Source organism: Kluyvera sichuanensis (assembly GCF_014218705.1).
Taxonomy (GTDB): domain Bacteria; phylum Pseudomonadota; class Gammaproteobacteria; order Enterobacterales; family Enterobacteriaceae; genus Kluyvera; species Kluyvera sichuanensis.
On the sequence record NZ_JABBJF010000022.1, the window covers coordinates 1 to 53,649 of the forward strand.

The following is a 53,649-nucleotide window of genomic DNA, read 5'->3' on the forward strand; positions in this document are numbered from 1 at the left end:
GCTGAACAGGAGGGACAGCTGATAGAAACAGAAGCCACTGGAGCACCTCAAAAACACCATCATACACTAAATCAGTAAGTTGGCAGCATCACCTAGGGTTTATTTCCACGAATGAGTTCAGGAAAACCTCAATCAATCAGTTCATTGAGGTTGAGGCATCTGAACTTATGGTTTTTAACCTATGGCATCCGATGTGTCCCGATATCACTGAGGTTCATTTCTTCCGTGATATGGATTCAAATTGGTGGCCATACAAGATTTATGAACTCATGTCTGATATAACCACCCAAACCCAATTCATTCCTCGGGTAAATCAATAAAGGTGACATCATGATTCATTATTGGGTTAAAGTGAGACCCGGTGAAACAGATATCCTCGCACCTCTTCGTCATGGGGTTCTCGCCATAAAATATTTGGATGGAGCGCCATTGCTTTTCCAATGGCCTCCTGAAGAAGGATGGACGTTCGAAACCCTGGATAAAGTACAGCCTTGTGGTGTTGAGTTTGGGGCCGATGCATATATTAATGATGTATGGATTGGTACTACAGAATTTTAATCTTTAAAGACTGAATGTCTGGAGTCTCATTTAATGGATATCCCATGCATTTTGTTTATATCAAATAGTCGGCATTATGTAATTACTGAAGACTCTGTTATCGCTTCATGGCCATCACGTTCTGATAAAGAAAGTGAGATCATTCAGCTTAATGACGGTCGGATTATTACTGCAAACAATGTACGACGATTTAACTTCATCGACATTTCAAAGATCGAAAGCCTGACGGCGATTGATGATGGAATTGTCTTTTAACTATATAGATTAATAACTGGAGTCTGTATGAGTGGCTGCGCGTTGATAGAGTATAACAACCGCACCGCCAGAATACGCGGTGAAGTTGCACAAGGCGATAAGCATTATATTCAGTATGCTCTCGCTCACTGGGCTGTCATTGCAATCAGGATTCGCAATACAGACCATCATTTTACCCGATTGCCGGTTGATGAGTGGATTGAAGGAATTGCAAAACAAGTAAATCCTTCTGAGGCTCGTGAGCAGATATTTAATGCTCTATTGCGGTGTAAGCCGGGTATCTTCAAATTCATTTAATTTATCGAGGTATATATGTTTCATTCTGAAACCGAGGATATCTATGGTTTTGTGTCTGGCGATATGTCATTGCGACCTCATTCAATCGATAGAGATTTGCAGGACTTAAGGTTACTACTCGCCGATATGGATACCATTAATATTCTGAACGAACGAGGGATAGGAACTCAGAAAACCATCTTTCATGTAACACAAAATGAGTCGAAGGCATTAATGCTGGTTACTCGTTTAACTTACTGCCAAGGTGGTGGACGATTTACTCACCCTGAATGTGCTCTTCTTGTTGAACAGATAACTGATCTAGGACGTAAGTTGGGTAATAAACATTTCGATGCGGCGATGAATGAAGCAAAACGCTTTATAGCGAATGAGGCTGACTTCATGAAAGAACAAACTGTCTGGTAGAAAATTTCTAAGGAGTCACTCATGTATACTTCAACTACTGCTAAATCAGATCATATTGATAGCTTTAATAACGCACAAAACCGTATGTTGATGAATTACGAACGTGATGAGTTTGAACAAGCTCCCGCTGCCGTACTTTATGATGCTGTCGGTGCTGTCGTAAACGATGAATCTGATATTGATATAATTTTTCGCCTTATGGATATGGAAGGAGAAATGTTGTTTCTCCGCGCAATGAAAAACCTCGGTTGCCAAGAGAATGTTTTTTATTACGCATCTGAATCTGGTGCGGTGCTGACTGCTAACGATGCAACGTTGCTTGAATTTGCTTATAACCTGGGCAAACATATCAGCAATGAGTTCTTTACGCGTTTCTTGCGTAATTCTCAGTTAGCCCGTGAACTCATCGGTAACATCATTCGTATAGGCAACGATGCCCTTAAATTTCCAGATGACGGCCTGAATACAGTATTTGAATGCTGTGTGATGGAGAATTCATCCTGGAAGAACCAAGGCCATTTTAAAGATAACTTTGGTCTTTAAAGCATCTAATTCTTTTAATTAGCTAACACAGAAAAACCCAGTCTTCGGACTGGGTTTTTTTGTATTTGCTGATTTCAAATCATGTAAACAAAACGGATGCACATGAAAATTACTTTTGATTTTTACAGTCAAAACGTTGCCATTTTTGAACTTGTTATTTTAACCCATATGGCAAACTAATCGTAATGCCGTCCGTATTTCTGATAAGGGAGTTTTATGAAGACACTTAAATGTTCTCATAACAGGGCAATGCTTATGCCAGCACACAAAATCCCTGCGGTATTAGTTAACGACGACCCTAAGAACATAGTTACTGATGAGCTGTTGCGTAAATATGGAACACGCATGACTCTCGATGAGGCTTGCTCCGAAATTGGTGTTAAGTCGGATAGTGTAGCCAAACGTATAGGACAGGTCAGATATAGGCATTATGCATTAACTCGCCAACTTGAAAGTGCAAGGGTCTTTAGTGGAAAAAATAGCTTTTTCTGGACGGAGTCTATCGCAAGAATAATTTCCGAGGGTAATTCCGATGAAATATCAATTTTTAACTAAAATCATTATTCCCCTGCTAGTGGGATTTGCTTTTTCTACCTCAGTTCTTGCGGATGAGGGTAACACCCCAACGTCTCAATCCCCTCAGACCACCAGTGACGACCTCGCTGGTGGTCAGGCATTTCTGAATGGAAAAGAGGAAGGTTGGTTCTGGCGTAAATCGCCACCTGAGCCAGTGAAGAAAAAGCCAGTGAAGTTACCTCCTCCGCCGACTTTACCGCCTCAAGAAACGCCTAAACAGGTTGCTCAAACACCTATGGAGTCGACTCCAGAACCTGCCGCAACTGAAAAGCCCGGCCCGGCTCCGTTCACCGTAGCCTGGTTTAATGAAAACATTCAGAAACTACGCAACCAGGCCATCGACAATCCTACCCAAGAAAACGTTAGGGCATATTTTCTGGCCCAACGCATTATGCTGGATAAAGCCAGCCGCTTTACTGATATGGCTAGGTTGGTTACTTCTACCGACCCCCTCATAGATGAGAATAGCCGCCGCTCAACCTCAACATTTGGGGCAATGGATCAATCGAATGAAGCTGAAAACAATTCGAGAACGGTCATAAAAGACGTAGCGACAAAAGCAGGATTGTTTTTCTTCTTCCGTGGGGAAAACTGCTCCATATGCGTAAAGCAAGCTTCTGTTATGAATACGTTTAGTTTCATGACAGACATGAAGGTCATCCCAATTTCACTTGATGGTAAACCTCTTCCAGGGAATATTTACCCGGACTGGAGGCCTGATTCTGGCCAGGCATCAAAGCTCCAAATATCAAACGCACCTGCGATAGCTCTGGCAATCCCGCCATCTACAACACGCATTGTCTCATTTGGGCCTATCAGTGCAGACCAGTTAATTTCAAGAACAGTCCTTATTGCCCACGATGCAGGGATCATTTCTGACCAGCAATATAAGAGCACCTTGCCATATAACGATACCGGCTATATCGACTCAAACATTCTGAATGACATGCCTAAAGACCTAACTCAACAACCTGATGAGTTTATCAAATATATACAAGCTAAAGCTGGCTACGGTTCGACACCTAACCCAAATGCTAATAACCCGGGGGAAAAATGAAGATTTCGCGCAACTATAATATAAAGAATGTATTCCGTAGAAACATTCTTGCAATTTCTATCTGCCTCTCCGGGTTGACAGCTTTTCAATGCGAGGCCACCAGCATTAGTACTCAGCTAGACAGTATGTTCGGCTCTATGTCGAATGTTACAGCTCCCGGTGATTATCAGAGCGTTACACGTGATGGATATACCGGTGGCGGATTTGTTCTACGTAATAAGCTCCGTACATTGACACCTATTAGTATTAGTCTCCCTTCTGCGTCGGGAGGATGTGGAGGGATAGACCTTTTCGGCGGGTCATTCTCGTTCATCAACGCTGATCAGTTCGTCCAGATGCTACGTAATATTGCTTCTAATGCTGCCGGTCTAGCTTTCCAGTTGGCCCTGAACGCTATGGATGCCGTTCTGGATAATGCTATTTCGAAAATGCAGGCAATCATCCAGCAGATGAACGATCTGACCGCAAATTCGTGTCAGTTAGCGAAGGGGTTGTTAGTCGACACTGCCTCTGCATTTGGTGACAGTGCAAAGGCTGCTGTATCTTCTCAGCTGTCCTCTGATGGCCTCTCAGACCAATTTAAAGCCATGTGGGGCAATATGGGTGGTGGTAAAGCACCCGACGTACAAAAACAAGAGGCAGGGAAAAGAAAGGCATGTGACGATTACGGTAACATTGTGTGGTGTTTGCTCCAGAATGGTAGCTTTAGTAATCAATTCATCGGCTCCGAAGATGAGCAAAAAGAACTTATTATGTCTATGACCGGCACCATCATCGTCGGTAGCCAGTTGGGTACAGATAAAGATGGGTCAGCTAAAAAGAGTGTGGTTAGGATTGCTCCACTCGCAACTTCAAATGTCCTGGATTCTTTTATAAATGGTGATGATAGTTTCGATTTCTGGTCTTGTTCAGGTCAGACTAGTACTTGTGAGAATCCCAAAAAACAGACCAAAATAATTAAAGGTCTCGCTGCCAATATCACACTCTTCTTTATCGATAACGGATATTTGAGCTCGGCCAGAACTGGTTCAAACCCTGGGGATGCTAAATTACGGCAAGCAAACTACTACAACGTAGCTGGTGCTACCAGTAAAGCGACTCAAATTGCACGTCATGATTTAGCCGCATCTTATTCCTATATACGTGAACTATCTCCTGTCATAGCCTATTCAGCTGCTTATAACTACCTCAGCGAAATGCTTACGGCTGCTGCGACCGGCGCACGGCTCCAGCAGGAAAATGATAAATCGGCGTCAGTTTATTATAAGGATGCTGGAGAGCTAATCGAAAAGGCAAGGCAAAATCTGTATGTCTCCTATAACGCCATGATATCCCGTTATGGTGGCGAGGCCCGTATACCTGAATCATTCAGCAACTATATGACAACGCTTCCGCAGGTTCATTATGAATCTGAAGGTTCTCTTGATGGCTCGCTCTAACAAGGTAACTTAATATGAGTGAATGGAACGTATATACTGTTGGCAACATTGAATTTATTTATAATATATTCAATTCCGTTGCCATGTTATTGAATGATGGCACTTACGGATCCTTGTTTAGGATTTCAGCACTCATTGGTGTAATTTGTGTCGTGCTTGCTGCTGCTATATCAGCCGGGAAATCATTATCCCTTTCTCATATGTGTGTGGCCGTCGTGATGTATTACCTGTTTTTCAGTGTATCGATGCGCACCAACATTGAAGATGTTACAACGGGTAAGTTTCGTGCTGTTGATAATGTACCAGCGGGATTAGCCGTTGCCGCATCTGTACTGTCTACTGTTGGGTATGCAACTACCGAGAAGATGGAGCAGGCATTTTCTGTCCCAAGCATGACTGAGTATGGGTCTCTGGATCCCCTTTTCACTCTGGCCACTTTATACGACACATTGAAAACGCCAATGCGCTGGACGGGTCAAACTGGTGCTTACGGTGATCTGGACGCAAGCGTTTCAAACTATGTGAAGAACTGCGTAGGCAACGATATTATTCGTGGGTCTAAAACCTTTGCTTCAATGTATCGCTCTAATCAAGGTGTATCAGGGCTAGCCTCGAACGATTCCTTCCAGCGGGTTGTTATTTACGACAATGTACGTAGCGGCTGGTCTACCAGTACTGAAGAATCTTCAAATGGGGGCTCACTTTATACCTGTTCTGACGCGTACACGAAACTTAAAGGACTCGCTACCCAGAACGCTTCTAGCCTGGACTCAGCTTTTGCCAGCTCTTATACCGCATCCGGGCGCACTTGCGGTGGTGCGCCATGCTCAGGTTCAGGAAAAGCCCAGGAAGTACTGAATTTCTTCAACATAAGTGGCACTGATATTCGTGATTTCCAATTGATGTTGGTCATGTACCCTCATTTCAGGGAACTGCCAATGTACGGACTCGAAAGCTCATTTCGTGGTGCTGCTGCTGTAACTCGCGCCCAAACCATGACTCAACAGGCATTCCAATGGTCTTCTTCTGGTTCATCATTCTTGAGCTGGATGGGTTCATTTATGCCGATTTTCCAGGGAATAATATACGCACTCGCACCATTTATGGCCTTCCTTTTCGGTCTGGGTATTATGGGTTTGCGACTGGTGATGAAGTACTTCCTCGTTATCATCTGGACATGGACTTGGCTTCCCCTCGCAGCGGTCGTCAACATGTATGTGTTAAACAGTATCCGTGATACGTCAAGCCAAATTCTTGTCAGTTCGGGTTCTGGCGGACTTAGCTTTGCTCAGCTTTATCAGCTCCTGTTTGAGACTCAAAAAAGTATAGGTCTTGCTGGTAATTTATACGCGATGATCCCGGCCCTGGGTGGATTCATTGTCTGGGGCAGTTCTGTTGCCTTTAACTCTCTTGCAAGCTCAGCAGCAGCACCTTCAGCTGCCGATACTAAAACTCTCGCACCTGATGTCACCAACGCTCCTGCGATAAACAGTCGTGGTTCCGATGTTGAATTTAACCCAACACAAGGAACTATCATGGGTGGGTCTTCTGGCACTCTCCCTGCCATTGACATGAAAAAGGTCGCTACTCACAACCTGTCCAGCGCTAAGCAAGAACTAGATTCAGCATCCAGTTCCTTGACTGCCCAATCTGGAGCAATGATTAGCCAGGTGGCCAGTAACATGAATTCTGGTGGACATTCGCAAGTTTATAGTGACGCTTCCAATGCAGCATTTGCCAGCCTGAGCAGCTCAGATCGTGCCCTTGTCAGTTCTGTGGCTAAAGAACAAGGTATTTCTGATATGCAGGCGCTTGTCTCTATCGCCAAAGGTGATGTGAGTGTCGGTGGCGGTGCGGGAAGTTCAAGTGCTGGTGTTGGTGTTAAAGGTGGAATGTCACGTTCAGAGGCAGAAAGCAGTGGCCTGAGTAATGACAACAGTGCTAAGTACGGTTCTACAGACAGCGCCTCGTCGCACAAAATAGACAGTGCGACCCAGTCACGCATCGTCAATACCGCAGCAAGTGCGATGTACCAGTCCTTATCGCAAGAAGGTGAGAGTTCTCAATCGACTCGTTCTTTTGCTGAGGCAAATCAAAGAATGCAGTCCGCACAAAAGAACTTCCAGGAAGCAAACTCCTTCGTTTCAAGTACCTCAATGGGCCAGACAATGAATGCTGCGCAACTTGCTACAGCCATTGGTCGTAATCATGATGCACAAGCAACATTGACTCAAACCCTCGCGGCGCACCCGGAACTGTCCAGCAAAATCGCCGGTGATGCAGCGAGCCTGACCTCTTTAGGTATGACTCACGAAGACGCGCATACCTTTGCTCAATTCAAAGCAGCCAGTGAACTTGGTGTTGCCGGTGCAGTAGCTGCCAAAGCCGGGTTCATTAACGCTGATTCCAGCCCAGTACTGACGACAACTGCATCTGAGCAATACCGTGGCGTGAGTGGTGGAGCTGAAAGCGCTGGTGGCCGCGCAGTTGCTGGTGCAGCGGACGTTGGCAACTCCGTTAATGCAGTAACAGGCCGATCTTACGGAGCGCTTGGTGAAGCACATGCGTCATCGTCTGATGGTTATGGGCAAGGCCAGGTTAATACTGTCGGGGGACAGAATAGCGGTGCAGTTGAGCAAATTCACAAGGGAAATGAGGGTGAAGTCATGACGAAAGCGGGTAACACCGCCGCAAATGATTTCGAAAACAACCACTATAATCTTGGCGGTATTACTGGCGATTTTAATAAACTCGTTTCTCATGTCAGTAATGCGTTCAAAGAAAGCCCGGTATATGAACAGGTACATGATCAGGCCAGAACCATCGCTGGGGAAATTCCGCTTGGTGGAGATGCAAACCGCGAAGCGGCGCGAGATTCTATTGTGAACTACTACGCCATGACTAAAGCTGGAGCGTCTGAGCAACAACTTTCCCAGGCCCGCAGTGACATGATGGCACGTATTCAACTCGCGACGGGTGGTGAAAATGACAATGGAACGGTTATGGGCGGAAATACTGCTCTTGCCCGTGGTATTGCAGCCCGTATTGATAATGCCGGTTTAGACCGTTCAGCCAATGATGGCTCCATTATTCAACAGGCTACTACTGCACTGAATACCGATCGCCAAACCCACGAATACAACACCGGTGGCATGGCCAACAACCTTGGAGGGATGCATCAGGCATCAAATGGAGGTTCTGCTGTGGGTGATGGCGTCCCTTACGCGATGGGAACCCACAACCAGGGATACGGCGAGGCTGAGACAATGACCGTTAATGCCCAAGGTGCTGAAGGTCATAATGGTTTAAACCAGAACTCAAACTATGGTGGGTCTGAGACAACAAACATTAATACCCAAGGCGCTGGTGGTCATAGTGATTCAAATAACGGAGGTACAATGTTCAGTGATCCGCCACCTGCACGTGCAACCCAGTCGCATCAGGAGTATGTACCTGTGCATCCACGTAATAAAGAGAACAATGGAGGTCATAGTGGTGGAAATGACGACATGATAATTTCATCGAGTAAGTGATTCGCAATAAAGCCCTGCAATCTTGCAGGGCTCTTATGTGGTCACGAACATGTATACGACAGGAAGGCTCAGTAAAGAATAGAGCAGAATATAAAACTCCCACATACGCTCACATTTGCTCTTGAACGTTCTGCCATTTTTTCCACGTCCCCTCTTACCATTTCCACCACCATAATCTGAATCGCTTGGCCCCGATAATGGGATAAGGCCAGTAATACCAAACATGTCCATAAGTACCTCCAGTCGGTAATATTCAAGACGCTGAAAACACCCTCGTTTTGCCGTCCTTCTTTATTGTCTGAAACCAGTCTGTTTAATACGCTGCCTGCTTAATCCTTCATTTTAGTAGCTTCGCATAGAAATGCTGGCTGACGAAATTTAGTTACCGAGATCTCTGATTTCATAATCAGTAACCACGACAAAGGTGATCATAGAATGAAAAACCTTTTCCGCAAAAAATGGTTTTACAGACCACTCTGCACAATAACGATGTTATGTCACCTTGGTGTTGTATCCTACGTGCCGTATGCCTTTTCAGCAACGCCCCAGGAAAACGTTACATCTGCCACTAATTTCTATAAAACACTGCCGCAAGTTTCAGCTACGTCAAATGGTACGGTTCAGTATGGAAAAGGCCAGGCCGTTGATTTGAACTCTGCTTATCCAAATCAAGGTTCATCAACTTCACTGGATAGCCTGAAAGGAACCTACGGAGATGACAGCAACACGCTAAAACTGGGCAATACAACCAACGCCAATCTGAAAACCGAAAATTCACTGCGCGGCGAAGCTTACCGAACGCTGGTGGGCTCAACGAAAACTACAGCAAACATTAAACCTGATGATTCCATCTTTGATGGCCATAAAGACTTCCTGGAGAATCAGGATAAGTACATGCAAGATCTTGGTGATTGTTCTATGACCAAGACCATGACGAATAAGGACACCGTCAACCATATCCCTGATTATCGCGAATGTACCCGTACCACAAGTGTCAGCGGCACATTCACCCTCTACCATCCTTACGTTGCCGGTATGCTCTCGCATTATAGTGGCGCGGCGAACATCGGTTCTTGCGGCACTAACTGCATCGAACTCTGGCTCGGGACTGTCGGTGATAACTACTGGGACGGCAACTGCACAATATTTGAACAGGCAATGGCCGTCACTGTCTACAATCCCCAGGCAGTTACCAGCGCCAAGATCATCAGGGCTAAATGGGATGATTACATGCAGATTTATGTCGGTGGTACAGATAGGGGTAGTTTGGTTTGGGCAGGGCCAAAAGGTTTAAACGTCTTCCCGCCAGAGACATCAGGAGCCTGTGAATTAAAAACAAGCTGGGATCAGTCGATTAATGTAGATGTAACAGCACAAATCCGAAATACCCCCCAAAATGGCGTTCTTAATTTCAAAAACCGTGTGTCAGTGACTGGCAGCGGCGAAGGTTATGCTCTCATTTATATTTACTTTGACCCAAACAAAATTATCTCGGATAACGCCTGGACTGTTGATAAACCTGAACAATTCGATACGTTGCTGAAGGCCATCAACGCCGGGTATTGCCAGAATTACACGGTAACCTGCCGCGAGACAGTCATTCCTGATGCAAATGGGTGCGCAACCATAAATGGCGCACGTATCTGCGAAAACCAGCTTGCTAAGCCGCCGATCGGAGGTCTCTCACCTTTCTGTAAGTCTGCAACGGTAGTTTCCAACTGCGGAACCGACGGTGGCGTTAACAATACTTGCAAGCAGTACGATGCAAACACTGCATGTAAATTCATTAAGTCCACTTGCATAACAGGTGCGGAGGGTGACAAAAATGGGTGCTGGCAGGCAACCGAGGTATGGGATTGCGGAACGGATGTCGTTGTACCCAATACCTCCTCCACCGATACCTATACTTGTCCTGGCGCTGTGCAATGCCTTAATGGGTCTTGCCTACAGCCTTCTGCTGAACCAAGCGGCGATTTCAACAAAGCAGTTGCAACTCTTCAGGCCGCAACTTACGCATTGAATGAAATGAAGTGTGGCGATGATACTGACGAAACCAACCGTTCCTGCACTCTTTTTAAAGGTGAGTCTGCACAATGTAAATCGGCGATGGGGGGATGGGTGGATTGTTGTGATCAGCCCGTAGATGTCAGCTGGATTCAGTATTTGCAGTTGTCCTACTACACTCTAAAAATTGCTGATGCTGTCTCTGTAAAAGCCGGTATGTTCGAACAGGGAAAAGGTATTTTTGACATGGGTTCCGAACTTATGACTAATGCCATCGATACAATAACTCGACCAGCTATTTCCGCTTTCAACAGTCTGGTTGGGTCGGCAGGTACTGAAGCGGCTCAGCAAGCTACAGAAGCAGGTTTGTCCGGTTTGATGAATCAGGCTATAGGAGCGCTGACGAAACAAGTTGCTCAATGGACTCTTGATACCTTCGGCCCTGCTGCGACGAATCTGATATTTGAAAGTGCGGCCTCTGGCGGTGGCGCAGCCGTAACATCGTCTGGCCTGGCTACATCTGTTCAATTGTCGTCAACTATTGTTTCGGCAATATCCGTGGTTGGATATGCTTACATGGCGTACCAGATTGCTAATATACTGGTCAACATCATCTGGGCTTGTACTCCTGATGAATTTAAGCTTGCCGTTAAGAAAGAAACAAAATTGGCCGTGCATATATCCAGCTGGTGTGAAACAAAGTTTCTGGGTGTCTGTATCGAGAAACGGTCAAGTTATTGCACGTTTGATTCTCAGATTGGTCGCATCATTCAGGAACAAGGGAGACCAATGTTAGGTATCGGCTGGGGGGATAAAAAGAACCCGGATTGTCGACCACTGACGTTAGAAGAATTTGGACGGATTGATTTTAACAAACTCGATTTGTCAGAGTGGATTGGTTCACTTTACGAGGCGAAACTTTTACCTAAAGCGTCGGAAATAAATCTGGATAAGATAACCGGTAAAGGAAACGTATTGAATATAGATGGATCTCGCCAGAACTCCCTGGAGCGATTCCAGAGCGGTGTTGACAGTATCGATGTTGATGCGGCGAAATCTAGCACAGAGGCTGTTTTGAAAACTCAATAGCTTTGCAGGATAAGAAGCCCCGACTTTATGTCGGGGCTTTTTTTTTACTTTCTGAACAGGTATTGCTTACCGTCACTGAATACCATTGGTTCATGTTCAGGAGAGCCTGGTAAGAACAGAGCCCGCTGAGCACCCAGTTCTTTACTCATTTCTTTAACCAGACCTACGTTAGAGGCTCGTGTTGCATAGAGGTTGAAGCAGTCATTACCGATAATGAATGTCACCTGACCGCTGGTGCTGATAGGTGGTTTCGGCAACGTTGGAGCTATATCAGCATACGATACCCAATCACCGTTCGTCGCTTTCCGACGAACTGCATTTTCAACAGCACCGCCTTTCCCCTCACACATCCCACCAACTTTGTATCCATCCATCCGGGTTAGTGTTTTCCAGAAAATCGCATTGACCTCACGCTCATTATCTTCCTGAGATTTACCGTTCCATGACGCGACACGCACCACGCCATCAACAATAGCAGTAGGCTGTTGGGCCGTTAAAACAGACAGCACAGGGATGAAAGATGTGTGTGTCGCGAAGCCCGCAGCCACATCGGCCACTCCATTACCTCCCAGGTTGGTTACACCTTTTTCACCAGCCTTAACCGGGGTTTTGAGAGGGACAAGCTGCCCATTGGACGCGAAACCGTTATAGATAAGGTATTGATCGCCAGCATCGGTGATCTGACGTAAATCCATCGCTCGGGCAAATTTCAAAGCATCAGATGGATTGCTGTCAACCGGCATAGCTGGTGGTTGAGAAGCCGCGCAACCAACTAACATCAGCGATACCAAAGCAAGACCAGAGATTTTCTTCATTTTATTTTCCTTGGGACACCAGTAGGTTTGTTATTCAATACTAACCCGACTCATTCACGTGACGAAGTATCCAGGCAATAAAAAAGCCCGTTAAAACGGGCTTTTTTATGAAATTTAACTTAGTCACTTACGAGCTTTCATTTTCAGCTTCTGTATCAGAGCAGAACGGACAAATATGTTTTTTCCGTGGACGGTCACAACTCTGCGGTGAAATAAATGAAAGATCGCAACGGTAACACCTTACCATACGTATTTCTTCAGCTCGAAAATCACGAGCAAGAGTCCAGGCCTCGTTGGCATCAATCATCATTTTCGAGGCTTCTTCCGGGCGGAATTTAAGGTTTAGTTCCCGGTAGATTTCGAACGCACTCACCACATCAACGATGTTGTCACTGTTGTTTGGGTCTTTCGAACGACGCAGATAGATGCTCATAAAATTGGTTGCCTCAACCTTTTTATGTGTCGTATTGAGCAGCGTCTCTGAATGTTTAAGTCGTCCGATTGATACATCACTCAGATGGAACTCTTTTCGCAAAAAATCAATAACACGGTCACTTGCATTAAGCGAATGCACAATGATCTTTCTACGAAATCCTAATTTTACCATTTTCTGTGTTAAAGCAAATTTATCTTCATCCCGGACAAGAGCAGCCTTCATAATCAATTACTCCAATGAGAATAGCGCGACTGTAAGTAACCTGTTAATTCTAAGGTTGGGTTGGGGGCTCCAATAACTGTACTGAAGTCACAATCTACTAAATCGGCAAATGGACGAATAGGTTTAAAATATATTTTGCCGGTTATGATTGCATCGATTGTTTGTGCATCATCCATACGTTCGACAAGCTGTACGGTTTTTTCATTATCAAACCAGTAGAACGTTTGGGCAACAGTCCCCGTATTAATGAAAACACGAACACTGAATACCAGCAGGGCAAGCCGTAGGATGTATGAGTCATGACGAACGAATTTTTCTACCTCAGTAGATATCTTGCGCTCGGGATCATGACAGATATTAAAGATGGGCAAGTCATACTTCTCCATCGATAAAGCGAGCTTGGCCTGATTAGATTTCTCTATCAAAAATTCCCGGTCTCCTTCTGCTAACTCAAAAGGGCTTTTATACAACGATTGCGCACGGGTAATAATTGAGATGGCAGTCTGTAGAAAATACAAATTTTGATTAATCATTTTCGATAAGCCTCTTCCATACGCGTAATACGCGCTGACCATATTCACGAGCCTTGCCTTCCAACTTAGGGTTTTGAGTGTTGTATCCACCTATCGCCAGTTCTATATCGCCAGGGTTAGCTTTGATGGCTGCACACAAAGTCTTTGCCCCGATTCGGATGTTTGTATCGACATCCAGGAGTTCTTCAGGATGGTTAACATACTGTCCGTTCCAACGAAAATTAATTTGAACGATTCCAATATCTGTTACCGGAGTGGCTGAGAGATAGCGGGCTAGCGCTCTCTTTGCATCTTCATAACTTGTCGGGTAATACGACCCATAAACATAGTTGTTCAATGCCCAGGGGCTGGGAACAACATACCCCTTGGTTCCTGCATTATTTTTACTCTCGGTGAGTGCCACCGCGTAGAGAAGGTACGGATCGAGGCCACACTCTTTCTGGGAATGCTTTTCCCAAGAAGTGCCACGAAGATCTACAAGCCTGGCGTTCGTACTCGTGCAGTAAGCAGCACATAGTAAAGCGAGCACCAAACTCTTCGTTGCTATCTGCATTTCCCCTCCCCACAAACCCTACAACGGCATCAACTTATGCGAACACGCCTTGGTGTAACCTTTTCATTAACGCCGCTATCTTGATTGTCGCCTGTCTCCCCAACGCCCGATTTATCTCCAGGATTGGGATCCGGTATTTTTCCAGCAATCTCAGGCTTACTGGTAAGGTTCGCCGTCGATAACTGGTCATCTTTAACTTCGAACTCTTGAATATCACTGCCCACACAAAATGGCGGGCCTGTATTGACTATATCGTTGCTAACCACGTGACGAAATTTTGGTTCAGTGTCCTCATTTACTTTGGGTAAGTGGCCGTCTCTCTGACTAGTCATCAGACCAGTCTCATTTTCTGTATTCGGCCCACGGACTGATTTCTTCTGTTCTGATTTACGTTTTTTTGAAGTCTCACGGACGATACCGGGTATAAAACTGTCACCTGCTAGCAATGCTCGGTTTGCCAGCGCCAATAGTGAACTGCTGCGCTGGCCAGACTGTTTTGATTCCAGATAATTAATCAGCTCTGGAAACAGTATTGGATTAATCGTCACTCGAACTTGCATGAAACCCCCTTTGCTCAATCATCGCCGTAAAGCATCAAGTCAACGCCATAGTTCCAGAAACCAATGGCATTACTGGCAACAGGCAACGGGCTCGATACGATCCTGGCTCGGGGGAATTCTTCTCGTATGGTCTGTTCGTAGAACCTTGTCCCACCACCGGCAGCTGCAATGATATGGACTGGCCCGAGAACCCTTGTCGATTTTCGCAACTCTTTGACTACATCACTGGCGATGGAGGGAATAGCTTCTTCAAGCAGAGGACGTAGGGAAATGTGGCGGAACCCATTAAAGAAAGACTGCTCATTGTTACGGAGAGCGATTTCAATAATTTCTGGTAGATCATCAATTCGCTCTTCCGGGTTATCGGCATTAAGGCGGTTCACAATGCTTTCGATAATTGCACTGGTTGCTTTTAATGATGAACCTGAAGAGCCTGATACCCTGCTTCCGCTCTTAAAGGCGATGTAGTCCATCGAGAAGAAGCCAGGGTCAACCACGAGAATGGTCGACTTCTCTAATTCTTCCTGACTGATAAGGCCCGGTCTGTTAACGATGTCATTGATGACACCAACGCCCTGCTGAAGAACGAGGCATTTTTTAACAGTCACTGTTTTTCCTGGCGCAATAGTAAACGTACCGGTGAGCCTCGCAGTCAGTTTCGCGCGTTCACTTTCATTAGCAAGACGGACAGGTAAACCAGTTACTACCAGGTCGATTTCATTGCCTGCTTTAGCAGTGATTTTATCCAGTGAGGCCAGATATAGTGCCAGGTACATTTCTGTCATGTGGTAACGGTCATGCAGCTCACGCGCATCGGGGCGTTCGGTAAAAGCCCGCCATTCTTTACCTCCTGGGTACACCAACACTTCATGTTCGCAGCTACGCTTTACCAGCCGCACATCATCTACTGGCTCATTCGTAGCGTAGGCCGGATAAATACTGACTGTGGGTTTGTCATCCGCTGAATCCCCTACAGCAATTTTTACATTGCTGTATCCAATATCAATTCCGCAGACAACCAATTTGTCATTGCTCATTCGTTAACCCTGCAAGTTAAAAATGAATTACTGCCACTCCGATAACATTTGAGCGCCAAAAAGGGGTTCGCACTAACGTAAAGAAAGGTGGCCTCCCTCTGTCAACGTCGGGAATTAACCGTTAACAAGTTGTAACATGGTATTCAAACGATCATCGATTACCATTTTTTTTATCGGCAAAACGTCCCCATTTTTGACATTAATAATGGCTAGATACGGACGTTTAAAATGTCAGATATGTACATAAATGCTGCATGAAACTGGACGTCATATATGGCTAAATCCGGCCCTAAAAACCTTAACCCCTAACCTAAATCAGACTGAGGAAATTAGGTGGTAATGTATGAGGGCAACACATTTAGATTGGCTTTCCGCCTGGGGATTTCGCGGAGTATATATACTAAAAACACATGCTTCGGTGAGGTGAATTAAGGTATGTTGTGGCGATTACTCAAGGGTACACTTCGTGAAAATTTTACTTAAGCACAAGTTATAATTTCACTTAAATATGCATATCTCCCCTTCACTTCCCCCCCAAAAAAACTCTCTCAAACTAGTATATATACCTACAAAATGTGACATAAATCACTATGAAGTTACTGTGATTTAGGATTGATCCTGAAGACGGAGGGAGGTGATGGAAGTTTCAGCTGCGTTTGCCATTGTATTCTCCAGAAAGGTAACAAAAAGTGGAAAAGCCAGAAACATAAGTTTCTGCCATATCATATAGCGACTCTACATAATCGTTTACTAAGAGGTTTGTGCAGCGGTGGGCGTCATCCCGTTAATCGCCTCTACATTAGGGGAAGTAAGTTTCCATTATATTCCCCAGAAACCTATTAAAAATCAGAAATGCCCAGAAACGTAGTTTTCTGCCATATCATATAGAGATTGGCAAACTGCTTGATTAAAATAAAATGGCTTGATAAAAGTACCCGTACAGATAGATATTAATAGCTCAATCACCAGATTGCCATTGTATTCTCCAGAAACATGCAAAAAATGAGAACACCCAGAAAGATACTTAACTGGAGAATCAATCTTTCCTGTTTTGGAACTGAAAACTAAAAATCGAACCTGAAAAGGAGTTTTCTCTTTCTCCAGAAACATAGAGTTCTGGCGTAATAATAGAGATTCTCTTTTTTGGGGTTAAGTCCTAATCAAAAAACATCGAGGTGGTTTTATGCAACTCGTCGGGTACATCAATGATCTGGAAAAGGCTCGTGATGCGGTTGATTCAGCCGCAGAACTTCTGTTTAACGAGGCCAATAGTCTTCGGGAGGAATACTGGGACAAAGCTATTGCTGATGACGAGAAGGCACGGTACAGCTTTAACGTAACCAGGCAAGGAACAACTATCAGGATCCGCTGGGCCAGATTGACACCTTTGCGCAAAGCTGGTGGAGGCATTGATCGTGTCGTTCCCAAATACCTACCTCTCAACAAAGGCGAATCATATCCACCAGCGAAATTTAAGGATGCAAGCCAGCGAGAACTTGCGCTTATCGAACTGTATGAAGGTCAGCTTATTTGGTTGCGTGATGAGTTACGAAAAAACCGTGCAATTCGGCAGGCACTTTCACTTCGAATAACTCACCTAAGAAAACAGCTTTAGAAATACAAACCGCTCTGGAGTAAACATAACGGATATACATGAATACCAGGCGATGACCTGGTATTTTTGTTAGTGAGCCTTCAGGCGATCTGTTAGTGAGCCTTCAGGCGATAGCGGACTTATCGCGGCGGAAATGAATCAGGATGATCGCAATATGATCGCGAGTGTTTTCGCCCGGGTATGATCGGGTGGGAATGCAGCGGACTATTTCGCGGGCGCGAATATGGAAGGTAAACAAAGCGGAAGCGATAGCGTCGGTTTTCTCTATTTTTACATCGGGAGGTTGAGCATGGTAATAATCAAACCGCACGATGTCGGAGGAAAGATGAATTTCCTCCGGGGGTTTTTGTCGCGGCGAGTACCGCTTAGAAATTGTGATCGGCTATCGAAACGGACAATATGAAGTCGATACCCTCGTTCGGAATAACTTCCCTCCCGATACACGCGTAAACAAAACGAAACCATTAACAAATTATCGCTCAGATTATCAAAGTGGATCATCTCCGTCTCATACCAGCCAAATTCCCTTGTAAACCGATCTGTATTCGCAAAAGGATCCGTTATTGGGATAAAACCACGCCAGAATCGCCTCAGAACGATTCTGAGCTTATCCCCCTGGTATTTTCACGATCGGATTGATTAAAACGCGCCTGAGCGTTTTGAGCGCGTTTTGTAGATCGACATATCTGTAAATTTCCTGAGTATGGTTTGGCTATGCCCTGATTTTGTTCCGAACGGGGAAGCCGTTATGATTAGGTCTGAATGTAAAGCACTTGTAGAGGTGATGCGGTATGAGTCACGAGCGCATTGAGGTTTTTGGTGATGGAGGCAGCTGGATAGCCGAAAGGCTTAAGTCATTCAGGTTAACGATCTTGGGTCAAAGTGAGTCGTTGTCTATCGTCAGGAACCCGACTGACAATTCTGCCTGGGTGACTCACGATGATACCGGCCTTGTTTTATGTCCCCTCCATGTTGATGGTTCGTTGGCCCCGGATATCGCTGAAGCTACTGAGACGGTGGAGAAATACATCTCCCGAGTGAGCCCTGCGGGAATATCAGCACGGATAAAGCAAGCCCGTAACCACCTGGATAGAATTGCCGCACCGGTAGACTCACGTTCTGCGGCAGCACTGTTAAGACGTGGCGGAATCCCGATTCTCTCACTGCGAACCACGGAATATCTGAAGTGGTACGAGTTGTTAGCGAGACTGGCGAAAGGTCAGGCTCTGTCACCATCCATCTGGGTGGATAACTACCTTGCCGGTGATACACCAGAAAGTGCATGGGCTAATGGACGCGGACTCTATGAGTTAATCAACAATGGGAATATGACATCAGCCAATACGATTTTCCCGGTCTGGTATTCTGTAGCTCTCGCACTGGGAAGATTCACAACAGAAGAACTACCTGTGATGAACGCCTGGCCGAGCTATTGTGATGGAACCCGTGTGGAGAGTTTTATCCAGTTGTATCGTGATTAATTCTTATTCATATGTCATATGATTAACGCTAAAGAAGATCTGCGGTAAGTCTGGCCGTTACCCGGAACCCCGGGACAGACCGAAACTTGCTTTCGGGTTGTCTCGGGGTTGGCCGAGCGAAGCGCTGGCAAGCACCACACCTATTTTGAGGAGAAGCCAATGTTAATTTCGTATAAGAGCAAATTGAAATTAGGATCTATCGCACTATGTTCATTTGGTGTAGGTATGGGCGTTATGCTATCAAAAACCGTTCCACTATCTTTAAGCGCTGTAGTAGTACTCGCCTTTTTCTGGTTACTCTCAATCATTTGTTTAGGGGTTGCTGCTTTCTTTTGTTCCGATTGAAATTGTGTAGTTCATACAGTACCCCGAATAATCCCCGCCTTTGTCAGTAGATAACCGTGAGGCAGACCGAAACTTGTTTTCGGGCTGTCGAGGGGTTGGCCGAGCGAAGCGCTGGCAAGTACAGACCATATTGTTCCCCCTGCATTTCTCATCGCTAAATTCTTTCTTGAAATATCGTCAGATTCCCTGTTTGTCACCCACCAGCCTCATGTTGTTATTGACCTAACTGCCATTCAATGGGAAGCAACAATGTTTAATTTAATCGCGAAGGCTAAAGAAGCAGGTTATCAATTCTGGATCAGTGCCTCCAAGGTACTGACAGTTACTACCGGAACCGAGATGGGGCTGACGATTATTAAAACTGTAACTGATATTAACCCTTGCTTGCTGGTGGCGGAGTTAATGAACCTTGGGATCACGTTATCCCCAGATAATAATTATTTCTGCTGGTTGGATAGCGAAGGTGTCCTTTGGGCCGTTGACCGCCACCATCTCTATCGAGGAAATACAGGGGAGCATGGGGTAAACTGGGATGTCGTCTATCATCACGGCATGGTAATTAATACCCCTGAGCAGGCATCCATCCTTTTCAAAATTCCCCACATTGGGCGCTTTACTGCCACTGTAATGTATAGCGCTGGCTATACACCCGACTGGGCTCTTCCAGCCTTTGTTGATTTTTCTGGTGAACCGGATCATGAAACAATACTGTCGTGGTTATCCGAGGTAGGCATTCGTAATGCAGGAATGCATCTCGAAGATATTGAGTTTCTTTCTGTTGAAGAAAATCCCGACGCTTATATCTCTCTTTAATGAGGTCTCTGTATGTCAAACGTTAAACCTTATTCCTGGGTAGTTCGCTTCGATGTTGCTCCTCAGTGGGTAGCTGACGGCTTTATCATGACAGATACCACAGCTCTCGAAATGCTATCTGATGTTATCAACTATGCAAACGATCACGAACTTGCCGCATTGGTTATTTCAGCACCCGATGCAGAAAGAATTTCCGAGGAGCAAGGCTATTTGGCTTCTAACAATGCGGAGCTAATGCGTCAGGTGCTAATCGGCTCACCGCAGGCATATGCTAAAGCATCTGTGGCAAATACCCTGCTAAAGGCTATAACCGCACTTGAGCAAACGCAGGATAATAAGCAGGTCGTTAAAGAACTGCATTCCAGCCTCGCTTTACTGACGGGCAATAAGCCTATTTCGGACATTATCTGGTTTCCAACCCCAGAATAATTCTTTCATAAAGAGCTTAAATCTTTAGCTCATTTATTTATGGATTTTCTATTCGTCAGCCACCCAGCGTGTGTTTAACTGAAGTTAGTAAACAAAACGAAAAACATACGCGGGGTGATTTATGAATACTGCAATTCATCAAGTACGAAATAACGTTCGTCGCACTACATCTGCACGTCCTGTTTGTTATCCAGTTCGCCCGCAGACAGAGAAAGAACTTTTTTCTGTAGGCCGCAGCCTCTGGTATCGCTACACCACTTCATTTGGCCCGTGCCGTGAAGTTCACCATCATCATGTGCAGCAGCTTGCACACCTGGTGGGTAAATCTGTTGGCTATGTTGAACATGCCATTAATCATTACCTCACGCATTGAACGAGGCGGCTTAATATGTCTACTCAAATCTATTGTGCGGTGCTTCGCCATTTCATGATGATGGCTGCATCCTCCCAGCACTCATTGATTGTGCTGAAGCAATTATATAACGCAGAGATTTCATCGAAAGCTCACCTGGCCGGTCTCTCCGTGTCCGAAGCTGAAGCGCTCCTGGCTCTACCATCCACCAGCTGGCGCAAACGCGATGATGTAATTCATGAGCTGAACATTCGCCTTAAGCAACTCACTAGCGTAGCCACACCGCCAGCTCAACAAGTCGCAAACTGAAGGAGTCTATAACATGCTGCCATTTCTCATTTTGCTGTTCTGCTCATCGCCTGAGACGGCGCGAATGATCCTAATCTACGCTACCGATGAATCTGCGGCCCGCCTCCAGGCGCTTGAAGATTTCGCACGTCTGAATGATTCGGGTTTTGCTGCTTCCGCCCAAACCCCATATGAGTGGGAGAATCCTCACGGTGACCAGCTCTTTATTGAGTCGGTATACCCGGTTCCATCCGGCGATTTATCTGCTATCCGCCGTATGCTCGGGGATGACGATGCCCCATATACCGACAAGCACCTTATTGCCGGTTTACTGGAGGACAGCCGACGTATCCAGATGATTGAACCGAATGCCGGTACTCTTTCTCGTATTGCTCAGGCAGAGCAGTACCTTCAGTAGACTTGTGTTCCGACCGCCCACCAGCAGGTGGGCTTCGGGCTAATTTCCTGTACGAGGTATGTATGCAAGGTACACCACGCTGGTGGCAGAACGGTCGTCGGGTGCAGGCCGTTCTCGCAGAGAATCAGACCGCAGATGTAAGGCTCAATATCGGCCCAGAAAATGACTTCTGGTTTACTGATGATGGTAATAATCCTGTTGCTGTGCTTAGGGTTATCGGCCCGGTCTGTCCACTGGATCCGCTAAAATTCACCTCCAGTATCACTGATGTCCTTCCTGAAGATGTCCATAGCTATAAAAAAGCCCTTCAGGAACACCAGATGATAAACCGGCCTGTCTCGTTCTATCTTGCACTTGCCGATGCCTGGTTGCTTGTTAACGAACAGCAGCCGGTTTACCAGTTCCGCATCCGAAACCAGTACAACGGCATGACTACTGAATGGAATTCCGTTGCCCGGGACAAAGTCATTGAAGTGATTAAGATGCAGCCGGAAACCGCTGAATTCCGGGTTCTCGTCCCATCGGCTCCTGAGCCTGCTGCGAATGCCCGGCAGTTGATCTCAGAAATTGAAGGTCTGCGTGAAGCTATTGGGAAACTCTACCCGGCAAATACTGATGTACGTCGTATTGCCAGAAACAGCGGCTGGATGCATGTATACGACGACACCAATGCCAAAATGAACTTTGCAGACAATGCCAGAAATACCCCTTATCTCGATGCCTTTGTGACTCAACTGCATCTCTTCCTCACAGATGATCGAGAGTAGATGTAAAACCTCCCTGAATCTTTCTGCTCTAACCAGCGCTGTCATATAGCATTTTTTTGACGGCGCTGCCGGTTGCGCTTTTATCAAACATGGTAAATACATTGTTTCATGCTGTCTGGCTCCCGGGCGCGGAGTTATCGTTGATGGAACCAAGTTGAGATATTCGAAATGAAAAGACCAACGGCACATAAAAATGACCGTCTGCCGGTGCGAAGATCTAACCCTACAACGCCTCAAGCAAGAGAGCGCGTTATTGCCGGGCTGGTGGCCTCAGCTACATCTGACTTCGTCTACCTCGTTCAGTGGCTGAAATCAGGAAAGCAGAACGGTGACCCTCTACAGCTATCCAGATGGGATAGCCTGAGAAATGCAATAAGCCACCTTGAGACGCTTGATGCTGGTGTACAACCTGACTGGCGCAAAGTCCTCACCCTGGTGTCGCGGGAAATTCATACCAGCCATAATGTCCAGGCGGTTGTTACTCCTCCGTCTAAAATCGCCGGTGGTATACTCAGCAACCTTAACGACATCAGCCAGAAGATAGCGACCGGGCTTGCTTCCCCTGACATGCTCGGCAGGCTCGATTATATGCTTCAGTTGACCGCAGGCCTGGCAGGTGGTGATGATCTGACGCAAAGCATCCGTAAGGTTTCAGACAGTGCAGAAAAAGCCCTACGTGGTTATGACAAGCCGCAGGCAAAGGCCAAAACGCCTAAACCGGCCCCACCAGCTCCTGCATTCCGGGATGATCAGACGTTCAGGCAAGAGTGTGCGCCACTGATTGGGGTTGATGACCTCTTTGTTCTGGCTAATTGCCTTATTGCGATGTCCGCCCGCCTGGGCCGTTCTCCTGTCAGCCTAGCGAAACGCGCAGCGGGTTTAAAAGGTGTGATTAAACCCGATATGCTGGCTGACCTGCTGGAGCTCTTACAGCAGGACGTGGATCTGACCGCCCTGGCCCCGCCACCCAGGGTTAAAGACGATAATAGCCGCAGTGATGGAGGTAAGCTCGTCGGTTTAACCGGGGTCGTCGAAGGTGGCGCGTCAATCGGTGCTGAAGCGCAGCGTATCATCACCGCAGAACTGAAGAAGCACTCGCCGCTCACTTCGGCGCAGCGCGTATCTTTCGATACCGCCCGTGCGGGTCTGGCGCTGGAGAGCGATACATTCCGGGTTATTGAAGAGATCAGACGTATTGCAGCATCACTCAACTGGAGACCGCTGGCTGTCGCGGCCCATGCCGCGCATAAATCGCCTGGTATCCGCCCGGAGATTGCCGGGGATGTGATCACGTTGCTGGCGCAGGATGAGGCCTTAACCACCAGCAAGCCTAGCCGTTAAGTACCTGCCGCGCTGACTACAGCTTACCTCGCGATATTGCACCAGCAGCTCAGAAATAATACCGGTATAAACGTCCGCGTTTTGCCGGTATTTTAATTCGCCCTATTTTTAGAATTAGCGATAATAGCGTTGCTTATTACGTATTTTTACACTCAGAAACCTTCGTCACATGAATAGGGTATGGTTCACTGAATAGACAAAGACGTTAAATCTGGTCAGCTACAGAAAGGAGGATTTATGTAAATGCTCTCGTTACGTTCAAACTCTTAAAAAACTGCCGCGCCTGCCTATATAAGCCAGGCTGTAGACCTGAAGTCTACAAATTTAGCGTTACTGACAATTCACAATCCAGTGAACCGGCCCACACTAAGGAGGTTATATGCGAACGCGTAACTTTAAATCTGAGTCTATGTAATCTGATCAGCTGGCGCTGCCGAGAATGGCGGACTCCGCTACCCCGGTGATAGACCGGGGTAGCAGGAAGAAAGAGTAACGATTTACCGGTTTTAAAACCAAATTTTCGTCAAATGGGATACAAGCGCCCAAGGCCGGTTCCCGTCTGACAGACCGAAGTTGTGATGTGTGCATCGCCCCCCTGGAAGTTGTTTTATTGAATTGCTGTGTGTAGTTTTGCGGGGATAATACCCCGCTTTTTTTTTGCTTATTCTTCTTCGTCACCCCACCTTCCTGTGCCATCATACGTATAGAAAATAACTTTTCACTTCTGACCCTTTTTCAGTTGAAGTCTTATGATTTGATATTCCGCTAATACACACACATTAAGGAATGAAAATGAGCAACGATATTCATAACAAAATTGCTGATGCTTTAGCTTCTGTTGGTTTAAAACTTTCCGATGGATATACCCGGGCCGCACTCTTACTGAAGATGAAAGGTTCAGTTAGTCTCAATTTTGCTGTTGATGGCAAACCTGTCACTGTCACTCTCCATATGACTGAATCGGGTGATGTTACTGCTACCACTGATTATGACGATTCAACCGCTACTGCCGCAGCAGCAGCCGCAGCCACTACAACGCCAACACAAGAGTCGGTGGAAAAACCAGCAGAAGAGTCGGTGGAAGAGCCAGAAAAAAGTAATACACGAAAAGGCCCAAGGCCTAAGTAATAACTGCGCTGGAACTACATGTTGGCATAATTATAAATATCAAAACTGGCGGGGTTAAATCCCCGCTTTTTTATGCCCGATTTCCTTCGTCACCTGAATACCCCGTGAGACTATAAGTAAACAAAACGAACAACACGGGGCAACGCCATGACCACCAGCAAAGAGAAAAATGTATTCTACGTTCACTACTATGAATCCGACTCCAGTGGTGGCGAACTGCCACTGATGCGCATTGAAGCGGAGAACGAAGATGAAGCCAACCTGATCTGTCTTCGCAACCTCGCGGATGTTTATGACGTTGATCATGACGACATCAGTCTTGAAGACGGCTTCGAAGTGAACGGCAATAGCGTTTATCTGCAAGGTATCTACCCGGCGACCTCAGAGCAGGCACTGGTAGTTGATGCGGTATTTAATATGACTTCTGTAGAACCAGTCGCTGAGGCTGTGACCGGCACGGCGGAATCCGCCTGCGGTATCAGCCTGGTCTCTGATAAGGTCTGGCTGGAAAGCTGGTTCGACCTCGAAGACAAATTTGCTGATCAGATGGCCCACGTCGCTGAAGATGACAAGTCTGATACACGCTTCTTGCTCTACCGTGACCAGGTCATCGATGTGCGTGAATGCGAGACATCTTCTGTCCCAGGCTGGGATCTCCAGTTCGGCTTGAGCGGCGGTACGCAGATGCTATTCATTCGCCTTTCTGATGATGGCGATCACGTTGCACTGGGTCTCGAATAACTGCTGCCTGCGCCCGGGCTTGTTTGCCCGGGTTGCTCCCCTCCCCTGAATCAAACCGAGTATCATGACATCATTCTGAGGAGTACCAGACGATGAGCGAAGTAAAGCACTTCAGCATCACGAAAACCGTTGATTTTTACATCAATGAAGCATCCCCGGAAATTATTGCGGGCCGCAGGATCTATCTGGAAACCGTATTGATTCCTCGCCTTCGTACCGGCCTTGCCGTGCTCAATAAGATGGGCCTGACCGAGCGTGAAGATATGGAGCTGCGCGATGTGTACCAGCGTGGCGTGGAATTTTTTGACAAATTGTTCGATGGCCCTGTCCCGCAGGCCAATACCACCACCAGCCACTAATCCGCAAATTTTGTCCTTTTTTTACTCGGCTCTGACTTCGTCACCCGGGTAACCAGTGATTTAATAAGTAAACAAAACGAACATACCAATAATCACTGGGGATGCACCATGTTTAAAAGTCTGTCTGAATTGATGACCAGCGTTGGCAAGACTGATGCGCATAAAGTCTCGATAGTCCAGGTTAAAACCGGTGTCACCTCGTGGGGCCGCAAAAACCAGTCATCCCGGCCTACGGCTGAATACCAGATCTGGATGGATACTCCTGACAACGACAGTCGTATCGTCCTGAAGCTGAATTTCGTGCTGAGTTCCCGCCGTAACCAGCCTGAGAAGAATGCGCCCCTGAATATTGAAATCAGCCAGTACGCTAACTGGGATACGGTGAAACGCGCCTGGGCGGAATGCGCTCCTGAACGCTATATGCGGCTGGAGAATGAAACGACAGATGAGTTTATGTCCACCAGCGGGGTCTGGGAAGAAGCATCCGTCATCACCAATGACATGCAGCCGGATTACCGCTACTTCTATCCAGGCACGTCCTATTACGTGGCAAACGACAGCTACTGAAGCCAGAAAACACACCATATAACCGAGGATCTACCATGACCGACGCTATCCAGACTGCCCCTGAAAGCTTCAGCCTTTCTTCCCTGACCGACCTGTATCGCACAGTGCAGGCAACCGAGTCCCACGCTCTTTCAATGATGCGTGTCCAGAGGGGGATCACCTCCTGGGGGAGCCGTCGTATAACTGACCGCCGAACTGAGGGGTTCACCGTCTTTCTGGATGCGCCGGATAACGCCAGCCGTATTACTGTTAAAACGGAGTTCGTGCTGAATGCAGCAAAGACCGGCCCTGATACGTCTAATGATCTGGTGGTGGAAGCGCGTGAACATTCAGGCTGGGATGAGAGCCGGAATTGTTTCACTGTTACCCGCGAGATCGGCGAACTGCGGGTTAATGCTGGTGGTGAAAATCATGCTGCTACACTTCGTCAGCTGTGGAAGCTGCTTCACGCGCAGGCAAAAGCCTACCAGTCCAGAAATACTGCCGGTAACGCCACCTGGCTTATGTTCTGATAAGCCCCGGGCATGGTAATGTGCGTCACGACATTACGCCGTGGCGCACTACGTTCGTTTAGAAGGAAATGAAGATGAAAATAAGCCAGCTGGAAGTCGGGATGAGTGTCTGGTCGGTTAGCCGGGTAAATATGGGCAACACCACACTTAAAACAGTTGTCGTCCACCCGGTCGTGATTGTCGAAGTCCATGATAACCACGTCATAGCCACCTGGAATGGTAACGCCCCGCGTCGTTTCGGTGAGTCCGTCGTTAAGGGCTGGAAGAAAGAAAAGCCGTTGCTGATCCGTGAAGGTTTCGGGCAAATGCGCCTGGCTACCAGGGAAGAGAAAGCGCTGGCTGGTAAGTAACCCCCTTCGTGACCTGTATGACCCGTGGTGTAATGGCTCCGACAACCTGGCAGTTTTCGCAACGCAACACTCTGCCGCAAATCACCCTCCACGGGGCCAGACAGGGAATACACGATGACCGATGCCATTCTCTCTGAAGAGCTGTACTTCAAATACCTCAACACCTACGAACGCGAAAGCAGGTTTCGCATTGACTCTTTTCGCTTTGATGGCGAGCCTCAGTGGACAACCAAATTCGGTCAAGCTCGCATCCGCCCTTCTCAGGTACGTGTACTGCTCTGCCGCTGCGGGGCAAACAACTGGAAAGACGATGGCAGGTTCGCCAATGAGTACTGCTGCGACAGCTGCGGACAGTTCGTGGAGGTGCTACAGCATAACGACCGTTGATTCGCGTCCCGGGGCCGGAGCTGATGGCTCACTGATAAACCATTTCAGACCGACATATTCATTCTGATAATACCCGACGTATCGCCTTCGTCACCTGCCGGGCCCGTGTTGTACTGGTATCAGTACAACATAAAACGAGATCACGGGGCGCATCATGCAGACACTGACCGACGTATTCAGCGATAAGGCGAATAAAGCCTTTCATTCGATTTTCGCCGATTTCCTGCCCACCAGCGCGGATGGGGTAATCACCTTTACGGTTCGCGGCTATGGCGGAAAAACTGCCTGCATGACCGTCCCCTCTGGAACCCCGGTTTTCGTCTTTGGCACTGAAGAGCTCGCCGACTTCCATCGCTCCGCCGTGGCGGGTGAATTCTACATCGTTGATCACGGTGGTTTCCGCACCCTGAATCAACAGGTAGAACGTGGCCGCGTCCCAGTCATCTACGACATCCTCTGAAGGGATCCGATTATGGCAATCGACACAGTTTACCGCCTGCGGCTCGATTTCGACGTGTATAACGGCGATGTCATCGACACCAAAGAGCAGGAAGACAAAGACCAGATCTCCATTGCGAAAATCACCCAATTTATCTTCGATGCCTCCGTTCGGCTCAAGCTTGATGCCTGCGAAACCAGCGATGGCGGGCCAGCACATGGGCCTTACTGTGTTCTTGAGCACTGCAACCGAGCTGTACTGGAACAGGCCGAAACTGAAATTAAACGCTATGTGAGACGCTTTAAAGGCCATTCACTGGAAGACTGATGAACCCGGTACATCCACCAGCATGAGGATGTACCTGACTTCGATAGCCGCTGCCGGGCTGTGCCTCCTGAGCAGCAGAGGACAAGGTACGGATATGCCAGACAATAAACCCCGGATGACTGCCGCTGAAATGACTGAGCGAGCCTATCACTTCTTCCTGGACGCAAAGGGTCTGTCCCCTCGTGCCGGGCAGGTAGACATGATGGCGTTTTGCAGCGCAGTCGTTAACGCTACCCCCGCTGAGGAGCAGTATCGCGTCGGGGTTATTGAGGCCGGTACGGGGACAGGGAAAACACTCGGGTATTGTCTGCCGCTGATCCCCCTGGCGATGGAAAAGCATAAGACGCTGATCATCTCCACGGCAACCGTTGCGCTTCAGGAACAAATCATCTCCAAGGATCTGCCAGAAATACAGGCGAGAGCGGGCCTGAGCTTCTCCTATGCGATGGCGAAGGGCCGTAGCCGTTACTTCTGCCAGATGCGCTGTGACGTTCATATGGAAAGCGAGATGAATGCCTATGGCTACATCCGCGATGATGTGGAGGATATCAGCAAGGCCTTTGCTGGTGGTCACTGGACAGGAGAGCGTGATTCCTATCCTGATGAGATCAATGAGGCGGTATGGGGTCGGGTCAATGCTATTGGCAGTCAGTGCCCTAAAAAGCGTTGCCCACATTATCACCGTTGTCCGTTCTTCCTCGCCCGCGCCCTGCTGGAGTCGGTGGATGTGGTTATCGCCAACCATGACATCGTATTGTCTGACCTGTCACTGGGAGGCGGTATTATCCTTCCCCCGCAGGAAGAGTCCATTTATGTGTTCGACGAAGGTCACCACGTTCCGCAGAAAGCAATTAACCACTTTGCGACCTCCGCCTCTCTCGATGCCAGCAGGCATTTCATGAGCGAAATCTTCGACATGGTAATGACCATGCCAGAGTCCTACGGCGGGACTATGGAAAAGCACGTGCAGCAGCTGGTGGAGCTTGCGGGCCATGCCGGTGATGAGCTCGGTGAGCTGCGGGGGACACTTTTACGCTCCCTGAACTGGCGAAACGATCACGAAATGCCAAATGGCACGGAATCGGACATCTATCGCTTCCCGGAAGGTTTCGTTCCTGAAGATATTGCGGCCCTGTTTAAGCCTGGGTTAAAGACAGTAAACGAGATGCAGAATATCGTTGTGAAAATGACGGCGATTGTAGATGAGGCCGGGCGGGATATCAGCGAGGAAGAACTGGCCCTTCAAAAGATGGCTGTCGGCGAGCTGGCAAATCGCCTGGCGGGTATGCATCAGGCTCTGGCCTCATACTGCGGGAATAAAACCGTCTCTGGTATGCCTATGGCCCGGTGGATTAACGTCCGTCGTACTAAACGCAGCACCGAAGTGGTGATTAATTGCAGTCCGGTCTATGCGGGCGAACACCTGAAATCCGAGCTCTGGTCGAAGGCTTATGCCACCATTGTGACCTCGGCAACAATCCGCTCCCTTAGCAAGTTTGACGCATTCCTGGAGCAGGCCGGTCTTCCAGTCGATACACCTACCCTGCTGGCCCGCAGCCCGTTTGATTACCAGAACAACGGCGTGTTGTTCATCCCCCGTATGCGCTCGGTTCCGACCAATCATGAAGAACATACGGCGGAGATCATCGAACTCCTTCCCAAACTGGTGCTTCGGCTTCAGGGTTGCCTCGTGCTGTTCGCCTCCCGCAGGCAGATGGAAGAAGTCAGCAAGGCGATGCCTCAACACATTTCACCGCTTCTGCTGATACAGGGGGCACTTCCAAAACGGGAAATACTGCTGCGCCATAAGCTCAGAATCGACCGTGGTGAGCCGAGCATTATCTTTGGTATGGCTTCTTTCAGTGAAGGGGTGGATCTGCCTGGCGTGTACTGCAACAACGTCATCATTGCCAAGCTGCCTTTTAGCGTTCCGACCGACCCGGTGGGCCAGACCCTGACGGAGTGGCTGGAGAAAAACGGGCGTGATGCTTTCCGGGAAATCTCGATACCGGAGGCCTGCCTCAAACTGACCCAGTCCGTTGGTCGGCTTATCCGCACAGAGAGCGATACCGGCGCGGTGACTATCCTGGATAAACGCCTGAAGACAAAAGCCTACGGGAAAGACATCCTCGCATCCCTGCCCCCTTTCAGGCGCGAAATTCGTTAATCAACAGTCGAGAGGTTGCTATGCATAAAATTGAATGCCCACGCTGTCTGGGTGGTAAGGGTGAGATCCGAGCGTTCCGGCACGTTCAAGGCGGTGTGTGTTTTCGCTGCAAGGGCCGGGGGTATGTCGAGGTGAAAACCATCCCGAAGCCTTCTATCCGGTTTGTTGCTATGCAGAAATGGGCAAATCCAGAGGACGTTAACTACAACAATGGGGATTTTATCAGGACGTTCTATTTCAAGGCCCGAAGTCAGGCTGAAGCAACAAAGAAGCTTCAGAAAAAACTCGGCGCGTCAGGTCGTGAGTTTTATGCCACTCCTGCGGATGATGTCCAGCAATAAATGGGGGCGTTTTGTAGTGGTTTATTCACTCTGAAATCTATCACTCTGGTTATGATTGGTTTCGAAACAAATGACAGGTGGTAACACATGAAAAACCAGGCTAAAACACAACATTCTGTTTTTAAGTTCATTCGAGCTGCGATTCCGGTAACAGTTCTATCGGCTATACAGTACGCTGTCATTTCTACATTGCTGGTGGTTGGAAAAATTGACCTTCAATGGTCGGAACTCGCTACATCACTTCCGTTATGTATTATTGCAATATTCTCAACAGCATTTGTATTTTACGACCCAAATGAATATGAGTACTTTCTTTCAGTGCTGGGAATGCTTACCGTTTGGGTTTTAGTGTTTATTGCATCAATACTCCTACTTGTAATCGCGCGAGGTTTTTCCTTCATCACAAGCAATTATGTAACATATGCTGAATTGGCTTCCTATTCCATACAGATAGGAATGATGATTGTATTTTACTTCAAGAGGGATAGTCTTAATCAACAGACCCTATAGATACAGTATTTCGCGATTAATATTATCATTGAACATTAACGCACAAAATTTACCCCCACGTCATACAAGGTTACCGATGCAATGAAAAATAAAATTATCGATGCAAAACTTGCATTTTTTAAAGTAGAGGGAACTCCAAGTACTGGTCACGTTGTGGTTATCGGGAAACCATCATCTGGGAAAAGTTTCTGCCTTACTGATGAAATAACGCGTTTGTTAAAAGCAGGTAAAAACCACGAAAATTAATTTGAATATTGCAAGCGGGGTTTGCTATGACATCAATTATTACCACTTTATATGAAAAACTTTCATTTCGTGTGCTCGCAGTTCCGCTGATTATTTTCAGCATTGAATTTTTGATATGGGCAGTGCTTATTCGAGAAAATGTTATATCCGGGGACTGGCCTTTGTATAGAACTTGTTTGTTCGCTTGTTTTTCCTCGCTGATTATAACTGGATTCACATTCCAGAATCCTGAAGGCAGTGATTTCCTAAAGGCAGCAGCAGGTCTCCTTGGATGTCTGGCCTTGGGGGGATTGATAATTATTATTTATTATATTGGCACTCTCGAATTTCCGATTATCACTGCCAAGATGGTTTGGATTTTCATGATGGCAAGCTTTACGTCTCAGCTTTTCACTTGCCTGATGAAATCGATGACTGATTAATTTGAAGTTCAGCAAAAACAATTGCAGAGCAAAGTTATTTATTCACTCATTTTGCGATCTAAGTATGCTTACGCTGAAGTAACCGAAAAGTACCTTTCTTGAAAAGTTTTTTCGGGATTTTAGGAGAAATGGATAATGGCATTCTCACTTACTTTCCATCAATACATTCTGGAGTAATAACATGTTTACTTTAGTTCTCGTGATTGGGCTTTATTCAAGTGGTCTTAATCCAAGTGGTGTCACCTCTCAGAAAATACCTGACTACAAAACCTATGATGAATGCCAGAGTGCCGCGCCTAAAGCAAAGCGTGGGGAAACTATCACCATCTTAAGTTATTGCATTCCCCAGCCTGCGGATAAGACAAAGGCGTAAAGGCTTCGCTATATGTGAATTATCGAAGGGGTGTCCATTTCATACCCGATTACTTCGTCAATTGTCGACCGGTGGGATAATAGGATTAAAACAGTTTTTAGCTTCACGATATTATGGAGAAACCGCCGTCATGCACCCATTCGATTCGGTCAGAGTAAAACTGAGTTTTGCCGGAAAGCCACCAGCGGCTTTACTGCAAAGCGCCCTATTTCTTGAAAATCAGCGTCCCGAATCCTCCAGTTGGAGCGACCCGGGCACGGCGGGTAATACACTGCTTCGCGACATCCTCCGGTCACAACCGGTTGAACTGAGCACTCTACAAGGCGTGGTTAATCTGACTACTGGCAACCTCGGTAAAGCCGAATGTAGTGAGTTGCTTGCACTGATGGGCCTTCGTAGCTTCGGTGAAGAAGCTGCTGAGTTAATGGTTCGCAATGCGTCAATGGTTTTTGCGAGTGGACAGGCTAATGCAAAGAACCTGATTCGCATGGAAGTCACTAAATCACACCTTACTTCTGATAAGCAGGTCATTGTCAGTACTGAAACCCTTGAGCGGCGTATGTACGTCATGAACAGCAACGGTATCTGCTTCGTCGTTGAGCCTGAGATCTGCCTTGATGCCGAGAAACTGCCGGGCGCGGATTTCTTTATCACTGAAGACGAAATGGATGCTGCGGGCGTGAGCCGCTGGGGTGAAAACGGCAGTCAGCACTGGCGATGCATGGTTACCTGGTTCAATGGCAGTAGCACCATCATGAACGAAATGGGACACATGTACGAGCTCGGTGATGAACCTGAAATTCGGCTCAATAGCTTCGGTGGATAAAGCCCACCAGCGAGGAAATACGATGAGACACGATAACGTCAAGCCCTGCCCTTTCTGCGGTTGTTCATCTATCCGGGTTCGGGAGATTTCGAATAATTTTCGCGCCTGCTGCAATTCCTGTGAGGCCACGGTGGCGTTTCAGGACTCCGAACAAGCCGCTGTGACGCGCTGGAATACCCGCGCTGAAGAGAAACAATCTGGCGGACTCCAGTCAGCATAAATTAAGCCCCGGGCTGCTCTGGGCCTGAATACCGATAAGAGGAAACACCGACATGAAATTTTACATCAGCGACGTTTTATGGAAATCCGGGCAGGCATTCATTTTCTCGTTTGTCACTGCTCCGGCAGTTGCGTTACTGCTCATTCTGTTCTGCACAGTTCTTACCAGTTCACCATCCAAGGTCTTCCTCGATCAGGCCCGTAGTCTGGTTGGAAATGCCACCAGCACCTCGGTCATGGTTTGCCCTGAAGAGAAAGCAGTGTTTGCCGCGTTCCGCTCCTCAGAATGCCAGCGACACGTGGTGAATGCCGATGATGCCATTAAACAATGGGACTCGCTGTTGCTCAAAGGCTACCTGATAGTGGCGGGTATCGCTCTTATCTGCTGGATGGTAAGCGAGGCAGTTAACTACCGCAGAAAGCCGTGGCGCTATGGGATCCGTCCCTCTGATATGACATTTAGCTATACAAAACTCGTGCCGAAAGAATCCGATGATGACGCGGATAAATAACCACTCATTTAGCACGGCAGACAGCCGGTCAATGCCAGCAGCACAGGGGGCAGTATGGGTAGACCTACAGGCAATATCGTCAGACTCACAAAATCAACAGGCCGCAGCAGCGACTTTTTCGGGCCATGTGAGTTGTGTGGAAAACATATGTCAGAAGCATTCCGTACCCGAAAAGCGCGTGAGTGGCAGCGTGAAAATGGCGAACTCTATTACGGCCATGATTCCGCCGTCATGTATGCACATGAAAAATGCATTCTGAATCTGGAAAGCAAATTTACCTCAAATTAACGACTGGTGAGATTTATGAAAATACCTCTGGGTAAGACGTTCCCAATTTTTTTTATCTTATTGGTGGTGGTGCTGGGGGGCGCTATCGCCGAGAAACTGCTATGGGAGGGACACCTCTATCCCGATTTTCTTATCAGTGATGCCTATGTGGCGAAAGATACTCAATTGCAGGCCAGTAACGACACAACACTGTTGAAGCAGTGCTACGCTCAGCACTTAACTGGATGTGAAAAGTATTATAGAAGCTTCAGCCAACTGGAGGTCAGGGGTAACGATCTCAAGTCGCTGTGTAAAGTCCTGACAAATAACACTGATCTGGACGTCTTTCAGAGTGATGCTCAATTGCTGGTTCGTTGCTCACGATGGAATGGTTTCCGTGTAATTCCATTTAAACCTACAGATAACGCAACTGATAAATTTAAGCCAATGGTCGATATGGTTGGGAGCTGGATGGCCTACAACCGGCTCTCAAAAGAGCTACTTCATGAAGATCCGGTCGATATCTTTTTTGTTGGACTGGATGAGGGAAAAAAGCAACTATCCCTGAAATATTGCTTTACCGGGGTTGATCAAATTCCTCCTCAAGTAGCTTTCCAGCGATGTGACACCGAGTCGGATACGACTAAAACCCAGAGTGACAAATCATGATGACATTTCTCGCTAATTTGCATCGCCATACTACGGCCTGCCGCAGCTTCGCATTCTTCACTCTGGTCTCCGGCCCGGCGATTGCTTTATTTATCACGTTCATCTGCATGAACTATTCAGGTTCACCTTCAGCGCATCTGGTTAGTGCAGCCAGGGCTGTCATTGATGGTGCTCCGGTCGGCAAACTAATGGTATGTACCGAAGAGCCACAATCCACGACTCCCCCGACACTTATCGAATCTCCCTGCGTTCGCGAGGCGGTCGATGAATCAATAGTAACCGCGAAGTGGGATTCAAACTTCCGAATGGTTTACGCAATGCTTGCTCTGCTTTCTTCTGTTATCTGGTGTCTAGTGAGCGCCACACGAGCGAACATATTCAAGGACGCTAAACCCCCTACTCGATAAGCCTGTCAATTCTCAAATAAAATGATGAAAAGTTGTGAAATTAAGGAGTGATGATGAACATAAATTACAGTATTAATAACAGTGTGCTCATGATGATGAGTGAGTTTATGATTACAGCTTTTGTAATCGTAATACTTTTTGTGATTGTATTAGTATATAACAAAGCGTTTAAGTCTGAATTAAGCATAAAAATATTTTGTTTTAGTCAGTTAACAGCCATTTTCATTTCCGTATTAGAAATAACAACAAAAAGAACAAATGCTGGAAGTATCAGTATTACATGGAGTGACGGCATCCATCAGTTTTATACTCACGTTTTTCTGGGGTTTGCTTTTTCTTTCTTACTTTTTTTGCTTGGTCTTTATGACTACAAAATGAAAGGCAACAAAGATGGTTTAAAGGATTGCAAAAAACATGTTTTACCGTGTTTCATAGGGAGTTGGTTCGTATTAATAATATTCTTTTTCTCCGCTTCGCCTTTGCGCTATGAGGAGAATTTGATTACGGATGCTCGCGTCGTAGCTTCGGATCCCAATCGAACCACAATTATCTATGCTGATGGGTTCTACTGGCTATTTGATATGGATAGAAATGAATTTGATAAGTCTATATCCAGAGAGATAGTCAGAGGCAACTACAAGATGTTATGTACTTCAGATACACCAGCTACCTGCTGGGCGGGCAGAAAATTCCCCAAAAACACATCACTGGATAAAGTTTTATGAAAGATTGTAACGCTGAGAAATATAGCTATTCATGTCTTTTCGCAGCGGTATTTAGACCAGGTGAAATGCCTGTCATTTCCGCGTTCCGGGCGCGGTATTGGGCTCTAATCATTCGATGGGCATTGCGTTTCGGTTACACCGTTTGCCTGATTGGCAGCACTGGAACCGGAAAAAGTTACCTCATCGAAAGAACGCTACCAGGACGGATCATTGATGCCCGACTGTTACTGGTAAAGAATGATTGGCATGGCCCTGTGCCATTCAGTTTGCGCGGTGCAAAGCCCGGCCCAGTTGGCATTGATGAGTCGTCCAGCTTTTCAGAGGAAACGCTGCGTCAGAACGCGGAGAACCTGAAAGAAAGAGGGGTAGTGTATACAGCACAAAGCATTGATAAAGCAGCTAAAGTTGCAGCCAACCTGCCAAACAGGCGTGTGTTGCTTATCATGATTGGAAAAACGTAGCCTCTGCGGTCTAGGCCATCTGACCTGCTGAACTGACGCAGTAGACTCTCTCGGAGGCAAACAAATTTGCTGGTGGGATAAAATGGGCGCATACTTAAAGCACGTGTAATCGACACGTGCTTTTTTATTGGAGGACACATGCAGGCTACAGCTGCTCGCCAGAAAAAAACCGTCAGTGTCACCCTTGAGCCAATGCTCGTACAGCAGGCAAAAGACGCTGGGATTAACTTGTCCGCCACGCTGGCAGAAGCGCTTCAGAGCAAACTGAAGGCCAGTGCAGCGGAAGAATGGAAACGACAGAATCGTGCTGGTATTCAGGAGTTGAACCGCATCACTGAAGAGCATGGGTTACTGTCTGACGAATACAGGACGTTCTGATAATGCAATATACCGTTTACCGCAATCCCGGCAACAGCCAGGCATACCCTTACCTGCTGGATATACAGAGCGACATCATTGGCGAGTTAAATACCCGCCTGGTGATCCCCCTTCATCGGCTTAAAAAAGGAGCCTCGGCCCCGGTTGCGCGATTAACTCCGGTCATACAGGTGGAAGGGAATGACGTTATCCTGATGACGCATGAAATGGCTTCAGTCCGCGTGAAGCAGCTCGGTCAGGCGGTCATGGACGCATCTCCGTTCCGGCACACTATCAAAAGTGCGGTGGACTTCCTGCTGGATGGTTTCTGACAGAGATAATGAGCGAGAAAATGATGAAGCAAAATGAACTGCTGGAAGTGGCAAAAGCCATGCGCGATTATATTGATGCCCTCCCTACCGATGTCGTTGCAGCATTACCGGTGATGCCGGGATTTGATCGAGACTGGGCCGACGAAGTCATTTACGAAGCCGAATCCGCCAGCAAATAACCCCCCGTCTGCGCCCGTTTCATCTGAATTCGGGCCGTCACAATCTTTCTGATTTTATTGAGAAAACAGCCTCTTTTTGTCCCCTTTTTTCCTTCGTCAGCAGACTCAGTCGTTCGATAATAAAAACAGACCAACACAACCACTGAGGTGTTTCATGTTAGCGATTATCCCGGCAGCAGGCACTGACAAGGTTTTTAAAACCTCCCTCAAACACGTGCTCGATGAGGACTTCCTGTTTGCAATGGCTTCAAAAGCAAGCGCGACGTACATTTCATCCCATATCAGCGATGACGGTGAGGGCACAGTGTTTTTCAGTCTGAGCGACTGGGATAACCTCAAGCCTTCCTTATCGGCTGATGGCTGGGATGGCGATACGATGCCCGGCTTCATTGATTTGCTGGATGCAATCGCAGCGCAGGGCTATAACACCGTCGAATTCCACATTTCTCACCCACTGGTGGTTGGCGCGGTCTGGTTCACCGATGAGTATTACTTCACGGTTACCCCGCTGGCGTATGACCTTGCCACGCTGGATGGTCAGTTTGTTCTGCCGGATGGCTCTTCCTACCGGCTGGATGACCTTGATGAAGTCAGCTATGACGAAATGACCGACTACTTTGACGGCATTATCGAAGTCGATGGCGATACCATGCTGGGTGTAAAGCGTAACGACGATGACACCGTAAACGTCAGCAAAATCGAAAGCTAACCCCTCCTCCCCGGTGTCGGTATCCGCCGCGCCGGGCTATTTTCCTGCCATCATCCTCTGGAGTGTTTCATGAAAGACCGTTTTTATCTGGTCAGCTTGCGTGACACCGTTGGTAGCAATACCGCTTTTCATAGCCATCACGGCAGAGGTTACAGCACCGATCAGCGTAATGCCCGGGTTTACACCCGCGAGGAAGCACAACGCGCATGGAATACGGGACGGGAGTTTGACCTGCCGGTTGATGCCGATGCAGTCGACCGCCATCTCGTGTTTCATGTTGATCATCAGTTTGTACCGGGAAAAACCATTCTCTCCGAAAGCGCCACCAAATATGTCGGCTTCGTTAATGGCCAATGGGACGGAAACGATCTGTTCTGGCTGGCTGATGCGGGTACTACCACGGATTTTTCCCTTGCCAGAGTTTTTGACTCACCACAGGCAGATAGACCTGATGTCGTCTGGTTACCCCATCACATCCCTGACGCTGCAAAGCGCCCTACCTTCAGTGTTGAGCGGATAGACCGCCGTAAAATGACGCAGGGGGCCGGTCTGCTGATGCCTGCCTGGCTGAAACGCCAAAATCGCCGACAGTCAAAGGGGCTGACTCGCTGGAATTGCCCCGGGTGTGGCCGTATTTCATGGCAACAGAATCCGTATGATTTTGATGGTTGCCGGTTCTGCATATAGTCAACTACCGCGAGAGGCCTCTATGTTCCGATTATTACAGAAGTGGTTAGTCAGGTTTACCTGTCAGGACGATATAGATTGTATGTCGACCCGGCGCTCTGCGGGCGAGTTCTGGCTGGAAATAGATGCCCGTCGTCACTGGATTTTCCTGGACATCGACGGTGTACTCCACCGGGCGGAAAACGGGTCACTGGAGTTTATGCCTGTGCTGGATCACGTGCTGACGCAATGCCCGCAGACGGGAATTATCCTTTCCACAAACTGGCGTACCGGCGTACCCCGGGAGATGGTGCTGAGTCATTTCCCTGCGGGTATACGCGATCGGATTGCTGGACTCAATCCCGATCTGGATGGGCTGGTGAATAACCACGTGCGTTATCACGAATGCATGGCGGTCGTTAAACGGTTCGGCCTACAGCATTACACCTTCGTGGACGATACCGCTCGACTCTTTCCAACTGACTGCCCTGCCCTGTTCCTGACTCACCGGCACGAGGGGCTGAATGCAACGCAGGGTAGCGCTTTGATAGACCGGATTCGGTTAATGAAATGACCGGTTTAAGGCTGAATACAAATTATTAATGAGGATGCGTTATGAATGAAATCCCACAATACGTCTATGACCTGATCGGTATTTGCCTCTTTGTTGGAATGTGGGTCGGAGGCGTTCTGCTTATTTGGTTTATTTTCTCTAATGGAGAGAGCGACGAATAGCCAGGCAACTGGCGCAACTGATGTTGCAGGATGGCCCCAACAATATCTTACCTGCTTACGCTCTGATTACCCGCGCAACGCTTCGTCAGAAGCGGAAAGCTGGGATAATGAATATATCCCGTATACACCAGGCTATCCCAATGAAAATTACTGTGTTTACTGCCCCTGATTGTCCGAAATGTCGCATGACGCTTACCCGCTTTTCTCTGGCTGGGGTGGACGTGAATGAGATCCCGCTGGTGGACAACGCAGATCTCGTTCGCCTGACACAAAATACCGGTGCGCCGCTGGTGGTGGTGGTCAACGATTCGGGCCGTGTGACGGGTTGGGGTGGGTTCCGGCCAGATCTTATTGCGACAACTGCCAATGGCTGGAGTGTCGGGTCACTCGATATCCCCCCGTCGCTGGTTAATCACGTCCTTCACTGAGGTAAACGCCATGCACAATATCTCTGTCGAAATCCCTGCGGCCCTCGGCGTACATCCTCCTTCAGGAGCGGATGTCGTGCTTATAGACGATCTGAATAACGCCCTCGCCGGTGCTGGCTTACCGCAACTGAAGATAGAGCCGATAACGTGGACACCGCCATCAGGCCGACCGGTGATCTACCGGTCTGAGGTTCCCGATATCCTGCGCATTGCAGGTATAAACCCTGACACCTCTGACATGGTGAAAACCTTCTGTTCCGGGCCACTGCCGATTGACGATAACGAGCTGGATGCCCTTCTGGAGATGCGCGAACGGGACGGTCATAGCGAAAGCTTCAGGATCGCGCTCTCTGGGGCGCTGGACGCGATTCTCATTCGACTCTACTCAGCAGAGCGTCAGCTTCGTTGAAACGCCAGTAAAGACGCTGGTGGCCTCATATGAGGTATCAATCGGCTCGGTTCCGTCTCAATAATTTAAAGAGAGCACGGTATATGAGTCCTGAAGAAGAAAAAGTGCTGCATCAGCGGCTGATACAGCTTGGCGATATGATGGGGGATGGCCTGCACTATGAGCGCGACGGTCAATGGATCACCCGGGAGTACAAAGCCACGTTGCGGGCGCTGGGGCTTTTGAAGGCTCCCAAGCGTAAGCATAACCCGACCAAAACACTCGCTGTGGATGAGCGAATGGCACAACGTGTGAAGGACGTAGCCTGTACCCAGTGCGCCGGGAAACTGAAACAGGTGCGCTCCGGGTCTCTGAAAGCGCAATGCACCCGGTGCAAAACCAAGTTCACCCTCCTGAAAACCATTAAGTAACTATACCCGCAGCTGGTGGTCACCCCACCAGCATAAAATATACCCGAAACTGTGACACCTGCGCTTGCCTGCCTCAATGTCGTGATAGCTGACAACCCCCACGAAGAAAACAAACCTCACACCTGCGATCGTCGTGATGCAACGATTTTGTCGAGCCAATTATATGAAGAGACTGTTATGAAAGACTTCCATTTCCTGTATGTCGAACTCCTGGTCGAATTGCTTCGACTGGTCAATTTTCTTCTGCCGTTGTGGTTTGGTAGTTGAAAATAGCAGGTAATACCCGGGCAAGACCTTCCCGTTTTTTTAAAATAAAAGGGCGCACATAGCGCCCTGTCAGAAAGGTATTTTGAAGCAGCAGACTACTTACGAAACTCCCATTGTTTAATCAGCTTTTTGACAAACGTCTCGCCATAGATCTCATGTGACTCCATGTATGCACAAAGCTGTATCAGGGTCATCATGCCATCGCGAAGGGTATCGCATGACTCGTTACGGCAATAGGCCGTGAGTTTGTACATATTCGCCCCGCAAACGTCCGGGTTGTAGAGATTAACAATCAGGCTTGCCGCGAATTTCTTTCTCTCTGCGATAGCGCCCAGATAAGCCAGCTCCCTTTTCAGGTCTTCCGGGATAGGTGTGACAGCACACGCTCGCGGGTTCAGGTTTATCTGGATATGGTCAAAGTCGAGTTCCTGCATTGTCCTGGTTCCTTCTGCTGATATTCGGTATCCGTCTGCCGGGCCACACGATTCTGCATGTAATGCCCTTCATATCACCATTGTACCGGATACCTGCAATTTGCCCCGTAACTACCGGTGCTGATGATAAAAAATATCTTTATTTTGCGAACGATATACACCAGTCCGTCCTGATTTCGTCAGCTGAATTGTGCCGGGTAAGCTGGTTGCCATGTGAGTGACCTAATGGAGAACACCATGCAGCACACTGCAACCACACACCCGCAACCGGCTAACACCGTGAGTATCGTCAGTACGACCTACGGTCAGACGCTGGTGGTACTGAACGGGAAATGTCTCTACTGCGCACCACCAGAGCGAGGAGACGAAGCCCGGCAGCTGGCATCAACCACTGCCGGGGCACTCAACGTGCCGGTCGATGTCGTCCACCTCGATACATTTGCTACCGATACAACCGAAAGCCAGCTGATGGCCCGCTTTGAAAACCAGAATGCCGGGCCGTGGTATAGCCATGCGTTTACCATCGCGTTCAGTGTTGAATACCCGGCGAAGAGTAGCGATGACATTCCACCAGCGGAATTACACCGTGCATTGATGAAGCGGGCCAGAGAGTTTACCGGTGATCTGGATGCGCTGGTGGAAGCCTGCGGGGCATCTTATGACAGTTATCAGATGGGGTAACTCCTGCTGGAAATGACCGCATTCTGCTGGCGTTTTCAATGAGATATCGCCAGCCGCTTTGGTAGAGTTTTCCAGATAGCAAGCGAACATCATAGCCAGTGGCAAGAGGTAAACCTATATGAATTCTGTCTGTCTTGATTACGAGAAAGTGGATTTTCTGGCGAATCTCCTGATCCCCACCCTCGCCAGACACCCCATCAGTAACAGTTTCCCGGAGCGCGGCCTCGCACTTAAGGAAAAGCACCCTGAGCTGGTGGGCTGGCCCGAGCGCAAACTGGGTGAAGTGGAAAATTACCAGAATGCACTGTCCAGACAGCTACCGAGCCTGAACAGCATGTCCTTGCCGGAGTTTATCGACTTCATTCTCACCCCGCATGTCGCGGAGTATGTTCTTGAGCAGGTTGGCACTCCGCTTGCTGAAGAAACCATGCAGCTGTTTATGGCGAAAGTGAAGGCATAACGCGGTTTTCAGCCCCATATACTCCAGATCATAACCGGCCTTAATGGTCGGTTTTTTTTGTGAATTTTCTGCCCCGAAAGCCTTCGTCACCTGCGGGGAGCGTGGTTAACTGGTTATGTAAACAAAACGAACAACACACATAACTACAGGGGTCTACCATGTTAAATCCAGCTATCTGCGCCATGTTCATGTTTCAGGGCTTCCAGCATGAAGTCTCCCGTCTGACCGCATTATCAGTGGCTAATCCTATCCCCCTCACCTTCAACTGTGACAGCGTACAGACAATGATCTGTGAAACGCTGGCTGGTGGCGAAATTGAATGTGCTCACTGGATGTTGGATGCCGCAGAGCAGATCTGTAAAGCCTGCGAACCTGCGTATCAGGCATCTGAAGAACCGGGAGTCTGGTACTACGACATTGCTGAACGTCTGGGCGCTGAAGTGGCCTGCCGTTGCGTAAAAGGTGATATCAGCACTGACCAATTGGTCGCTGTTGCAGTTAACCTCACTGAGTCATGGAACACGCTGAGCGAAGACAGCAATCAGGAGCCTGATTGCGGATCATATGAAAATACCGTCAGGACGTTGGTAGAACGTGCTGATACAGCAGAAGCGGCTTGCGTAGAAGCAGTCAGAATCCTTGATGGTGGTGAGCGGCAGGCGTTATCAAAGGCGATAGCAATTCTTCGCCCTGTGGCCGCAACGTTGCAGTAGATAGTGGCAGAACACCAATACACACAACACTCACTACAGGAAAATGACCATGAAACTCACCGTATCGACTCGCCCGGTAAGAATTGAAGGGAATTATGTCTCTGTCGTCTTTAATCGTTCCCATAACTCCATGCCGGAAACAGCAGAGGTTAAAAATGCCGATCAGGCGCGGGCATTCATCAACGATTACATCGCCCGTAATATCAACGAAACGCCGATGCATCTGGTGCTGACAAAAGAGGGCCGGGCATTTGGCGGGTTCGACGCGCTGAATAGTAGCCTTCCGCCCGCGATTGAATCATCAACCCGTTTGTAATGACTGACTGGTGGCGCTCAGTGAGGAGCGTCACCCGGCATCACGGAGGGAGTTGCAAGAGTTCTGATTAGCCTTTCCTGACCCACGCCCAAAGCATCGCACCCGCCAACACCGTCAGCATCAGAGCAAACACGGAACCAACCAGACTCGCATCGCCATTCTTGCCGGAGTAACCGCAGGTTTGAGATGCGTCACCAACTGCCTGACAAATTGAATCGGGATCAAGTCCCCAGTAGACAAAGGCGAACAAGGCAATTACAGAGATAAACGCTTTAGCGACTTTCGCTTTCTGAATCATCAGAGACACCTCAGTTCGTCAATGCCGGGGAGTTGCCTGTGTGTTATTTCAGGCGGGAATCAAACCGGAACGGAATTTTCTTAACCGTAGCCATCAGGTCAAAGAGTTCAGGGTGTGCCGGATTCAGCAAGTAGTTAAATTCAACCGGAGACAACGCACTTGGAATACGCAGCGCGATAGAAGAACCGCTTTCAGCCCAGTTATCACCGTAGAGCGCCAGCTCAGCAGGAGCATCCTCACTCGCCCAGTTATCAGGGAGACGGCTCATGTCGAAGGTCTGGATCTGATCATCCGGTACATCAAGACTCAGCAGTGTAAAGTCGTCCAGTAACTGCGGCGCGTGAATGTGTACCAGCGTTTCAAGCATGGTAAGGCTGGCCGTTTCAGACAGGTAGACCATTGCAGTGCCTACGCTGTTCCAGCGGCCCCCCGTTTCTTTCGCACCCAGACCAGACCACGCAGTCATCAGATAACGGGTCTTGGTCAGTCGGTAAAGGATCACGAGTATACCCCGTGCTCAATACGCGTAATCAGGCGCATCACTTCAAGCGCACCTGTCTCAGAAGAAACAAGCTCTGCCGGTGATTTCCAGCTCAGACCACGGTTCGCTTCGTTCAGCCATTTGTGCGCCGCTTCTTTGTCACCTTCAAACAGCTCTACAGCGCGTTCAATTACGCGGATAATGCGCACCAGACGTTCGCTCTGATCGGCAGTGAAACGGTCTTTGATGCTACGATTAAACGTCGTATTAGGTATACCCGACATTTTGCGCAGCTCAGACGGCGTGATGTTAGCCCATTCAGAAATGTGCTTAGCTACTGTGCCATCGAGACCGTGATTGATTTTATCCATCAGCGCGATACCGTCATTATCCAGCCCAGCAACCTGCCATAAGCAGTGCTGATTCGTTTTGGTAACGTCTGGAGAAAAAACTTTCATCGTCATAACTAGCCCTCCCATTTGGTAATTCAATTATACCATATGGAACACTAACGGCAATCTTTTAACCATCAGACAACCTCAGCGCCCTTCGTCACCAGCCCCACCTGCCAGATAATAGGTCAATAACGACAAAACTATGACAGGGGGCATCATGCCGAATCTCTTACGTTATGACCAACTGGACTCCTCACGTCAGCCAGCAGCGCGGGCATCAGCCGCTAGTGGCGAATTATGGTGTGCCCGCAACAACGTAAAAAAGCAGGCGGCAGCGTCAAAGGCCGCAATTCACCAGGCAATCAATGATCAGCACCGCATTACCCGGCTGCGAAACACCTTTTCGCTCGCGAAGGATATGCGTGAAAAGCCGGTCGTCTGGATTGAAAAGCGCATCCTCGAAAATCTGTGCATGTTCAATGAGCAGGACGATATGTACCTGTTCACGCAGCAGAACTTTGTCAGCAAACTCTGAACCTCCGGCCCGGCTCGTCGGGCCATTAAAAGGAAACCGATATGACAGACTTCATTGATAAACTGGCAGCGAATGGTGTGGCCTTTACCCTTCAGGACGGACGAATCATCGTTGAAGGCGATCTTCGTGTCGGGTTTACGCTTGAGCCAGAAGATCCGGCAATTCCCTGCGACTATATTCCCGCGAATCTGACCGTGACGAACACCCTGACCATTCTGTCGGGCATTCATAGCATCCCTGCCGGGCTGGTGGCCCGCAATCTGTTTATCAGCTACTCTGAGCTGGAATCTCTCCCTGACAACCTGACCATTACCGGTACGCTCATGGCGAATTCTTCACGTCTTAAGTATCTGCCGGAAAATCTGACGGTGGGCCGCGTTCTGGACATCATGTGTACTGATATCGCCTATCTGCCGGATACGCTGAAAGTAGCTGGCAGTATGATGCTGTCAAACACCCGTATTACCACTTTGCCGGATAACCTGCATCTTGAAGAAAATCTGGCCCTCGAAGCCATGCCGTTGCAAGCGTTGCCAAAAAACCTGAAAGTGGGCCACAGCCTGTATCTGGATGCTGTGGCTCTGAAGCGGATCCCTGAGTGTATATCGTGCCCCGTGATTAACCTGGTTAACCCTGGTAATTTTGAAAATGTCGCGTCAGTCACCGGTATCGGCGGAAAGCCTAACCGCCATGTCTATGCGCTACGTACAGCGCTTGGCGTTCGCGTATGCATGTACGATTTGTCTGTAGACCCGGAAATATTTGGTCTGCTGGTACGTGGCATCTATGATGAACCCACGGCTGAACTACTTGATAAGGCCGCACAACAATGTATTCAGCGTCTGGAGGATATGTATGCTTCTGAAAACGCAGTTCGGCACTGACTCGGGTATGATTTATACCCGGAAGGTGTATCTGCATTACACCGACACTGACGGGCATTCACGCAGCAAGCTGATAAAAGGTTACTACTACCCGGGCGAAGTCCCGGTTGAGTCGTTTTCAGAGCGGGCACTTGCTCCTGGTATGCGCCAGCTGTTGAGTTGCCGCTGCGGCGCAATAAACTGGGTCGCAACTGGTGGTATCAACGAATACCAATGCGACTGCTGCGCAAAGGAAATAACCGTTTACTGACGGTCTGCACGGGGATACCGTTCGACCGGCATACCCATGACAATAAGAGCAGGTGCTAAATGACAAAAGAAGAATCACAATTTTATGCTGGTGCAATCTGGGCCGCATCGACCATTTACCGGATGCATTCTGACTCGGTGGTAGCGAAAGATTTTCTCCGTGAAATTAACGATCTGGATGTGGCAGCAAAATGTGGTGCTGAGTACGACGTTCTCCCATTACGCCTGTTTGTTTTGCGCGATTTACCATTGGGCCACGATGCGGATTATGAAGCCATCAGCTTCGGGCCGGTAGACCGTCACGGCAATATCATCTGCGATCACTCTCAGACTTCGGTCACCGATATCTCCGGCCAGCGAGCGTATGGGGTTTATGCCCGCCGTGCGGGTGAGTCGAATCTGACGCTCATCGACAATCTTGATGATGAAGAAGAAGCCGAACCACTGGCGAAGGTGCTGGCTGAACAGCTCCAGCAAATCAAAGAAGGTCGCTACGATATTTAAGCGTTAGACCACGTACTGCTGGTGGCAATACACTGGCGATTAAGGGGGTTAAGTGACTTAAATGATCCACTGACCTGTCTGTGTAAAGCCTGTTTATCCCAAAGCCGTCTGGTTCACCAGGCGGTTTTTTTATGCCCGGAATAGCAAGCACAACACAAAACGAAACCGATATTATCTTTCTGAAAATACAGGGCTTTTTATGCCCTGGTTTTCTTCGTCACCTGAGTCACTCACCAGATACTGGATACAGAAGCCACAACATGTAACCCGTTATCAGGAGCGACCCATGAAAGCACAAGCTGTTCGTAATCACTCTTTTGGCTCACTGAAGCTCAGCGCAAGCAATGCGGCAGCAGCCGCGCTGGCGCACCCGGTAACCCATTTCTTCATGCTGTTCGCCATCGTGATGTACCTGGTCTATGGCGGTGTAGTACTCGGCATTAAGCCGTAGCATTCCCTGTGGCCGGTCGCCCAACCGGCTTTGCCTCCAACCCTTCTGGAGGTAGTTGTTAACTTCCCCGGTAAACCGGGGATTTTTTTACCCGTAGTTCCAGCGTTCGCCACTGGAGCTAAAACCCACCAGAGCGAATTCCGTAACATAAGCGCTTCTTCTACGTCCGATCAGTACCTTACCCTATGAGCAACCCGTCACACTCTGCTAGCCTTCCTCCCGGAATGAACGACACTCTGATGTCCCTATATATCGAACCGGATATGCCTGGTATCGATGATCTCGTTATAACAATTATTCGGCTTCGGCGTGAGGGCTGGACAGCATCTGAACTGACTTTCCGTATACTTTCGTCAGTTGCATATCAGGTGATTCCTCCAGAGGCGTTTACCGACCCTAAGCATCACCTCCTGAAAGAGTATGTCAGTTTGTCCCGTGAGTTCGGCCTAGTAAGCGGGGCAAGACATAATGCTCACCTCCGTGGTGTCATTCGCAGAGGGATAATGTCGGGAATAGATAGAGCAGAGGTAATACGCCGCGTTCTTTTCTCCCCGCACTATTCAGAACATGAGGAAGATAACCAATCTGATTCGTTCCCTCGTTCGTCGTAACAACCGGGTGGCATTAACGCTTTTTCCCCGAATGTTCCGGTACAAAGCCTTTGGCGTGGTTGAAACAGGATCTGGTTATCCGCGACGGCCTGAACATCAGGAATCCAAAGTTTGTCTACTGGCAGGATATCTCAGAGTCCAGGAAGAAATTCGTGCTTCTCAGGCCCGTCTGGCTTTACTAAATACTGAAATCGAAAAGGAGAATGCTCAGGAGTACGCACGTAACAAAATTCCGGCATCACGGTTGGCTCACTTCAGGCTCTGGTTCACTCGCCGATTTGGTAATGACACATCCCGTTTGATTGAGTCCGTGGACACCTACTGCGAGGAGCAGAATCCAGTAATGGATGAGCAACCGGCTGTATTGCCATTACCACGCGGTCACCTCCCCCATGCAGATATCCGTATGCGCTCCCCGAGCTTCCGCCGAGAGGTTAGCGTTCGCGATGTGCATGTCCAGTCTCAGTTCCGTGAGTTGGTGGATAAGAATTTCGGAAGCCTGTGCGCGGTATCGGGCAAACACCTCAACGGTGTGCTGGAGGCAGCACATATTGAACCAACATCCGTAGCAGGCTGCTATAACGCCAGTAACGGCATTTTGCTATCACCAACATTCCACAGGCTGTTTGACACAAACATGATGGGTATTGATCCTGATACACTACAGATTCACTTCGCCAGCGGTATAGAGTTCCCTGAGTATGAAGGGGTCTGTATAAAACCGTTGTTCTACAATCTGGATAAAAACAGGCTCGGGGCAAGATGGCTTGAATTTAAAGTGAAATCACCTGCGGAGTAAGCCCTCTCCCCTCTTCCATCTCCCTGCCCTATCCAATCTATTTATTGGAAAGGCATAGCAGCATGGAGATAAGTAGCACACAAGTAACTCACCGATAATTCACATAAAAACCATATCAAAACAAATCAATCAGTTTATCGCATTTCCTAGCGCACTTTTAATTCACATTTTATGGACTTTTAATCCAATCCTCTCCTGTTCACTTTGAATTTAAGTGATATCAGTGAATGATAAGGTACGAATAATTCACTAAATAACAACTATGTAAATTCAACAGCATAAAAACCAGAGCGCTATCTTCGGACTGGTTCCAGTAATTGATGGTTTGAGTCCGGCCCGCATGTCATACTGATTTATATCTTTCGTGTAGCCCTGCGGTAGGCACGATTTCATCCCAATACATCCAGTGGCATGTGACTATATGATCGACCAAGCAGAGTTAATGAAGAGTGTTTTAGCGGTTCTGCAAGCCAGAAACGTGTCATTATCAGAGAGCCCTACGCGAATTCTGATGATGCTTCCAACACGGTTACGCGTGAATGTCACTGTAATCGATGCTCAAAATGAACCGTTAACCGCGACACTGATGCTGGATCAGGAAGGTCAAGTGACCTGTAAGCTGGCAACAGACCCCGCTGATACCGTCGTTGATATCAGTCGATATAGAGTATGATTTAAATCTTCGCGTTCCAGCCAGCCGTTCCCAGCTTCGTTGTAGAATATTGCAATAAGCCAATCCCCAGCCAGCCCTGTAATGTAACCGAAGAAAATCGTGCGCAATGCGCACGTAAAAATGTCTGCCCGCCACGCGGGCAATCGCCGTCCAAAAGCTTCGCTCTCAAGCGAAGCAGGCACGGCATGTAAATTCGAATAGAGCCCTCACGGGGCGATTAGGCGAATTCGCGGCCCGCTAGGGCAAAGTCTCAAAGCGTATGGGGGTTAACACCCCCAAAACGCTGTGGAGACTGTTGTGGCTTTTCGGAACTACGATCCCGAAGTACTGACTAAGGGTTGCGGCTGCCACCAGCCCGGCTATCAGGCGACCCAACAATTATTTCTCCGTATCACTTCGTCACCTGCTCAAGGTGATTGAAAATAGAATCACAATTAGAAAGCGGGGAACACACAATGAACACTCAGACAAGAATCAAATTGAAAGGCCTCAAAATCTATACTGGCATGAGCCAGGAAACAGTCTGCTTTAACGCTACTGTCCTCTTCGACGGGCTGAGCATAGGTACAGCTGATAATGATGGGCATGGTGGCGAAACTCGCGTACTGTTCGAACCAGGAAAAAAAGAGCTGTTCCGCCAGGCCGAATCATATGCGAAGGGTCTTCTGCCAATCTGCCTTGGCGAACACAATGGCAAGCCATTTCTCATAGACTCAAACCTGATTGAAGTAATCGACCAGCTTGTCAGTGACGAGGAGCGTAACCGGAAAACTAAATCAAGTTTCAAGAAGGTTTACCGCAAGAAAATCTGCGTCTTACGCGAAGGTAGACTTTGGACAGTGGGCTACAAAAGCCAGGCTCAATACGCTTCATACATCGCACAAATCAAAAAAGAACATGGCCCTGATATCGTTATCCTGGACGATTTGGAACATGATGAAGCTTTCGAGCTGTACAGTAAGCACTTATACGCCTGACCATCAAGCGTGGTAGAATTGGATAATTCTAGCGCAGAGGATCACTATGAAAGTTAAAGAGCTTATCGCCCAGCTTCAGCTACACGACCCTGATGCTGTTGTCGTAATTGCCGGATTTGAAACCCAGAGTACTGGACTGGTTGCCGAGGCCGATACTATTAAAGAATGCGTGACAGTTCCTGTCCAAGCGGACAGCATGACGGGTGACCGTTCGTTGGCAAAGGAGGGTTCACCTTCTGTCTGGTTGGGATGGGGGAATGATTACCGCACGGAGTTCTTCGTTAGTGCCATCAACGACCCGGACGAATTAGCCTAACTATATCGAATACCCAAGAGCCTCTACTTCAGAGGCTTTTTTATTTGATGGGTCTTACGGGAAACCTTGTCATTCATTTACCAATAGTTGCAGGGCGTATCCTCCAGCGCTAAGTCACTTAACCCCCTTAATCGCCAGCCAGCATCTCCGGGTTCTGCCCGACCCGTGGATTACTTAACACCCTTAATCGCCAGTCAGCCTCTCCGGGTTCTGCCCGTACCGTGGGTCACTTAACCCCCTTAATCGCCAGCCAGCCTCTCCGGTTTCTGCCCGTACAGTGGGTCACTTAACCCCCTTAATCGCCAGCCAGCCTCTCCGGTTTCTGCCCGTACCGTGGGTCACTTAACCCCCTTAATCGCCAGCCAGCATCTCCGGGTTCTGCCCGACCCGTGGGTTACTTAACCCCCTTAATCGCCAGTCAGTCTCTCCGGGTTCTGCCCGCCCCGTGGATTACTTAACCCCCTTAATCGCCAGAAGAGAAAGATGATGTGTCATTGAACTGCATTTCGAGATCGCAAAATGAAGAAAAAACAAAATAGAATGTTAGCGTCTCAATCTGATTGCCGTTACAATTATACGCATAGAGCGTCATTTTACGCATTATACGTAAAGTATACGCATATGCGTTTAAATTCATAATTCAGGTTTGAGGGTATGACGAGAATGAATCTAATAGATAAAATTGCCCTTGTCGGGCAACGCATGAAGTCCGAACAAATTTCATTGAAAGAATCGTTACTGGCTTCTTCCCGGGTATCTGTATCAGATGACAGTGTGGAGGGGGTAGATCGCCTTATCTATAACCACTGCCTGAATAAAAAAAATCTCTCCGACTTCTTTGGAAAATCTCGAGTTACCTTCAATAAAATTCTCGCTGATCTCGAAGAAAAAAGGCTGGTGGGTCAACCTATTTATCAGAACAAAAACCACCTTTATACCCGCTGGGATGTCCAGAATATATTGGATGCCCTGGGTTATCCGCGCTATAGAGATTACTACCAGAGCCGAACAATCATTGTTCAGAATCATAAAGGTGGGACAGGAAAAAGCACGACCTCAGTGGCTCTGGCTGTAGCAGCAGCACTTGATCTCCAGTTGAATGCCAGAGTTTTAGTAATTGAATGGGATCCGCAAGGCTCTATTGGTAGCGGTATGATTCAAAGCGTATCTGAAGACGACGTATTCCTGACTGCAATCGACGCAATCCTGGGCGTGTATGAAGAAGGTTCTGAATATAAAAAATACCTCGACATGGGTTACTCTGAGGCTGAAATCATTGAGAATATGCCGTTCTCAACCCATCTGCCAAATCTTGATGTAATTACTGCGTTCCCAACCGATGCGAGATTCAAAGATAAATACTGGCAGTGCAGTAAAGAAGAGCGCACTCAGTTGTTGCTACGATTCAAAGAAGTGATAATGCCAGTCCTGAAAGCTAAGTATGACCTTATTATCTTCGATACCCCTCCAGAAGACTCGCCAATTATCTGGGCCGCTGATGAGGCCGCTGACGGTATTCTTGTCGCAGTTTCTCCGCGAGAATACGACTATGCATCCACAACTGATTTTATGCTGACGATCAGTGAGCGATTCCGTCAGTCTCCCAATAAAGGTGAAAATATTAAATGGTTTAAAGTACTGGCCGTTAACGTCGATGATAAAAGCCCATACGAAAAAATAGTCCTCGATAAGTTAATTCGAACCGTTCAAGACCTGTTTATGGCAACCAATATCAAAAACTCTGAAGCATTCAAAGCAGCTGCGTCACGGGGTAGGTCGGTTCTCGATATTAAGAAATCTGAAGAGTTATGTTCACCAAAGCAGCTGGATATTGCCGAAGAATCCGTAATGTCCGTATATCAACAGTTTATTAATGAGATAAAGAGTTTTTCAGCGAAGGAAGGAGTTAACGCATGAGTGATGAACAGCATATCGGAAACGATAAATCGCGTTATCTAAATACGCCAAAGCGAACCGATGTAGGCCACCGTTCCGGGTTAGCTAACCTTAAGAGTCCCCCTCGCATTAAGAAACTCTTTACCCTTCATAACGGGCGAAAACTTGAAGCTGAGCACGTCACTGTAGCAGCTGAAAATGTCGCTACTGAGACCGCCGTTCACCCAATGAACCCGCGAAATCAGGAAGCGCTTACCACAAACGCAGTACGAGATATCCTGCAACAAATTGAGTCAAGGGGTGTTGATACTGAAGGTGTTGCCGTTAAACGTGATGGCGTGTACCTGCTTATTGAAGGTAGCCGCAGACGTTTTTGCTGTATTGCGGCTCAAAAAGATCTGCCTTTATGGGTGCTACCAGATGATCTATCAGCTGAGGACATCAAGGCGATTATTACCGCTGCACAAACATCACGCCGATTCTCATACCGAGAGGTTGGGCTTCAGTATCTGGAACTAATGCAGGAAAAAGGATTCACCAAAAATGAAGAGCTTGCCCTCTTTCTTGGCATAAGCCATGTGTCAGTCTTTAAACGTATTCAGGCGGCGCGTATTGACGGTTCGTTGATAGCTCTGTTCCCGGATTATGAAGGTATACCAAACTCCTTCTACAGCCGGTTGTCCAAACTTCAGAAATACGTAGAGAGCAACCTTTTCATTCTTGCAGATGTAGTTGATAGGGTGAAAGAAGAAATTGCTAATCTGGACA

Annotated in this window: 76 protein-coding genes (1 of these 76 only partly in view); 65 read left to right on the forward strand and 11 right to left on the reverse strand. The window is 47.9% G+C overall.

Annotated features, from left to right (window positions below; all coding sequences use genetic code 11):
• Positions 1-330: 330 nt before the first annotated feature.
• From HII27_RS18700 to traN, 10 genes are all read left to right on the forward strand, one after another.
• Positions 331-558, forward strand: a complete 228-nt coding sequence (locus HII27_RS18700) for a hypothetical protein (RefSeq protein WP_016241577.1) — start codon at positions 331-333, stop codon at positions 556-558.
• Between the two features lie 33 nt (positions 559-591).
• On the forward strand, positions 592-813 hold the full coding sequence (locus HII27_RS18705; RefSeq protein ID WP_007372244.1) for a hypothetical protein: 222 nt from the start codon (positions 592-594) through the stop codon (positions 811-813).
• 27 nt (positions 814-840) lie between these two features.
• Positions 841-1,110, forward strand: coding sequence for a hypothetical protein (locus HII27_RS18710; protein ID WP_069325160.1), 270 nt, complete (start codon positions 841-843; stop codon positions 1,108-1,110).
• 15 nt (positions 1,111-1,125) lie between these two features.
• Positions 1,126-1,515, forward strand: coding sequence for a hypothetical protein (locus HII27_RS18715; RefSeq protein WP_016241575.1), 390 nt, complete (start codon positions 1,126-1,128; stop codon positions 1,513-1,515).
• A gap of 21 nt (positions 1,516-1,536) precedes the next feature.
• Entirely contained in the window at positions 1,537-2,058 is a 522-nt protein-coding gene (locus tag HII27_RS18720; protein ID WP_007372245.1) for a hypothetical protein, read from the forward strand.
• A gap of 216 nt (positions 2,059-2,274) precedes the next feature.
• A complete protein-coding gene (locus HII27_RS18725; protein WP_024196083.1) occupies positions 2,275-2,613 on the forward strand; it encodes a hypothetical protein in 339 nt (112 codons plus the stop codon).
• Complete coding sequence (gene traF, locus HII27_RS18730) at positions 2,591-3,691, forward strand: conjugal transfer protein TraF (RefSeq protein WP_007372246.1); 1,101 nt, start codon at positions 2,591-2,593, stop codon at positions 3,689-3,691. The genes HII27_RS18725 and traF overlap by 23 nt, the downstream gene beginning before the upstream one ends.
• The gene (locus HII27_RS18735) at positions 3,688-5,130 is read left to right on the forward strand and encodes a conjugal transfer protein TraH (protein ID WP_009653894.1); all 1,443 of its coding nucleotides are present in this window, start codon (positions 3,688-3,690) and stop codon (positions 5,128-5,130) included. The genes traF and HII27_RS18735 overlap by 4 nt, the downstream gene beginning before the upstream one ends.
• 14 nt (positions 5,131-5,144) lie before the next feature.
• On the forward strand, positions 5,145-8,663 hold the full coding sequence (locus HII27_RS18740; protein ID WP_069325159.1) for a conjugal transfer protein TraG N-terminal domain-containing protein: 3,519 nt from the start codon (positions 5,145-5,147) through the stop codon (positions 8,661-8,663).
• Positions 8,664-9,098: 435 nt separating this feature from the next.
• Entirely contained in the window at positions 9,099-11,756 is a 2,658-nt protein-coding gene (gene traN / locus HII27_RS18745) for a conjugal transfer mating pair stabilization protein TraN (RefSeq protein WP_069325158.1), read from the forward strand.
• Positions 11,757-11,800: 44 nt separating this feature from the next.
• Here traN and HII27_RS18750 read toward each other — a convergent pair whose 3' ends face one another.
• From HII27_RS18750 to HII27_RS18780, 7 genes are all read right to left on the reverse strand, one after another.
• Positions 11,801-12,571, reverse strand: a complete 771-nt coding sequence (locus HII27_RS18750; RefSeq protein ID WP_007372251.1) for a putative periplasmic lipoprotein — start codon at positions 12,569-12,571, stop codon at positions 11,801-11,803.
• A 127-nt stretch (positions 12,572-12,698) separates the two neighbouring features.
• The gene (locus HII27_RS18755) at positions 12,699-13,229 is read right to left on the reverse strand and encodes a FlhC family transcriptional regulator (RefSeq protein WP_007372252.1); all 531 of its coding nucleotides are present in this window, start codon (positions 13,227-13,229) and stop codon (positions 12,699-12,701) included.
• A 2-nt stretch (positions 13,230-13,231) separates the two neighbouring features.
• The gene (locus HII27_RS18760; RefSeq protein ID WP_016241572.1) at positions 13,232-13,762 is read right to left on the reverse strand and encodes a hypothetical protein; all 531 of its coding nucleotides are present in this window, start codon (positions 13,760-13,762) and stop codon (positions 13,232-13,234) included.
• Complete coding sequence (locus tag HII27_RS18765; protein WP_016241571.1) at positions 13,755-14,315, reverse strand: transglycosylase SLT domain-containing protein; 561 nt, start codon at positions 14,313-14,315, stop codon at positions 13,755-13,757. Before HII27_RS18765 ends, HII27_RS18760 begins: the two co-directional genes overlap by 8 nt.
• A gap of 29 nt (positions 14,316-14,344) precedes the next feature.
• The gene (locus tag HII27_RS18770; RefSeq protein ID WP_016241570.1) at positions 14,345-14,875 is read right to left on the reverse strand and encodes a hypothetical protein; all 531 of its coding nucleotides are present in this window, start codon (positions 14,873-14,875) and stop codon (positions 14,345-14,347) included.
• 14 nt (positions 14,876-14,889) lie between these two features.
• Positions 14,890-15,912 carry a ParM/StbA family protein gene (locus HII27_RS18775; protein WP_007372253.1) on the reverse strand — a complete coding sequence of 341 codons (1,023 nt, stop codon included), beginning with the start codon at positions 15,910-15,912 and terminating at the stop codon, positions 14,890-14,892.
• An 846-nt stretch (positions 15,913-16,758) separates the two neighbouring features.
• Entirely contained in the window at positions 16,759-17,022 is a 264-nt protein-coding gene (locus tag HII27_RS18780) for a hypothetical protein (RefSeq protein WP_128297794.1), read from the reverse strand.
• A 73-nt stretch (positions 17,023-17,095) separates the two neighbouring features.
• Here HII27_RS18780 and mobI point away from each other — a divergent pair, with 73 nt between their 5' ends.
• The 40 genes from mobI (at position 17,096) to HII27_RS18980 (ending at position 40,941) form a co-directional block, all read left to right on the forward strand.
• A complete protein-coding gene (gene mobI / locus HII27_RS18785; protein ID WP_016241569.1) occupies positions 17,096-17,527 on the forward strand; it encodes a conjugative transfer protein MobI(A/C) in 432 nt (143 codons plus the stop codon).
• 791 nt (positions 17,528-18,318) lie between these two features.
• Positions 18,319-19,008, forward strand: coding sequence for a hypothetical protein (locus HII27_RS18790; RefSeq protein ID WP_009652897.1), 690 nt, complete (start codon positions 18,319-18,321; stop codon positions 19,006-19,008).
• Positions 19,009-19,602: 594 nt separating this feature from the next.
• Complete coding sequence (locus HII27_RS18795) at positions 19,603-20,166, forward strand: hypothetical protein (protein WP_007372259.1); 564 nt, start codon at positions 19,603-19,605, stop codon at positions 20,164-20,166.
• Between the two features lie 12 nt (positions 20,167-20,178).
• The gene (locus HII27_RS18800) at positions 20,179-20,595 is read left to right on the forward strand and encodes a hypothetical protein (RefSeq protein ID WP_016241566.1); all 417 of its coding nucleotides are present in this window, start codon (positions 20,179-20,181) and stop codon (positions 20,593-20,595) included.
• A gap of 121 nt (positions 20,596-20,716) precedes the next feature.
• Positions 20,717-20,968: a hypothetical protein gene (locus HII27_RS18805; protein WP_007372261.1), complete on the forward strand. Its 252-nt coding sequence runs from the start codon at positions 20,717-20,719 to the stop codon at positions 20,966-20,968.
• A gap of 15 nt (positions 20,969-20,983) precedes the next feature.
• Positions 20,984-21,256, forward strand: coding sequence for a hypothetical protein (locus tag HII27_RS18810; protein ID WP_016241565.1), 273 nt, complete (start codon positions 20,984-20,986; stop codon positions 21,254-21,256).
• A gap of 13 nt (positions 21,257-21,269) precedes the next feature.
• A complete protein-coding gene (locus HII27_RS18815) occupies positions 21,270-21,653 on the forward strand; it encodes a hypothetical protein (RefSeq protein ID WP_007372262.1) in 384 nt (127 codons plus the stop codon).
• Positions 21,654-21,715: 62 nt separating this feature from the next.
• Entirely contained in the window at positions 21,716-22,420 is a 705-nt protein-coding gene (locus HII27_RS18820) for a hypothetical protein (RefSeq protein ID WP_007372263.1), read from the forward strand.
• Positions 22,421-22,588: 168 nt separating this feature from the next.
• Positions 22,589-23,761 carry a hypothetical protein gene (locus HII27_RS18825; RefSeq protein WP_048213837.1) on the forward strand — a complete coding sequence of 391 codons (1,173 nt, stop codon included), beginning with the start codon at positions 22,589-22,591 and terminating at the stop codon, positions 23,759-23,761.
• A gap of 792 nt (positions 23,762-24,553) precedes the next feature.
• On the forward strand, positions 24,554-24,889 hold the full coding sequence (locus HII27_RS18830; RefSeq protein WP_007372266.1) for a hypothetical protein: 336 nt from the start codon (positions 24,554-24,556) through the stop codon (positions 24,887-24,889).
• A 147-nt stretch (positions 24,890-25,036) separates the two neighbouring features.
• Entirely contained in the window at positions 25,037-25,630 is a 594-nt protein-coding gene (locus tag HII27_RS18835) for a hypothetical protein (protein ID WP_007372267.1), read from the forward strand.
• A gap of 92 nt (positions 25,631-25,722) precedes the next feature.
• Complete coding sequence (locus HII27_RS18840; protein WP_007372268.1) at positions 25,723-25,989, forward strand: hypothetical protein; 267 nt, start codon at positions 25,723-25,725, stop codon at positions 25,987-25,989.
• A 108-nt stretch (positions 25,990-26,097) separates the two neighbouring features.
• Positions 26,098-26,556 carry a hypothetical protein gene (locus HII27_RS18845; RefSeq protein ID WP_007372269.1) on the forward strand — a complete coding sequence of 153 codons (459 nt, stop codon included), beginning with the start codon at positions 26,098-26,100 and terminating at the stop codon, positions 26,554-26,556.
• A 35-nt stretch (positions 26,557-26,591) separates the two neighbouring features.
• Positions 26,592-27,068: a hypothetical protein gene (locus tag HII27_RS18850; RefSeq protein WP_007372270.1), complete on the forward strand. Its 477-nt coding sequence runs from the start codon at positions 26,592-26,594 to the stop codon at positions 27,066-27,068.
• A gap of 74 nt (positions 27,069-27,142) precedes the next feature.
• Positions 27,143-27,418, forward strand: a complete 276-nt coding sequence (locus HII27_RS18855) for a hypothetical protein (protein WP_007372271.1) — start codon at positions 27,143-27,145, stop codon at positions 27,416-27,418.
• A 114-nt stretch (positions 27,419-27,532) separates the two neighbouring features.
• Positions 27,533-27,805 (forward strand): hypothetical protein, encoded by a 273-nt coding sequence (locus HII27_RS18860; protein WP_007372272.1) that lies wholly within the window; start codon positions 27,533-27,535, stop codon positions 27,803-27,805.
• A 154-nt stretch (positions 27,806-27,959) separates the two neighbouring features.
• Entirely contained in the window at positions 27,960-28,265 is a 306-nt protein-coding gene (locus HII27_RS18865) for a hypothetical protein (RefSeq protein ID WP_016241563.1), read from the forward strand.
• A gap of 12 nt (positions 28,266-28,277) precedes the next feature.
• Positions 28,278-28,571, forward strand: coding sequence for a hypothetical protein (locus tag HII27_RS18870; protein WP_007372274.1), 294 nt, complete (start codon positions 28,278-28,280; stop codon positions 28,569-28,571).
• Between the two features lie 94 nt (positions 28,572-28,665).
• Positions 28,666-30,738 carry an ATP-dependent DNA helicase DinG gene (gene dinG / locus HII27_RS18875; RefSeq protein ID WP_016241562.1) on the forward strand — a complete coding sequence of 691 codons (2,073 nt, stop codon included), beginning with the start codon at positions 28,666-28,668 and terminating at the stop codon, positions 30,736-30,738.
• Positions 30,739-30,758: 20 nt separating this feature from the next.
• Positions 30,759-31,079 (forward strand): hypothetical protein, encoded by a 321-nt coding sequence (locus tag HII27_RS18880; RefSeq protein ID WP_016241561.1) that lies wholly within the window; start codon positions 30,759-30,761, stop codon positions 31,077-31,079.
• A gap of 87 nt (positions 31,080-31,166) precedes the next feature.
• Positions 31,167-31,589 (forward strand): hypothetical protein, encoded by a 423-nt coding sequence (locus HII27_RS18885; protein ID WP_024196082.1) that lies wholly within the window; start codon positions 31,167-31,169, stop codon positions 31,587-31,589.
• Positions 31,590-31,670: 81 nt separating this feature from the next.
• Positions 31,671-31,835 (forward strand): hypothetical protein, encoded by a 165-nt coding sequence (locus HII27_RS18890; RefSeq protein WP_007372277.1) that lies wholly within the window; start codon positions 31,671-31,673, stop codon positions 31,833-31,835.
• A 26-nt stretch (positions 31,836-31,861) separates the two neighbouring features.
• The gene (locus HII27_RS18895; RefSeq protein WP_024196081.1) at positions 31,862-32,257 is read left to right on the forward strand and encodes a hypothetical protein; all 396 of its coding nucleotides are present in this window, start codon (positions 31,862-31,864) and stop codon (positions 32,255-32,257) included.
• A gap of 181 nt (positions 32,258-32,438) precedes the next feature.
• On the forward strand, positions 32,439-32,630 hold the full coding sequence (locus tag HII27_RS18900; RefSeq protein ID WP_016241560.1) for a hypothetical protein: 192 nt from the start codon (positions 32,439-32,441) through the stop codon (positions 32,628-32,630).
• 130 nt (positions 32,631-32,760) lie between these two features.
• The gene (locus HII27_RS18905; RefSeq protein ID WP_007372278.1) at positions 32,761-33,456 is read left to right on the forward strand and encodes a hypothetical protein; all 696 of its coding nucleotides are present in this window, start codon (positions 32,761-32,763) and stop codon (positions 33,454-33,456) included.
• Positions 33,457-33,478: 22 nt separating this feature from the next.
• The gene (locus tag HII27_RS18910) at positions 33,479-33,676 is read left to right on the forward strand and encodes a Lar family restriction alleviation protein (protein WP_032155220.1); all 198 of its coding nucleotides are present in this window, start codon (positions 33,479-33,481) and stop codon (positions 33,674-33,676) included.
• A gap of 52 nt (positions 33,677-33,728) precedes the next feature.
• Positions 33,729-34,187, forward strand: a complete 459-nt coding sequence (locus HII27_RS18915; protein ID WP_008786599.1) for a hypothetical protein — start codon at positions 33,729-33,731, stop codon at positions 34,185-34,187.
• A 54-nt stretch (positions 34,188-34,241) separates the two neighbouring features.
• On the forward strand, positions 34,242-34,475 hold the full coding sequence (locus HII27_RS18920; protein ID WP_008786598.1) for a hypothetical protein: 234 nt from the start codon (positions 34,242-34,244) through the stop codon (positions 34,473-34,475).
• A gap of 15 nt (positions 34,476-34,490) precedes the next feature.
• Complete coding sequence (locus tag HII27_RS18925) at positions 34,491-35,123, forward strand: hypothetical protein (RefSeq protein ID WP_043016703.1); 633 nt, start codon at positions 34,491-34,493, stop codon at positions 35,121-35,123.
• A 457-nt stretch (positions 35,124-35,580) separates the two neighbouring features.
• The gene (locus HII27_RS18930; protein ID WP_008786597.1) at positions 35,581-36,255 is read left to right on the forward strand and encodes a hypothetical protein; all 675 of its coding nucleotides are present in this window, start codon (positions 35,581-35,583) and stop codon (positions 36,253-36,255) included.
• Complete coding sequence (locus HII27_RS18935) at positions 36,252-36,716, forward strand: hypothetical protein (protein ID WP_008786596.1); 465 nt, start codon at positions 36,252-36,254, stop codon at positions 36,714-36,716. Before HII27_RS18930 ends, HII27_RS18935 begins: the two co-directional genes overlap by 4 nt.
• A 138-nt stretch (positions 36,717-36,854) precedes the next feature.
• Positions 36,855-37,094, forward strand: coding sequence for a type II toxin-antitoxin system CcdA family antitoxin (locus HII27_RS18940; RefSeq protein ID WP_007372285.1), 240 nt, complete (start codon positions 36,855-36,857; stop codon positions 37,092-37,094).
• A 2-nt stretch (positions 37,095-37,096) separates the two neighbouring features.
• On the forward strand, positions 37,097-37,405 hold the full coding sequence (locus HII27_RS18945) for a CcdB family protein (RefSeq protein ID WP_007372286.1): 309 nt from the start codon (positions 37,097-37,099) through the stop codon (positions 37,403-37,405).
• Positions 37,406-37,425: 20 nt separating this feature from the next.
• The gene (locus tag HII27_RS18950; protein ID WP_016241558.1) at positions 37,426-37,584 is read left to right on the forward strand and encodes a hypothetical protein; all 159 of its coding nucleotides are present in this window, start codon (positions 37,426-37,428) and stop codon (positions 37,582-37,584) included.
• A 154-nt stretch (positions 37,585-37,738) separates the two neighbouring features.
• The gene (locus HII27_RS18955) at positions 37,739-38,293 is read left to right on the forward strand and encodes a hypothetical protein (RefSeq protein WP_007372288.1); all 555 of its coding nucleotides are present in this window, start codon (positions 37,739-37,741) and stop codon (positions 38,291-38,293) included.
• 69 nt (positions 38,294-38,362) lie between these two features.
• Positions 38,363-38,980: a hypothetical protein gene (locus HII27_RS18960; RefSeq protein ID WP_007372289.1), complete on the forward strand. Its 618-nt coding sequence runs from the start codon at positions 38,363-38,365 to the stop codon at positions 38,978-38,980.
• Positions 38,981-39,062: 82 nt separating this feature from the next.
• Entirely contained in the window at positions 39,063-39,533 is a 471-nt protein-coding gene (locus tag HII27_RS18965) for an HAD domain-containing protein (protein ID WP_007372290.1), read from the forward strand.
• A 301-nt stretch (positions 39,534-39,834) separates the two neighbouring features.
• Positions 39,835-40,122, forward strand: coding sequence for a glutaredoxin family protein (locus HII27_RS18970; RefSeq protein WP_016241556.1), 288 nt, complete (start codon positions 39,835-39,837; stop codon positions 40,120-40,122).
• 76 nt (positions 40,123-40,198) lie between these two features.
• Complete coding sequence (locus HII27_RS18975) at positions 40,199-40,531, forward strand: hypothetical protein (protein ID WP_317983860.1); 333 nt, start codon at positions 40,199-40,201, stop codon at positions 40,529-40,531.
• A gap of 83 nt (positions 40,532-40,614) precedes the next feature.
• Positions 40,615-40,941: a hypothetical protein gene (locus tag HII27_RS18980; RefSeq protein ID WP_007372293.1), complete on the forward strand. Its 327-nt coding sequence runs from the start codon at positions 40,615-40,617 to the stop codon at positions 40,939-40,941.
• Positions 40,942-41,303: 362 nt separating this feature from the next.
• On the opposite strand, the gene HII27_RS18985 is transcribed toward HII27_RS18980, so the two are convergent.
• Positions 41,304-41,642, reverse strand: coding sequence for a hypothetical protein (locus HII27_RS18985; protein WP_007372294.1), 339 nt, complete (start codon positions 41,640-41,642; stop codon positions 41,304-41,306).
• A gap of 237 nt (positions 41,643-41,879) precedes the next feature.
• Here HII27_RS18985 and HII27_RS18990 point away from each other — a divergent pair, with 237 nt between their 5' ends.
• From HII27_RS18990 to HII27_RS19005, 4 genes are all read left to right on the forward strand, one after another.
• Complete coding sequence (locus tag HII27_RS18990; protein ID WP_007372295.1) at positions 41,880-42,323, forward strand: hypothetical protein; 444 nt, start codon at positions 41,880-41,882, stop codon at positions 42,321-42,323.
• 118 nt (positions 42,324-42,441) lie between these two features.
• Entirely contained in the window at positions 42,442-42,783 is a 342-nt protein-coding gene (locus HII27_RS18995) for a hypothetical protein (protein ID WP_007372296.1), read from the forward strand.
• Between the two features lie 158 nt (positions 42,784-42,941).
• A complete protein-coding gene (locus HII27_RS19000) occupies positions 42,942-43,496 on the forward strand; it encodes a hypothetical protein (protein ID WP_007372297.1) in 555 nt (184 codons plus the stop codon).
• 49 nt (positions 43,497-43,545) lie between these two features.
• Positions 43,546-43,812 carry a hypothetical protein gene (locus HII27_RS19005; RefSeq protein WP_007372298.1) on the forward strand — a complete coding sequence of 89 codons (267 nt, stop codon included), beginning with the start codon at positions 43,546-43,548 and terminating at the stop codon, positions 43,810-43,812.
• Between the two features lie 67 nt (positions 43,813-43,879).
• Here the strand turns inward: HII27_RS19005 and HII27_RS19010 are convergent, their stop codons facing one another.
• From HII27_RS19010 to parS, 3 genes are read right to left on the reverse strand one after another with little or no spacing between them, the layout of a single operon-like run.
• A complete protein-coding gene (locus HII27_RS19010) occupies positions 43,880-44,110 on the reverse strand; it encodes a hypothetical protein (RefSeq protein WP_007372299.1) in 231 nt (76 codons plus the stop codon).
• Between the two features lie 43 nt (positions 44,111-44,153).
• A complete protein-coding gene (locus tag HII27_RS19015) occupies positions 44,154-44,612 on the reverse strand; it encodes an RES family NAD+ phosphorylase (protein ID WP_008786589.1) in 459 nt (152 codons plus the stop codon).
• A complete protein-coding gene (gene parS / locus HII27_RS19020; protein ID WP_007372301.1) occupies positions 44,609-45,049 on the reverse strand; it encodes a type II RES/Xre toxin-antitoxin system antitoxin in 441 nt (146 codons plus the stop codon). Before parS ends, HII27_RS19015 begins: the two co-directional genes overlap by 4 nt.
• Before the next feature lie 154 nt (positions 45,050-45,203).
• On the opposite strand from parS, the gene HII27_RS19025 reads away from it, so the two are divergent.
• The 11 genes from HII27_RS19025 to HII27_RS19075 all read left to right on the forward strand — a co-directional run.
• A complete protein-coding gene (locus tag HII27_RS19025) occupies positions 45,204-45,521 on the forward strand; it encodes a hypothetical protein (protein ID WP_016241555.1) in 318 nt (105 codons plus the stop codon).
• Between the two features lie 41 nt (positions 45,522-45,562).
• On the forward strand, positions 45,563-46,405 hold the full coding sequence (locus HII27_RS19030; RefSeq protein ID WP_007372303.1) for a hypothetical protein: 843 nt from the start codon (positions 45,563-45,565) through the stop codon (positions 46,403-46,405).
• Positions 46,377-46,655, forward strand: coding sequence for a hypothetical protein (locus tag HII27_RS19035; RefSeq protein ID WP_007372304.1), 279 nt, complete (start codon positions 46,377-46,379; stop codon positions 46,653-46,655). Before HII27_RS19030 ends, HII27_RS19035 begins: the two co-directional genes overlap by 29 nt.
• A 59-nt stretch (positions 46,656-46,714) precedes the next feature.
• Positions 46,715-47,158 (forward strand): hypothetical protein, encoded by a 444-nt coding sequence (locus tag HII27_RS19040; RefSeq protein ID WP_007372305.1) that lies wholly within the window; start codon positions 46,715-46,717, stop codon positions 47,156-47,158.
• A gap of 286 nt (positions 47,159-47,444) precedes the next feature.
• The gene (locus tag HII27_RS19045; protein ID WP_007372306.1) at positions 47,445-47,609 is read left to right on the forward strand and encodes a hypothetical protein; all 165 of its coding nucleotides are present in this window, start codon (positions 47,445-47,447) and stop codon (positions 47,607-47,609) included.
• A 567-nt stretch (positions 47,610-48,176) separates the two neighbouring features.
• Complete coding sequence (locus HII27_RS19050; RefSeq protein ID WP_007372307.1) at positions 48,177-49,019, forward strand: HNH endonuclease signature motif containing protein; 843 nt, start codon at positions 48,177-48,179, stop codon at positions 49,017-49,019.
• Positions 49,020-49,440: 421 nt separating this feature from the next.
• Entirely contained in the window at positions 49,441-49,692 is a 252-nt protein-coding gene (locus HII27_RS19055; protein WP_024196080.1) for a hypothetical protein, read from the forward strand.
• Between the two features lie 455 nt (positions 49,693-50,147).
• Entirely contained in the window at positions 50,148-50,669 is a 522-nt protein-coding gene (locus tag HII27_RS19060) for a hypothetical protein (RefSeq protein ID WP_007372310.1), read from the forward strand.
• Between the two features lie 46 nt (positions 50,670-50,715).
• Complete coding sequence (locus tag HII27_RS19065; RefSeq protein WP_008786584.1) at positions 50,716-50,985, forward strand: hypothetical protein; 270 nt, start codon at positions 50,716-50,718, stop codon at positions 50,983-50,985.
• Positions 50,986-51,648: 663 nt separating this feature from the next.
• Complete coding sequence (locus HII27_RS19070) at positions 51,649-52,902, forward strand: ParA family protein (protein WP_185669198.1); 1,254 nt, start codon at positions 51,649-51,651, stop codon at positions 52,900-52,902.
• Positions 52,899-53,649, forward strand: the 5' portion of a protein-coding gene (locus HII27_RS19075; protein WP_007372313.1) for a ParB family protein. The gene runs 254 nt beyond the window's last position; the window shows 751 of its 1,005 coding nt (coding positions 1-751); its start codon is at positions 52,899-52,901; its stop codon lies beyond the right edge, outside the window. Before HII27_RS19070 ends, HII27_RS19075 begins: the two co-directional genes overlap by 4 nt.

Bases quoted from the DNA above. Each gene is read 5' to 3' on its own strand.
- HII27_RS18700 (WP_016241577.1), top strand. From the start codon at position 331: ATGATTCATTATTGGGTTAAAGTGAGACCCGGTGAAACAGATATCCTC.
- HII27_RS18705 (WP_007372244.1), top strand. From the start codon at position 592: ATGGATATCCCATGCATTTTGTTTATATCAAATAGTCGGCATTATGTA.
- HII27_RS18710 (WP_069325160.1), top strand. From the start codon at position 841: ATGAGTGGCTGCGCGTTGATAGAGTATAACAACCGCACCGCCAGAATA.
- HII27_RS18715 (WP_016241575.1), top strand. From the start codon at position 1,126: ATGTTTCATTCTGAAACCGAGGATATCTATGGTTTTGTGTCTGGCGAT.
- HII27_RS18720 (WP_007372245.1), top strand. From the start codon at position 1,537: ATGTATACTTCAACTACTGCTAAATCAGATCATATTGATAGCTTTAAT.
- HII27_RS18725 (WP_024196083.1), top strand. From the start codon at position 2,275: ATGAAGACACTTAAATGTTCTCATAACAGGGCAATGCTTATGCCAGCA.
- traF (WP_007372246.1), top strand. From the start codon at position 2,591: ATGAAATATCAATTTTTAACTAAAATCATTATTCCCCTGCTAGTGGGA.
- HII27_RS18735 (WP_009653894.1), top strand. From the start codon at position 3,688: ATGAAGATTTCGCGCAACTATAATATAAAGAATGTATTCCGTAGAAAC.
- HII27_RS18740 (WP_069325159.1), top strand. From the start codon at position 5,145: ATGAGTGAATGGAACGTATATACTGTTGGCAACATTGAATTTATTTAT.
- traN (WP_069325158.1), top strand. From the start codon at position 9,099: ATGAAAAACCTTTTCCGCAAAAAATGGTTTTACAGACCACTCTGCACA.
- HII27_RS18750 (WP_007372251.1), bottom strand. From the start codon at position 12,571: ATGAAGAAAATCTCTGGTCTTGCTTTGGTATCGCTGATGTTAGTTGGT.
- HII27_RS18755 (WP_007372252.1), bottom strand. From the start codon at position 13,229: ATGAAGGCTGCTCTTGTCCGGGATGAAGATAAATTTGCTTTAACACAG.
- HII27_RS18760 (WP_016241572.1), bottom strand. From the start codon at position 13,762: ATGATTAATCAAAATTTGTATTTTCTACAGACTGCCATCTCAATTATT.
- HII27_RS18765 (WP_016241571.1), bottom strand. From the start codon at position 14,315: ATGCAGATAGCAACGAAGAGTTTGGTGCTCGCTTTACTATGTGCTGCT.
- HII27_RS18770 (WP_016241570.1), bottom strand. From the start codon at position 14,875: ATGCAAGTTCGAGTGACGATTAATCCAATACTGTTTCCAGAGCTGATT.
- HII27_RS18775 (WP_007372253.1), bottom strand. From the start codon at position 15,912: ATGAGCAATGACAAATTGGTTGTCTGCGGAATTGATATTGGATACAGC.
- HII27_RS18780 (WP_128297794.1), bottom strand. From the start codon at position 17,022: ATGTTTCTGGAGAAAGAGAAAACTCCTTTTCAGGTTCGATTTTTAGTT.
- mobI (WP_016241569.1), top strand. From the start codon at position 17,096: ATGCAACTCGTCGGGTACATCAATGATCTGGAAAAGGCTCGTGATGCG.
- HII27_RS18790 (WP_009652897.1), top strand. From the start codon at position 18,319: ATGAGTCACGAGCGCATTGAGGTTTTTGGTGATGGAGGCAGCTGGATA.
- HII27_RS18795 (WP_007372259.1), top strand. From the start codon at position 19,603: ATGTTTAATTTAATCGCGAAGGCTAAAGAAGCAGGTTATCAATTCTGG.
- HII27_RS18800 (WP_016241566.1), top strand. From the start codon at position 20,179: ATGTCAAACGTTAAACCTTATTCCTGGGTAGTTCGCTTCGATGTTGCT.
- HII27_RS18805 (WP_007372261.1), top strand. From the start codon at position 20,717: ATGAATACTGCAATTCATCAAGTACGAAATAACGTTCGTCGCACTACA.
- HII27_RS18810 (WP_016241565.1), top strand. From the start codon at position 20,984: ATGTCTACTCAAATCTATTGTGCGGTGCTTCGCCATTTCATGATGATG.
- HII27_RS18815 (WP_007372262.1), top strand. From the start codon at position 21,270: ATGCTGCCATTTCTCATTTTGCTGTTCTGCTCATCGCCTGAGACGGCG.
- HII27_RS18820 (WP_007372263.1), top strand. From the start codon at position 21,716: ATGCAAGGTACACCACGCTGGTGGCAGAACGGTCGTCGGGTGCAGGCC.
- HII27_RS18825 (WP_048213837.1), top strand. From the start codon at position 22,589: ATGAAAAGACCAACGGCACATAAAAATGACCGTCTGCCGGTGCGAAGA.
- HII27_RS18830 (WP_007372266.1), top strand. From the start codon at position 24,554: ATGAGCAACGATATTCATAACAAAATTGCTGATGCTTTAGCTTCTGTT.
- HII27_RS18835 (WP_007372267.1), top strand. From the start codon at position 25,037: ATGACCACCAGCAAAGAGAAAAATGTATTCTACGTTCACTACTATGAA.
- HII27_RS18840 (WP_007372268.1), top strand. From the start codon at position 25,723: ATGAGCGAAGTAAAGCACTTCAGCATCACGAAAACCGTTGATTTTTAC.
- HII27_RS18845 (WP_007372269.1), top strand. From the start codon at position 26,098: ATGTTTAAAAGTCTGTCTGAATTGATGACCAGCGTTGGCAAGACTGAT.
- HII27_RS18850 (WP_007372270.1), top strand. From the start codon at position 26,592: ATGACCGACGCTATCCAGACTGCCCCTGAAAGCTTCAGCCTTTCTTCC.
- HII27_RS18855 (WP_007372271.1), top strand. From the start codon at position 27,143: ATGAAAATAAGCCAGCTGGAAGTCGGGATGAGTGTCTGGTCGGTTAGC.
- HII27_RS18860 (WP_007372272.1), top strand. From the start codon at position 27,533: ATGACCGATGCCATTCTCTCTGAAGAGCTGTACTTCAAATACCTCAAC.
- HII27_RS18865 (WP_016241563.1), top strand. From the start codon at position 27,960: ATGCAGACACTGACCGACGTATTCAGCGATAAGGCGAATAAAGCCTTT.
- HII27_RS18870 (WP_007372274.1), top strand. From the start codon at position 28,278: ATGGCAATCGACACAGTTTACCGCCTGCGGCTCGATTTCGACGTGTAT.
- dinG (WP_016241562.1), top strand. From the start codon at position 28,666: ATGCCAGACAATAAACCCCGGATGACTGCCGCTGAAATGACTGAGCGA.
- HII27_RS18880 (WP_016241561.1), top strand. From the start codon at position 30,759: ATGCATAAAATTGAATGCCCACGCTGTCTGGGTGGTAAGGGTGAGATC.
- HII27_RS18885 (WP_024196082.1), top strand. From the start codon at position 31,167: ATGAAAAACCAGGCTAAAACACAACATTCTGTTTTTAAGTTCATTCGA.
- HII27_RS18890 (WP_007372277.1), top strand. From the start codon at position 31,671: ATGAAAAATAAAATTATCGATGCAAAACTTGCATTTTTTAAAGTAGAG.
- HII27_RS18895 (WP_024196081.1), top strand. From the start codon at position 31,862: ATGACATCAATTATTACCACTTTATATGAAAAACTTTCATTTCGTGTG.
- HII27_RS18900 (WP_016241560.1), top strand. From the start codon at position 32,439: ATGTTTACTTTAGTTCTCGTGATTGGGCTTTATTCAAGTGGTCTTAAT.
- HII27_RS18905 (WP_007372278.1), top strand. From the start codon at position 32,761: ATGCACCCATTCGATTCGGTCAGAGTAAAACTGAGTTTTGCCGGAAAG.
- HII27_RS18910 (WP_032155220.1), top strand. From the start codon at position 33,479: ATGAGACACGATAACGTCAAGCCCTGCCCTTTCTGCGGTTGTTCATCT.
- HII27_RS18915 (WP_008786599.1), top strand. From the start codon at position 33,729: ATGAAATTTTACATCAGCGACGTTTTATGGAAATCCGGGCAGGCATTC.
- HII27_RS18920 (WP_008786598.1), top strand. From the start codon at position 34,242: ATGGGTAGACCTACAGGCAATATCGTCAGACTCACAAAATCAACAGGC.
- HII27_RS18925 (WP_043016703.1), top strand. From the start codon at position 34,491: ATGAAAATACCTCTGGGTAAGACGTTCCCAATTTTTTTTATCTTATTG.
- HII27_RS18930 (WP_008786597.1), top strand. From the start codon at position 35,581: ATGATGAACATAAATTACAGTATTAATAACAGTGTGCTCATGATGATG.
- HII27_RS18935 (WP_008786596.1), top strand. From the start codon at position 36,252: ATGAAAGATTGTAACGCTGAGAAATATAGCTATTCATGTCTTTTCGCA.
- HII27_RS18940 (WP_007372285.1), top strand. From the start codon at position 36,855: ATGCAGGCTACAGCTGCTCGCCAGAAAAAAACCGTCAGTGTCACCCTT.
- HII27_RS18945 (WP_007372286.1), top strand. From the start codon at position 37,097: ATGCAATATACCGTTTACCGCAATCCCGGCAACAGCCAGGCATACCCT.
- HII27_RS18950 (WP_016241558.1), top strand. From the start codon at position 37,426: ATGATGAAGCAAAATGAACTGCTGGAAGTGGCAAAAGCCATGCGCGAT.
- HII27_RS18955 (WP_007372288.1), top strand. From the start codon at position 37,739: ATGTTAGCGATTATCCCGGCAGCAGGCACTGACAAGGTTTTTAAAACC.
- HII27_RS18960 (WP_007372289.1), top strand. From the start codon at position 38,363: ATGAAAGACCGTTTTTATCTGGTCAGCTTGCGTGACACCGTTGGTAGC.
- HII27_RS18965 (WP_007372290.1), top strand. From the start codon at position 39,063: ATGTCGACCCGGCGCTCTGCGGGCGAGTTCTGGCTGGAAATAGATGCC.
- HII27_RS18970 (WP_016241556.1), top strand. From the start codon at position 39,835: ATGAAAATTACTGTGTTTACTGCCCCTGATTGTCCGAAATGTCGCATG.
- HII27_RS18980 (WP_007372293.1), top strand. From the start codon at position 40,615: ATGAGTCCTGAAGAAGAAAAAGTGCTGCATCAGCGGCTGATACAGCTT.
- HII27_RS18985 (WP_007372294.1), bottom strand. From the start codon at position 41,642: ATGCAGGAACTCGACTTTGACCATATCCAGATAAACCTGAACCCGCGA.
- HII27_RS18990 (WP_007372295.1), top strand. From the start codon at position 41,880: ATGCAGCACACTGCAACCACACACCCGCAACCGGCTAACACCGTGAGT.
- HII27_RS18995 (WP_007372296.1), top strand. From the start codon at position 42,442: ATGAATTCTGTCTGTCTTGATTACGAGAAAGTGGATTTTCTGGCGAAT.
- HII27_RS19000 (WP_007372297.1), top strand. From the start codon at position 42,942: ATGTTAAATCCAGCTATCTGCGCCATGTTCATGTTTCAGGGCTTCCAG.
- HII27_RS19005 (WP_007372298.1), top strand. From the start codon at position 43,546: ATGAAACTCACCGTATCGACTCGCCCGGTAAGAATTGAAGGGAATTAT.
- HII27_RS19010 (WP_007372299.1), bottom strand. From the start codon at position 44,110: ATGATTCAGAAAGCGAAAGTCGCTAAAGCGTTTATCTCTGTAATTGCC.
- parS (WP_007372301.1), bottom strand. From the start codon at position 45,049: ATGAAAGTTTTTTCTCCAGACGTTACCAAAACGAATCAGCACTGCTTA.
- HII27_RS19025 (WP_016241555.1), top strand. From the start codon at position 45,204: ATGCCGAATCTCTTACGTTATGACCAACTGGACTCCTCACGTCAGCCA.
- HII27_RS19030 (WP_007372303.1), top strand. From the start codon at position 45,563: ATGACAGACTTCATTGATAAACTGGCAGCGAATGGTGTGGCCTTTACC.
- HII27_RS19035 (WP_007372304.1), top strand. From the start codon at position 46,377: ATGCTTCTGAAAACGCAGTTCGGCACTGACTCGGGTATGATTTATACC.
- HII27_RS19040 (WP_007372305.1), top strand. From the start codon at position 46,715: ATGACAAAAGAAGAATCACAATTTTATGCTGGTGCAATCTGGGCCGCA.
- HII27_RS19045 (WP_007372306.1), top strand. From the start codon at position 47,445: ATGAAAGCACAAGCTGTTCGTAATCACTCTTTTGGCTCACTGAAGCTC.
- HII27_RS19050 (WP_007372307.1), top strand. From the start codon at position 48,177: ATGAGGAAGATAACCAATCTGATTCGTTCCCTCGTTCGTCGTAACAAC.
- HII27_RS19055 (WP_024196080.1), top strand. From the start codon at position 49,441: ATGATCGACCAAGCAGAGTTAATGAAGAGTGTTTTAGCGGTTCTGCAA.
- HII27_RS19060 (WP_007372310.1), top strand. From the start codon at position 50,148: ATGAACACTCAGACAAGAATCAAATTGAAAGGCCTCAAAATCTATACT.
- HII27_RS19065 (WP_008786584.1), top strand. From the start codon at position 50,716: ATGAAAGTTAAAGAGCTTATCGCCCAGCTTCAGCTACACGACCCTGAT.
- HII27_RS19070 (WP_185669198.1), top strand. From the start codon at position 51,649: ATGAATCTAATAGATAAAATTGCCCTTGTCGGGCAACGCATGAAGTCC.